The 56759-nt window shown below is 70.3% G+C and carries 56 protein-coding genes; 21 read left to right on the forward strand and 35 right to left on the reverse strand.

The features are described 5' to 3' along the window. Positions 1–75: 75 nt before the first annotated feature. On the reverse strand, positions 76–273 hold the full coding sequence (locus WA675_RS00005) for a hypothetical protein (RefSeq protein WP_336080827.1): 198 nt from the start codon (positions 271–273) through the stop codon (positions 76–78). 146 nt (positions 274–419) lie between these two features. Here WA675_RS00005 and WA675_RS00010 point away from each other — a divergent pair, with 146 nt between their 5' ends. The 6 genes from WA675_RS00010 (at position 420) to hpf (ending at position 7038) form a co-directional block, all read left to right on the forward strand. Beyond that, a complete protein-coding gene (locus WA675_RS00010) occupies positions 420–1067 on the forward strand; it encodes a dTMP kinase (protein ID WP_336080828.1) in 648 nt (215 codons plus the stop codon). Between the two features lie 78 nt (positions 1068–1145). Further along, positions 1146–1823, forward strand: coding sequence for an MtrAB system response regulator MtrA (mtrA, locus tag WA675_RS00015; RefSeq protein ID WP_019048752.1), 678 nt, complete (start codon positions 1146–1148; stop codon positions 1821–1823). Between the two features lie 124 nt (positions 1824–1947). Beyond that, on the forward strand, positions 1948–3690 hold the full coding sequence (gene mtrB / locus WA675_RS00020) for an MtrAB system histidine kinase MtrB (RefSeq protein WP_336081809.1): 1743 nt from the start codon (positions 1948–1950) through the stop codon (positions 3688–3690). Next, the gene (gene lpqB, locus WA675_RS00025) at positions 3687–5471 is read left to right on the forward strand and encodes an MtrAB system accessory lipoprotein LpqB (RefSeq protein ID WP_336080832.1); all 1785 of its coding nucleotides are present in this window, start codon (positions 3687–3689) and stop codon (positions 5469–5471) included. The genes mtrB and lpqB overlap by 4 nt, the downstream gene beginning before the upstream one ends. 34 nt (positions 5472–5505) lie before the next feature. After that, on the forward strand, positions 5506–6150 hold the full coding sequence (locus tag WA675_RS00030) for a ComF family protein (RefSeq protein ID WP_336080834.1): 645 nt from the start codon (positions 5506–5508) through the stop codon (positions 6148–6150). A gap of 225 nt (positions 6151–6375) precedes the next feature. Continuing rightward, positions 6376–7038 (forward strand): ribosome hibernation-promoting factor, HPF/YfiA family, encoded by a 663-nt coding sequence (gene hpf / locus WA675_RS00035; protein WP_336080836.1) that lies wholly within the window; start codon positions 6376–6378, stop codon positions 7036–7038. A gap of 48 nt (positions 7039–7086) precedes the next feature. Here hpf and bluB read toward each other — a convergent pair whose 3' ends face one another. From bluB to WA675_RS00065, 6 genes are all read right to left on the reverse strand, one after another. Continuing rightward, positions 7087–7722 (reverse strand): 5,6-dimethylbenzimidazole synthase, encoded by a 636-nt coding sequence (gene bluB, locus WA675_RS00040; protein WP_336080837.1) that lies wholly within the window; start codon positions 7720–7722, stop codon positions 7087–7089. A 31-nt stretch (positions 7723–7753) separates the two neighbouring features. After that, positions 7754–9022 (reverse strand): fatty acid desaturase family protein, encoded by a 1269-nt coding sequence (locus WA675_RS00045; protein WP_336080838.1) that lies wholly within the window; start codon positions 9020–9022, stop codon positions 7754–7756. Between the two features lie 94 nt (positions 9023–9116). Then, positions 9117–10517 (reverse strand): fatty acid desaturase family protein, encoded by a 1401-nt coding sequence (locus WA675_RS00050; protein WP_336080839.1) that lies wholly within the window; start codon positions 10515–10517, stop codon positions 9117–9119. Between the two features lie 263 nt (positions 10518–10780). Then, positions 10781–11911, reverse strand: coding sequence for a ferredoxin reductase (locus WA675_RS00055; protein WP_336080840.1), 1131 nt, complete (start codon positions 11909–11911; stop codon positions 10781–10783). A gap of 200 nt (positions 11912–12111) precedes the next feature. Further along, positions 12112–12645 carry a DUF6912 family protein gene (locus tag WA675_RS00060; protein ID WP_442945547.1) on the reverse strand — a complete coding sequence of 178 codons (534 nt, stop codon included), beginning with the start codon at positions 12643–12645 and terminating at the stop codon, positions 12112–12114. 10 nt (positions 12646–12655) lie between these two features. Continuing rightward, positions 12656–14065 carry a WS/DGAT/MGAT family O-acyltransferase gene (locus WA675_RS00065; protein ID WP_336080841.1) on the reverse strand — a complete coding sequence of 470 codons (1410 nt, stop codon included), beginning with the start codon at positions 14063–14065 and terminating at the stop codon, positions 12656–12658. Between the two features lie 246 nt (positions 14066–14311). Here WA675_RS00065 and secA point away from each other — a divergent pair, with 246 nt between their 5' ends. Beyond that, positions 14312–17110: a preprotein translocase subunit SecA gene (gene secA / locus WA675_RS00070; protein WP_336080842.1), complete on the forward strand. Its 2799-nt coding sequence runs from the start codon at positions 14312–14314 to the stop codon at positions 17108–17110. A gap of 280 nt (positions 17111–17390) precedes the next feature. Here secA and WA675_RS00075 read toward each other — a convergent pair whose 3' ends face one another. Further along, positions 17391–18002, reverse strand: a complete 612-nt coding sequence (locus WA675_RS00075; protein WP_336080843.1) for a Uma2 family endonuclease — start codon at positions 18000–18002, stop codon at positions 17391–17393. 187 nt (positions 18003–18189) lie between these two features. On the opposite strand from WA675_RS00075, the gene WA675_RS00080 reads away from it, so the two are divergent. Beyond that, positions 18190–19353 (forward strand): hypothetical protein, encoded by a 1164-nt coding sequence (locus WA675_RS00080; RefSeq protein ID WP_336080844.1) that lies wholly within the window; start codon positions 18190–18192, stop codon positions 19351–19353. Here the strand turns inward: WA675_RS00080 and WA675_RS00085 are convergent. Continuing rightward, complete coding sequence (locus tag WA675_RS00085) at positions 19350–19667, reverse strand: hypothetical protein (RefSeq protein WP_336080846.1); 318 nt, start codon at positions 19665–19667, stop codon at positions 19350–19352. The two genes, WA675_RS00080 and WA675_RS00085, sit on opposite strands and share 4 nt — an antisense overlap. Beyond that, complete coding sequence (locus WA675_RS00090; RefSeq protein WP_336080847.1) at positions 19664–19942, reverse strand: hypothetical protein; 279 nt, start codon at positions 19940–19942, stop codon at positions 19664–19666. The genes WA675_RS00085 and WA675_RS00090 overlap by 4 nt, the downstream gene beginning before the upstream one ends. Positions 19943–20046: 104 nt before the next feature. On the opposite strand from WA675_RS00090, the gene WA675_RS00095 reads away from it, so the two are divergent. Next, the gene (locus WA675_RS00095) at positions 20047–21351 is read left to right on the forward strand and encodes a phthiocerol/phthiodiolone dimycocerosyl transferase family protein (RefSeq protein WP_336080849.1); all 1305 of its coding nucleotides are present in this window, start codon (positions 20047–20049) and stop codon (positions 21349–21351) included. Positions 21352–21355: 4 nt separating this feature from the next. On the opposite strand, the gene WA675_RS00100 is transcribed toward WA675_RS00095, so the two are convergent. From WA675_RS00100 to WA675_RS00125, 6 genes are all read right to left on the reverse strand, one after another. Beyond that, the gene (locus WA675_RS00100) at positions 21356–22873 is read right to left on the reverse strand and encodes a class I adenylate-forming enzyme family protein (protein ID WP_336080850.1); all 1518 of its coding nucleotides are present in this window, start codon (positions 22871–22873) and stop codon (positions 21356–21358) included. A 17-nt stretch (positions 22874–22890) separates the two neighbouring features. Continuing rightward, positions 22891–23646, reverse strand: a complete 756-nt coding sequence (locus tag WA675_RS00105) for a glycosyltransferase family 2 protein (RefSeq protein ID WP_336080852.1) — start codon at positions 23644–23646, stop codon at positions 22891–22893. Positions 23647–23707: 61 nt separating this feature from the next. Beyond that, positions 23708–24727 carry an NAD-dependent epimerase/dehydratase family protein gene (locus WA675_RS00110; protein ID WP_336080853.1) on the reverse strand — a complete coding sequence of 340 codons (1020 nt, stop codon included), beginning with the start codon at positions 24725–24727 and terminating at the stop codon, positions 23708–23710. Positions 24728–24893: 166 nt separating this feature from the next. Further along, positions 24894–25265: a hypothetical protein gene (locus WA675_RS00115; protein ID WP_336080855.1), complete on the reverse strand. Its 372-nt coding sequence runs from the start codon at positions 25263–25265 to the stop codon at positions 24894–24896. Beyond that, positions 25262–26128: a hypothetical protein gene (locus WA675_RS00120; RefSeq protein WP_336080856.1), complete on the reverse strand. Its 867-nt coding sequence runs from the start codon at positions 26126–26128 to the stop codon at positions 25262–25264. Before WA675_RS00120 ends, WA675_RS00115 begins: the two co-directional genes overlap by 4 nt. A 6-nt stretch (positions 26129–26134) precedes the next feature. Further along, on the reverse strand, positions 26135–27163 hold the full coding sequence (locus tag WA675_RS00125) for a 3-oxoacyl-ACP synthase III family protein (protein WP_336080857.1): 1029 nt from the start codon (positions 27161–27163) through the stop codon (positions 26135–26137). 188 nt (positions 27164–27351) lie between these two features. Here WA675_RS00125 and WA675_RS00130 point away from each other — a divergent pair, with 188 nt between their 5' ends. Further along, complete coding sequence (locus tag WA675_RS00130; RefSeq protein WP_336080859.1) at positions 27352–28485, forward strand: cytochrome P450; 1134 nt, start codon at positions 27352–27354, stop codon at positions 28483–28485. A gap of 53 nt (positions 28486–28538) precedes the next feature. Here WA675_RS00130 and WA675_RS00135 read toward each other — a convergent pair whose 3' ends face one another. From WA675_RS00135 to WA675_RS00165, 7 genes are all read right to left on the reverse strand, one after another. Beyond that, positions 28539–29258 (reverse strand): hypothetical protein, encoded by a 720-nt coding sequence (locus WA675_RS00135; RefSeq protein ID WP_336080860.1) that lies wholly within the window; start codon positions 29256–29258, stop codon positions 28539–28541. 212 nt (positions 29259–29470) lie between these two features. Continuing rightward, the gene (locus WA675_RS00140) at positions 29471–30853 is read right to left on the reverse strand and encodes an FAD-binding oxidoreductase (RefSeq protein WP_336080861.1); all 1383 of its coding nucleotides are present in this window, start codon (positions 30851–30853) and stop codon (positions 29471–29473) included. 52 nt (positions 30854–30905) lie between these two features. Then, complete coding sequence (locus WA675_RS00145) at positions 30906–31541, reverse strand: ABC transporter ATP-binding protein (RefSeq protein WP_336080863.1); 636 nt, start codon at positions 31539–31541, stop codon at positions 30906–30908. Then, positions 31541–32425 (reverse strand): ATP-binding cassette domain-containing protein, encoded by an 885-nt coding sequence (locus WA675_RS00150; RefSeq protein ID WP_336080865.1) that lies wholly within the window; start codon positions 32423–32425, stop codon positions 31541–31543. The genes WA675_RS00145 and WA675_RS00150 overlap by 1 nt, the downstream gene beginning before the upstream one ends. Then, positions 32422–33246 (reverse strand): ABC transporter permease, encoded by an 825-nt coding sequence (locus tag WA675_RS00155; RefSeq protein WP_336080866.1) that lies wholly within the window; start codon positions 33244–33246, stop codon positions 32422–32424. Before WA675_RS00155 ends, WA675_RS00150 begins: the two co-directional genes overlap by 4 nt. After that, the gene (locus WA675_RS00160) at positions 33239–34261 is read right to left on the reverse strand and encodes an ABC transporter permease (protein ID WP_442945521.1); all 1023 of its coding nucleotides are present in this window, start codon (positions 34259–34261) and stop codon (positions 33239–33241) included. The genes WA675_RS00155 and WA675_RS00160 overlap by 8 nt, the downstream gene beginning before the upstream one ends. Beyond that, the gene (locus WA675_RS00165) at positions 34228–35829 is read right to left on the reverse strand and encodes an ABC transporter substrate-binding protein (protein WP_336080867.1); all 1602 of its coding nucleotides are present in this window, start codon (positions 35827–35829) and stop codon (positions 34228–34230) included. Before WA675_RS00165 ends, WA675_RS00160 begins: the two co-directional genes overlap by 34 nt. Before the next feature lie 71 nt (positions 35830–35900). On the opposite strand from WA675_RS00165, the gene WA675_RS00170 reads away from it, so the two are divergent. Further along, a complete protein-coding gene (locus WA675_RS00170; RefSeq protein WP_336080869.1) occupies positions 35901–36236 on the forward strand; it encodes an ArsR/SmtB family transcription factor in 336 nt (111 codons plus the stop codon). Between the two features lie 257 nt (positions 36237–36493). On the opposite strand, the gene WA675_RS00175 is transcribed toward WA675_RS00170, so the two are convergent. Further along, complete coding sequence (locus WA675_RS00175; RefSeq protein WP_336080870.1) at positions 36494–37075, reverse strand: DUF4352 domain-containing protein; 582 nt, start codon at positions 37073–37075, stop codon at positions 36494–36496. Positions 37076–37365: 290 nt separating this feature from the next. Between WA675_RS00175 and WA675_RS00180 the strand changes: the two genes are divergently transcribed. The 3 genes from WA675_RS00180 (at position 37366) to WA675_RS00190 (ending at position 42160) form a co-directional block, all read left to right on the forward strand. Beyond that, positions 37366–39294 (forward strand): N-6 DNA methylase, encoded by a 1929-nt coding sequence (locus WA675_RS00180; RefSeq protein ID WP_336080871.1) that lies wholly within the window; start codon positions 37366–37368, stop codon positions 39292–39294. A 134-nt stretch (positions 39295–39428) separates the two neighbouring features. Then, entirely contained in the window at positions 39429–40964 is a 1536-nt protein-coding gene (locus WA675_RS00185; protein WP_336080873.1) for a serine/threonine-protein kinase, read from the forward strand. A 242-nt stretch (positions 40965–41206) separates the two neighbouring features. After that, the gene (locus WA675_RS00190; protein WP_336080875.1) at positions 41207–42160 is read left to right on the forward strand and encodes a DUF3320 domain-containing protein; all 954 of its coding nucleotides are present in this window, start codon (positions 41207–41209) and stop codon (positions 42158–42160) included. Here WA675_RS00190 and WA675_RS00195 read toward each other — a convergent pair. Then, positions 42157–42474 (reverse strand): hypothetical protein, encoded by a 318-nt coding sequence (locus tag WA675_RS00195; RefSeq protein WP_336080876.1) that lies wholly within the window; start codon positions 42472–42474, stop codon positions 42157–42159. The two genes, WA675_RS00190 and WA675_RS00195, sit on opposite strands and share 4 nt — an antisense overlap. A 194-nt stretch (positions 42475–42668) precedes the next feature. Here WA675_RS00195 and WA675_RS00200 point away from each other — a divergent pair, with 194 nt between their 5' ends. Beyond that, positions 42669–43538 carry an Ig-like domain-containing protein gene (locus WA675_RS00200; RefSeq protein ID WP_336080878.1) on the forward strand — a complete coding sequence of 290 codons (870 nt, stop codon included), beginning with the start codon at positions 42669–42671 and terminating at the stop codon, positions 43536–43538. A 27-nt stretch (positions 43539–43565) separates the two neighbouring features. On the opposite strand, the gene rsgA is transcribed toward WA675_RS00200, so the two are convergent. Beyond that, complete coding sequence (gene rsgA, locus WA675_RS00205; RefSeq protein ID WP_336081814.1) at positions 43566–44567, reverse strand: ribosome small subunit-dependent GTPase A; 1002 nt, start codon at positions 44565–44567, stop codon at positions 43566–43568. Further along, on the reverse strand, positions 44564–45874 hold the full coding sequence (gene aroA, locus WA675_RS00210) for a 3-phosphoshikimate 1-carboxyvinyltransferase (protein WP_336080880.1): 1311 nt from the start codon (positions 45872–45874) through the stop codon (positions 44564–44566). Before aroA ends, rsgA begins: the two co-directional genes overlap by 4 nt. A gap of 93 nt (positions 45875–45967) precedes the next feature. Here aroA and WA675_RS00215 point away from each other — a divergent pair, with 93 nt between their 5' ends. Next, a complete protein-coding gene (locus WA675_RS00215; RefSeq protein ID WP_336080882.1) occupies positions 45968–46753 on the forward strand; it encodes an SOS response-associated peptidase in 786 nt (261 codons plus the stop codon). A gap of 118 nt (positions 46754–46871) precedes the next feature. Next, entirely contained in the window at positions 46872–48128 is a 1257-nt protein-coding gene (entS, locus tag WA675_RS00220; protein WP_336080883.1) for an enterobactin transporter EntS, read from the forward strand. Here entS and WA675_RS00225 read toward each other — a convergent pair. The 6 genes from WA675_RS00225 to ybaK form a co-directional block, all read right to left on the reverse strand. After that, entirely contained in the window at positions 48112–49095 is a 984-nt protein-coding gene (locus WA675_RS00225; RefSeq protein WP_336080885.1) for an ABC transporter substrate-binding protein, read from the reverse strand. The two genes, entS and WA675_RS00225, sit on opposite strands and share 17 nt — an antisense overlap. Before the next feature lie 39 nt (positions 49096–49134). Beyond that, positions 49135–49959: an ABC transporter ATP-binding protein gene (locus tag WA675_RS00230; protein ID WP_336080887.1), complete on the reverse strand. Its 825-nt coding sequence runs from the start codon at positions 49957–49959 to the stop codon at positions 49135–49137. Further along, entirely contained in the window at positions 49956–51044 is a 1089-nt protein-coding gene (locus WA675_RS00235; RefSeq protein ID WP_336080889.1) for a FecCD family ABC transporter permease, read from the reverse strand. The genes WA675_RS00230 and WA675_RS00235 overlap by 4 nt, the downstream gene beginning before the upstream one ends. Continuing rightward, on the reverse strand, positions 51038–51988 hold the full coding sequence (locus WA675_RS00240; RefSeq protein WP_336080890.1) for a FecCD family ABC transporter permease: 951 nt from the start codon (positions 51986–51988) through the stop codon (positions 51038–51040). The genes WA675_RS00235 and WA675_RS00240 overlap by 7 nt, the downstream gene beginning before the upstream one ends. A 184-nt stretch (positions 51989–52172) precedes the next feature. Next, a complete protein-coding gene (locus WA675_RS00245; protein WP_336080892.1) occupies positions 52173–52484 on the reverse strand; it encodes a hypothetical protein in 312 nt (103 codons plus the stop codon). 88 nt (positions 52485–52572) lie between these two features. Then, complete coding sequence (ybaK, locus tag WA675_RS00250) at positions 52573–53064, reverse strand: Cys-tRNA(Pro) deacylase (protein WP_336080894.1); 492 nt, start codon at positions 53062–53064, stop codon at positions 52573–52575. A gap of 228 nt (positions 53065–53292) precedes the next feature. Between ybaK and WA675_RS00255 the strand changes: the two genes are divergently transcribed. Both WA675_RS00255 and rsrA read left to right on the forward strand, forming a co-directional pair. Next, positions 53293–53916 (forward strand): sigma-70 family RNA polymerase sigma factor, encoded by a 624-nt coding sequence (locus WA675_RS00255; protein ID WP_336080896.1) that lies wholly within the window; start codon positions 53293–53295, stop codon positions 53914–53916. 11 nt (positions 53917–53927) lie between these two features. Next, on the forward strand, positions 53928–54191 hold the full coding sequence (gene rsrA / locus WA675_RS00260; protein WP_336081815.1) for a mycothiol system anti-sigma-R factor: 264 nt from the start codon (positions 53928–53930) through the stop codon (positions 54189–54191). A 66-nt stretch (positions 54192–54257) separates the two neighbouring features. On the opposite strand, the gene WA675_RS27355 is transcribed toward rsrA, so the two are convergent. Then, complete coding sequence (locus WA675_RS27355; RefSeq protein WP_022597109.1) at positions 54258–54332, reverse strand: 50S ribosomal protein bL37; 75 nt, start codon at positions 54330–54332, stop codon at positions 54258–54260. A 146-nt stretch (positions 54333–54478) separates the two neighbouring features. On the opposite strand from WA675_RS27355, the gene WA675_RS00265 reads away from it, so the two are divergent. Beyond that, on the forward strand, positions 54479–54694 hold the full coding sequence (locus WA675_RS00265) for a biotin/lipoyl-binding carrier protein (RefSeq protein WP_278263399.1): 216 nt from the start codon (positions 54479–54481) through the stop codon (positions 54692–54694). A gap of 30 nt (positions 54695–54724) precedes the next feature. After that, complete coding sequence (locus WA675_RS00270; RefSeq protein ID WP_336080898.1) at positions 54725–56239, forward strand: sensor histidine kinase; 1515 nt, start codon at positions 54725–54727, stop codon at positions 56237–56239. A 102-nt stretch (positions 56240–56341) separates the two neighbouring features. On the opposite strand, the gene WA675_RS00275 is transcribed toward WA675_RS00270, so the two are convergent. Then, positions 56342–56596 carry a WhiB family transcriptional regulator gene (locus tag WA675_RS00275; RefSeq protein ID WP_022567051.1) on the reverse strand — a complete coding sequence of 85 codons (255 nt, stop codon included), beginning with the start codon at positions 56594–56596 and terminating at the stop codon, positions 56342–56344. Between the last annotated feature and the right edge of the window lie 163 nt (positions 56597–56759).

A 56759-nucleotide genomic window follows, 5' to 3' on the forward strand; every position in this document is an offset into this window, starting at 1 on the left:
CGAGCATTACCGCTACTGAGCCCTACGCACGCGGCCCTGCCGACCTCCCGGGTCGGCGGGGCCGCGCGCGTTTTCTCAGGGGACGATGCCGGTATCGCAGATCGTCGGGTTGTTCCCGTTGCTCAGCGAGAGCAGCCCGCAGAAGAGCAGGCCCGCCATCTGGGAGGAGCCGGTGTCGGTGGCGGCCGAGCCCTCCGCGGAGGCGGCCGGTGCGGCGAGGGTCGTCAGCGCGGCGGCGAGGACGAGGGCGGTGGTCAGTCTGCGCGTTCTCAAGGTGGCTCCAGCGGGGTCGAGCGGATCGGTCGATAGTGAGCACACCCTGCCCCGGACCGGCCGGTCCACACCAGACCGGAGAAATCGGGGCGCTGTGAAACGGGCTGCGCGGTCGTGGGCTCGCGGAGCGGGTAATCTCACCGGTCATGGGCGTGCTGATTGCGGTGGAGGGCCTCGACGGTGCCGGGAAACGGACGCTGATCGACGGCCTGATCGCGGAGTTGAACGCGAAGGGGCTGCGGGCCGGAAGCCTGGCCTTTCCGCAGTACGGCCGGTCCGTGCACGCCGACCTCGCCGCCGAGGCGCTGCGCGGCGGCAACGGCGACCTGGCGGGCTCGATCAACGCCATGGCCATCCTGTTCGCGCTGGACCGCTCGGCCGCCTCGGCGGAGCTGTCGAACCTGTTGGACGCCAACGACATCGTGATCCTGGACCGCTGGGTGGCCTCCAACGCGGCGTACTCCGCCGCCCGGGCCGACCAGGATGCCGACGGCGAAATCGTCGCCTGGGTCGGCGATCTGGAGTTCGGCAGGCTGGCCCTGCCCCCGGCCGACCTCACCGTGCTGCTCGACGTACCCACCGAGGTGGCCGCCGAACGAGCCCGCCGCCGTGGCGAACTCGACGACACCCGCGCCCTGGACGCCTACGAACGCGACGGCGGGCTGCAGCGGCGCACCGGCGCGGTCTATCGTGAGCTGGCCGACCGCGATTGGTACGGCCGGTGGTGGACATACCGATCCGAGGACGACAGGCCCGCACTACTCACCCTCTGCACGGAAATCTTTGCCGGATAAGGTGGGATACGGCGACGGGTTCACACCATTAATGGCGTGGCGGCCCGATCCTGGCCTGGGAGATGACAACATAGGACTATGAAGCCCAAGATTCTGGTCGTCGACGACGATATGGCACTCGCTGAGATGCTGACCATCGTCTTGCGCGGGGAAGGGTTCGACCCGCACGTGGTCGGCGACGGCACGCAGGCCCTGTCGGCGGTGCGGGAGATCCGCCCCGACCTGGTGTTGCTGGACCTGATGCTGCCCGGCATGAACGGCATCGACGTGTGCCGCGTGCTACGGGCCGATTCCGGCGTCCCGATCGTGATGCTCACCGCCAAGACAGACACGGTCGACGTGGTGCTCGGTCTGGAGTCCGGCGCCGACGATTACATCGTCAAGCCGTTCAAGCCGAAGGAACTCGTCGCCCGCGTGCGCGCGCGCCTGCGCCGCACCGAGGACGAGCCCGCCGAGCTGCTCTCCATCGCCGACATCGTCATCGACGTGCCCGCGCACAAGGTGACCCGCGGCGGCGCGCAGATCTCGCTCACCCCGCTCGAGTTCGACCTGCTGGTCGCGCTGGCGCGCAAGCCGCGTCAGGTGTTCACCCGCGAGGTCCTGCTCGAACAGGTGTGGGGTTACCGGCACGCCGCCGACACCCGCCTGGTGAACGTGCACGTGCAGCGACTACGCGCCAAGGTCGAGAAGGACCCGGAGAACCCGGAGATCGTGCTGACGGTCCGCGGCGTGGGCTACAAGGCCGGACCGCCGTGATCGGTCGCTGTGAGGCGCCGCGGTGACCGAGAGTTCCCCACCGCGCCTACCAGCAGGCGATCCGGCCCAGGGTGGACGCACGCTGTCCGCCGTCGCGCAGGTGCGGCAGTGGGTGGCCCCGGTGCTGGCCTGGTTCCAGACCATCGGGACCGCCCTCGGTCATCTGTGGCGGCGCTCGCTGCAGCTGCGCGTCATCGTGTCCACGTTGACCCTGTCGCTGATCGTCATCACGATCCTCGGGGTCGTGCTCACCGGTCAGATCACCGACCGGCTGCTCGAGGCCAAGATCAACGCGGCCGTCGAGGAGATGGACCGTGCCCGCAGCACGATCGAGAACATGCTCTCCGGCGTGCACGACGCGAACAGCCAGCAGCAACAGCTGGCCGACGCGCGCGCGGCGCTGTCGAGCCGCGGCGGCACCGGCCAGTCGACCGGCGCGGCGGGCAGCTTCAATTCCGCGCTGGCGATGATCGGCGGCACCCCGCCGCAGGAACTCACCACCGGCCCGGTCTCCGAGGTGCCCCCGGAACTGCGCCGGTTCGTGCAGCGCAACCAGGTCTCCTACCAGTTCACCACCGTCGCCGACCCCGACGGCTACCGCGGCCGCGCGCTGATCATCGGCAGCCCCAGCGCCGAGGTGGCGACCCTGGAGATCTACCTGATCTTCCCGCTGGCCAGCGAGGAGTCGAGCCTGTCGCTGATGCGCGGCACCATGCTCATCGGCGGCGTGGTGCTGCTGGTGCTGCTGGCCGCGATCACCGCGCTGGTGACCCGGCAGGTGGTGCTGCCGATCCGGTCGGCGGCCCGGATCGCGGGCCGCTTCGCCGACGGCAGGCTCAAGGAACGCATGCTCGTGCGCGGCGAGGACGACATGGCCCGGCTGGCGCAGGCGTTCAACGAGATGGCCGAGAGCCTGTCCAACCAGATCACCCAGCTCGAGGAATTCGGCAATCTGCAGCGCCGCTTCACCTCCGATGTCAGCCATGAGCTGCGCACCCCGCTGACCACCGTGCGGATGGCCGCCGACCTCATCCACGGCTCCAGCGACGATCTCGATCCGGCGCTGGCGCGCAGCTCCGAGCTGCTGGTCAACGAGCTCGACCGATTCGAGGGCCTGCTCAACGACCTGCTCGAGATCTCCCGGCACGACGCCGGTGTGGCCGAGCTGCAGGTGGAATCGCTGGACATGCGCATGTGCGCGCGGGCCGCGATCTCCACGGTGCGGCACCTGGCCAAGGAGGCCGGGGTCGAGCTGGTCATCGATCTGCCCGAGGACCCGGTGGTCGCCGAGGTCGACCCGCGCCGGGTCGAGCGGGTGTTGCGCAATCTGCTCGCCAACGCCATCGACCACAGCGAGGGCAAACCGGTGCTCATCCGGATGCGCGGCGACGCCGAGTCCAATGCCGTGGCCACCGTGGTGCGTGACCAGGGTGTGGGCCTGCGGCCGGGCGAGGAGAAGCTGGTCTTCAATCGTTTCTGGCGCTCGGACCCGTCGCGGGTGCGCCGCTCCGGCGGCACCGGCCTCGGCCTGTCGATCAGCGTCGAGGACGCCAATCTGCACGAGGGCAGGCTGGAGGCGTGGGGCGACCCGGGCGTTGGCGCCAGCTTCCGGCTGCTGTTGCCGATGGTGCGTGGCCGTAAACTCGGGCCGAGCCCGCTCGCCCTGGAGCCGATGCTGCGCAAGGTCCCCGCGCTGCCCGAGGCCGAACCCGCCGAGCCGACCGAACCGGACGCGCCGGTCAGCGACACGGCACCCCCCGACCCCGGCGAGCAGGCGAGCGCACCGGCCGACGGACCGGCCGGTGCCGAGTCCGCGGGACCCGATGCCGAGCCGACCTCGACCGAGACCGGAGACCGACCGACATGACGAAGGCGCGTGGTGCGTTCGCGGCCGCCCTGGCCGGGCTGCTGATCCTCACCGGCTGCGCCAGCCTGCCGGAGTCCTCCGCGCCGCAGGCGCTGGGCACGATCAACCGCGCCCCGACCTCGGCGGGCCCGAACCCGCCGACCCCGGGCCGCGACCCCGACCTGCTGGTCGGTGATTTCCTCAGCGCCAGCGCCGACCCGGCCAACCAGCACGCCGCCGCGCGCCAGTACCTGGCCACCGACGCCGCGAGCGAGTGGAACGACGAGGCGAGCATCACCATCGTCGACCGGCCCGACATCCTGCGTGAGTCGCGCTCGGCCGACAAGGCCGGGTATGTCATCCGCGCCCGCAAGGTCGGTGAGCTCGGCAGCGACGGCGGCTACCGCGCGGTGGACGGCATCCTCGAGAACAAGATCGAGATGAGCAAGCTCGACGGCGAGTGGCGCATCACCGACCTGCCCGACGGCGTGGTGACCGACTCGAACTCCTTCGACAAGTCCTACCGCCGCTATGTGCTCAACTATGTCGAGCCCGGCAACTCCGCGCTGGTCCCGGATCCGCGCTGGGTCTCGGCGCCGCGCGGGCAGCTCACCGAGCGGCTGATCGGCCTGCTGCTCGCCGGTCCGCAGGCGGCCATCGCACCGGTCGTGCGCAACAATCTCGCCCCGCCGGTGGCGGTGAACGGCCCGATCACCAAGGCCGACAACGAACCGGGCGAGGTCGGCGTCGGCATCGGCGGGGTGCGCATCGACTTCTCCGGGGTCGGCAATCTGGGCCAGCGCGAGCGCGAGCTGTTCGCCGCCCAGGTGGTGATGACCCTGGCCGGGGCCGACATCCTCGGCCCGTACGTGCTGCTGGCCGACGGCAAACCGCTCGACGAGCGGCACGCCAACGGCTGGTCGGTCGCCGATGTCGACCAGTTCAGCGCCAGCGCGCCCGGGCAGAACCGGGTCGGGCTGCACGCGCTGCGCAACGGCACCCTGGTGCAGGTGACCCCCGACGGCATCATCACCCCGAGCGGGTCCTTCGGCGAGGCCACCAACCTGCAGTCGGTCGGCATCTCCGCCGACGGCCAGTTCGTGGCCGCGGTCGCCGACACCGGCAGGCCCGAATCCGAACCCGGCCGGACACTGCTGATCGGCAATTACGGCGCCAAGGCGTTCGGGGTGGCCGAGGGCATGAGCATCGCCCGCCCGTCCTGGACCGCCGACGGCGGCGCGGCCTGGACGGTGATCGACGGCGAGCGGGTCATCCGGGCGGTCACCGACCGCGCCACCGGCAATGTGTCGGTGGATCCGGTGGACACCGCGGGCCTGTTCGAGGGCACGGGCGCCCCGCGCACGCCGATCAGCGAGATCGCGGTGTCGCGTACGGGGGTGCGGGCGGCGCTGATCGCCGACGGCAAGGTCTACGTGGCGGTGGTGCAGCGACAGCCCGACGGCCGCTTCGCGCTCACCTCGCCGGTACCGGTGGCGGTCGGCCTGAGCAGCCGCGCGGTCTCGCTGAGCTGGGTCACCGGCGACACCCTGATGGTGGCGCGCGAGGGCAATGTCGACCCGGTCTTCACCGTCTCCATCGACGGCTCCCAGTTCACCCCGGTGACCCCGCAGAACCTCACGCCGCCGGTGCGGGTGGTGACCGCGTCGCCGGTCACCCAGTACGTCGCCGATTCGCGCGCGGTGCTGCAACTGCAGACCGCCGACCCCGCGCGCAACGACCGGTTCTGGCGCGAGGTGCCCGGGCTCACCGGCGACAGTGTGGTCCCGGTCCTGCCCAGCTGAAACCTGTCGGACCCCGCGGCCATACTCGTTCGCTATGAGAGTGCTGCTGGATCTGGTGCTGCCCGCCTGCTGCGGCGGCTGCGGTCGCGCGGGCCCGGCCTGGTGCGCGGACTGCGCGCACACGCTGGCTCGGGCCCCGGTACGGGTGCGCCCGCGCACCGATCCGGGCGTCCCGTGCTGGACCCTTGGCCCCTACGCGGGCCCGGGAAGACGCGCTGTGCTCGCCGCCAAGGAACGCGGCAGGCGCGACCTGACCGAACCCCTCGGCGTCGCGCTCGCGCACGCCCTGGCCCGGCTGCGCGCCCCGGACCGCCCCCTGGTGCTGGTCCCCGCGCCCACCAGAGCGGCCGCCGCCCGGCGCCGCGGCGGCGATCCGGTGGCCCGCGCGGCGGCGGTCGCGGCGGGGTGGCTCATCGATTGCCGGAGCGTGCCGCTGCTGGCGCTGCGGCCGGGCGTGCGCGATTCGGTCGGGCTGAGCAGACAGGAGCGAGCCCACAATCTGCGCGGCCGGATCACCGCCGTCGAGCCTCCTGCCACGGCGGGCCCGATCGGGGCGAATGCCGAGGTAGTCCTGGTCGACGATGTGCTCACGACCGGGGCCACCGCACGCGAGTCGGTGCGCGTTCTTGGCCGGATCGGCGTAGTTCCCCGGGCCGTTTTGGTGACCTGTGCGGCTTGACGCGGCGAAATTTGCGTGAACAGTGGCGCACTTGCTCGTGGCGGACTAGCGTCGCGAGCACACACCGATCCACGAGTTCGGGAGGTGGGGCCGCGGATATCTGGTGCCGAGCGATTCCCGATCGGCACAGCTCAATCTCGCCGCACACGAGCGTAAGCGTGCGGCCATATCCGGGAGGTACGCGTGACGACTTCTGCACGGACATCAGTGCGAGATGCTGACCCTATGGCACTGCTGGACGGTGCCGACGAGACGACCCGAGACGAGACACCCCACGCCGAAGTGGTGGTATCCGGCCGGAACGTCGAAATCCCCGACCACTATCGAATCCACGTCGCGGAGAAGCTCGCTCGCCTGGAGCGCTTCGACCCGTCGATCTTCCTGTTCGATGTGGAACTCTTCCATGAACGTAACCGTCGTCAACGCAAGGCCTGTCAACGCGTGGAGATCACCGCGCGCGGCCGTGGACCGATCGTGCGCGCCGAGGCGTGCGCCGACAGCTTCTACGCCGCGCTCGAGTCGGCCACCCAGAAGATCGAGAGCAGGCTGCGCCGCGCCAAGGACAAGCGCCGCGTCGTGCACTACGGGGACAAGACCCCGGTCTCGGTCGCCCAGGCCACCGCGACACTGGTGGACGATTCCCTGTTCACCGCGCCCAACGGCGCCGAGGCACACGCCCACGGCGAGGACGCCGAGGACCAGAGCGGTCCCGGCCATATCGTCCGCACCAAGGTGCACACCGCGACACCGATGTCCGTCGACGACGCGCTCTACCAGATGGAACTGGTCGGGCACGACTTCTTCCTCTTCCACGACCGCGAGACCGACCGTCCCTCGGTCGTCTACCGCAGACACGCCTTCGACTACGGCCTGATCCGGCTGGCCTGACGTCGGCAGCTCGCCGGGCACCCGCCACCGCGGGTGCCCGGTTCGCGTTCAGCCGCCGAAGGTCTCGTAGTGCACGGCCTCGGTGAGCGCCCGGCCGGTACGCCAGCCGAATCGCTCCAGGTCCGGCACCCGCTGGAACTCCCGCACCGGTCCCACGCACAGCCAGGCCACCGGCTCGATCCCGGCGGGCAGCGCGATCAGCTCGCGCAGAATGTCTGGATCGTAGAACGACACCCAGCCCACCCCGACCTGCTCCGCGGTCGCCGCGAGCCACAGGTTCTGGATGGCCAGCACGGTGGAGTACACCCCGGTCGCCGCAACGGTGGCCCGGCCCAGCACCTGCGGGCCGCCGCGCCGGTCGTCGTGAGTGACCACGATGCCGGTACCGCTCTCGACGATGCCCTCGATCTTGATCGGATCGAAGGTCGCGGCCCGGTCGGCGGGCAGCGAGGCGTGGAACTCGGCCCGCTTGTCCGCGACATGGGCGGCGAAGCGGCGCAGGGTGTCGTCCTGGCGGACCACGACGAAATCCCAGGGCTGCGAATTACCGACGCTGGGCGCGCGATGGGCGGCGTCGAGAATCCGCCAGAGCGTGTCGTCGTCGACCGTCTCGCCGGTGTACTCGGCGCGCACATCGCGGCGCAGTCGGATCGCGTCGTAGACGCTCAGTTGATCGGCACACACGCCGATCAGTGAACCAGATCCGCGGGCCTGCTCAGCGGCGGGCCAGCGAGCGCCCGGCGGCCAGCGCGGTGCGCCCACGGCGGCGGCCCTCGGCCAGCGCGGTGCGCAGGCCACGGCGACGGCCGGTCGCCGGATCGATCGTGGCGACGGTGTTGCCGTCGAAGAACCGCTCCGACTTGGTCTCGGGGGCGTTGTCGCTGGTGTGGCGCAGGTACTTGTTGGGCAGCGACAGCTTGAGGATGGTGCGCCAGGACTTGAAGTACTGCACCGGCAGCGAGCCGGTGGTGTAGGGCAGGTCGTACTTCTCGGCCAGCGCGCGCACCCGCACCGCGATGGCGGCGTAGTGGTTGCTGGGCAGATCGGGGAACAGATGGTGCTCGATCTGGTGGCTGAGGTTACCGGTCATGAAGTGCATGACCGGGCCGCCGCTGATGTTGGCGCTGCCCAGCATCTGCCGCAGGTACCACTCGCCCTGGGTCTCGTTCTCGATATCGGCCTTGGTGAACTTCTCGGCGCCGTCGGGGAAGTGACCGCAGAAGATCACCGCGTTGGTCCACACATTGCGCACCACGTTGGCGGCGAAGTTGGCGGTGAGGGTGGAGAAGAACGAGGGGCCGGTCAGCAGCGGGAAGACCAGGTAGTCCTTGAGGGCCTGCTTACCGATCTTCTCGAGCACCAGCTTGCGGTCGGCGTCGAACTGCTTCCACTCGGGGGAGTCCTTGGCCCACTTCTTCTTGGCGACCTTGCCCAGCTCCAGGTGCTGGATGGCCACGCCGTACTCGAACAGCGCCTGCAGCAGGAAGTTGTAGATCGGGTTGCCCAGGTAGAACGGCGACCAGCGCTGATCGCGGGTGACGCGCAGCAGGCCGTAGCCGATGTCGTCGTCCATGCCCAGCACGTTGGTGTACTTGTGGTGCAGGAAGTTGTGGGTGATCTTCCAGTGCGCCGAGGGGCCCGCATTGTCCCATTCCCACGAGGTGGAGTGGATCTCCGGATCGTTCATCCAGTCCCACTGCCCGTGCATGACGTTGTGCCCGATCTCCATGTTCTCGATGATCTTGGCGGTGCCGAGCAGGGCGACGCCCGCCAGCCAGGCCGGGGGCAGGAAGCTGGCGAACAGCACCGTGCGGCCGCTGATCTCCAGCGCGCGCTGCAGCCGGATGACATTGCGGATATACCGCGCGTCCGCCGCGCCCCGGGAGGATTCGATCTCCCGGCGGATCGCGTCGAATTCCGCACCGAGTGCTTCGACATCCGCCGCGGTGAGGTGCGCGTATTCCTTGACATCCGAGATCGCCATGGCGGTTACAGTACCGTAAGTTACGAGAGCGTAGGTTGGCGAATTCGGGCCCGGATTGTGTGATACGTCCTATTGAAAAATCGAGATGGAGATGTTATCTGTCGCTACCGAGCCGCTGGGCCAGCTTGTGCCGCAGCGCGACCCGCTCACCCCGCGCCCGTTCGCCCAGCGCCCGCTTGGCCTCGCGCAACGCCAGCTTCTCCTGCCGCGCCCGCGCCTTGAGCGCCACCTTCGCCTCGCGCAGCACTTCCTTCTCGTGCCGCGCCTTGATCTCCAAGGTCACCTTCGCGTCGTGCAGCGCCGAACGCAGCCCGAAACGCTTACCGGTCTCCGGATCCACCCGCAGCGCGTCCGGCAGGGTGATCCCGGCGAACTTGCGCTCCGACGAGGTCTCCGGAGCGTCATCGGCGGTCCGCTTGAGGAAACGGTCGGGCAGCGCCAGCTTGTGGATGGTGCGGAAGGCCAGCAGATACTGCTTGCCCAGCGAGCCGGTGGTGTAGGGCAAGTCGTACTTGTCGCACAACTCGCGCACCCGCACCGCCACCTCCGGATACCGATTGCTCGGCAGATCCGGGAACAGGTGATGCTCGATCTGGTAGCAGAGATTGCCGCTCATGAACGCCATCACCGGACCGGCCTTGAAATTCGCGCTACCCAGCATCTGGCGCAGATACCACTCGCCCTGGGTCTCCCCGTCGAGCTGCTCGACGGTGAACTTCTCCGCGCCGTCCGGGAAATGCCCACAGAAGATCACCGCGTACGCCCACAGATTGCGCACCAGATTCGCGGTGGTGTTCGCCTTCAGCGTCGACTTCCACGCCGGACCGGTGATCGCCGGATACAGCACGAAATCCTTGACCACCTGGCGGCCCGCCTTGCGGGCGAAATCCTTGTTCGGCTCCGAGAGCAGCTGCGTCGCCGGGACACCGGCCAACTGCTTCTCGATGCTCAGATCGTGCAGCGCGATACCCCACTCGAAGGTCGCCGCCAGCAGCAGATTCGCCGCGGGCTGCACCAGATGCTTGGGATGCCAGGCCTCGTCCCTGGTCATCCGCAGAATGCCGAACCCGAGATCCTCGTCCTTGCCCAGGACATTGGTATAGGTGTGATGGGAGTAGTTGTGCGCCCGGCGCCACTGGGCCGACGTACCGGTCATATCCCACTCCCAGCTGGTGGAATGGATCTCCGGATCGTTCATCCAATCCCACTGCCCGTGGCTCACGTTGTGCCCGAGCTCCATGTTCTCGATGATCTTGGCCACCGAGAGCAGGGCGGTGCCGCCCAGCCAGGCCCAGCGATTGCGGCTGCCGAACAGGATCGCCCGGCCCGCCACCTCCAGCCCGCGCTGCGCGGCGATGGTGCGGCGGATATAGCGCGCGTCGCGCTCGCCACGGGAGGTCTCCACCGAACGGCGGATGGAATCGAGTTCTTTCCCCAGGGTCTCGATGTCGGCCGCCGTCAAATGGGCGAAGGCCTGGATATCGGTGATGGCCACCGGGGTCCTCTCTGTTGGTCGGCGGCTGGCGCCGCGTGTTCTCGGCCCTGGCGGGCCTCGATTCTTCCCTCCCGCCGGGCACTCCTTCGTCGCACCCTCTGGTCAGTCCAGAATCGAGGCGGGCCGAGAACGGGCGGCTACGCCGCTGTTCCCGGCCCGTTTGTCACACGGATGGCGCACGTAAGGCCCAGCCCAGCCATGTCGGCCGTCGTCGGCCGATGCATGGCTTCGAGAGTACCTGCTCACAGACGCGGGCGGGATCCTCAGATGTCGAGTGTGCAATCTCCGGCAGCCGCCGAGATGCAGGTCTGCACCTTGTCCCCCGGCTGACGCTCGTCCCCGTTGCGCAGGTCGCGGGCGTGCCCCGCCGACAGGGTGACCACGCAGGTCTGGCAGATGCCCATGCGGCAGCCGAAGGGCAGTTGCACGCCCACCGACTCGCCCGCCTCGAGCAGGCTGGTGGCGCCGTCGACGGTCAGGGTGCGGCCGGTGGTGCCGAAGGTGACGGTGCCGCCCTCGCCGATGGCGGAGCGCTCCACCTCGAAGCGTTCGATGTGCAGCTTGTCGCCGATTCCGGCGGCCTTCCAATGCTGTTCGATGGCGTCGAGCATCGGGGCCGGGCCGCACGCCCAGGTCTCGCGCTCGCGCCAGTCGGGGTACAGCTCGTCCAGGCTGGCCAGCGCGAACAGGCCCTGGGAATCGGTGAGCTGCAGGTGCGAGACGAAGCTGGGGTGCTTGTCGTGCAGCGCGCGCAGCTCGGCGCCGAACATCACGTCGGCGTCGGTGGGGGCGGAGTGCACGTGCACCACATCGGTGACGCCGTCGCGGCGGTCCATGGTCCGCAGCATCGACATCACCGGGGTGATGCCGCTGCCCGCGGTGAGGAACAACACCTTGGCCGGGGGCGGCTCGGGCAGCACGAACCCGCCCTGCGGCGCGGCCAGGCGCACGATGGTGCCCGCGGCGACACCGTTGACCAGATGACCGGACAGCTTGCCCTCCGGCATGGCCTTCACCGCGATGGAGATCAGCCGCTTGCTGCCCTCGCCGGTCCAGTCCGGCGGGCAGGTCAGCGAGTACGAACGCCAGTTCCACCGGCCGTCGATCAGGATGCCGATGCCGATGTACTGGCCCGGCTGATACTTGAAGTCGAAGCCCCAGCCCGGCTTGATCACCAGGGTCGCCGAGTCGGCGGTCTCCTTCCGCACCTCCACGATGCGCCCGCGCAGCTCACGCGCCGACCACAGCGGATTGGCCAGGTGCAGGTAGTCGTCGGGCAGCAGCGGCGTGGTCACCCGGGCGACCGCGCCACGCAGCACGTTCAGCTTGCCGCCGCGGTCGGCGACCTGCGCGGCCGGTGCCTCGAGCCATTCCCGGAACTTGTTCAGGACCATGCTTGCCGTTGTCTCCCTGTGATGCCTGGCGAGCTTCGGTGGGGCAGCTCGCTCGACGCCAGGTTACGGCATCGTAGGTTCTGTGACACCTGCGGCTGGCGCCGCGGTTCCCGGCCCTGTTCCCCGCCTCTTCCCTCCCTCCGGGCACTCCTTCGTCGCACCCTCCGGTCAGTCCAGAGTCGGGCGGGCCGGGAACAGACTCAGAGCAGGTCCAACAGAAACGACAGCTCCTGGGTGGCGTACCAGGCCAGCTGATGATCCTCGGCGTCCCCGAGGACGAACTCGGCGTCGGGATCGCCCAGGTCGGCGGCGTCGATCACGTCTACGGCCTTGGCGACCTGCGGTTCGGCCTCGGCCAGGTCCACGTGCACCGAGGCCACCTGGTTGAAGCTCACCGGCCCGGCCAGCTTCACCACCGCGTCGTCGAGATCGGGCCGCAGCTTGGCGCCGGTCACGTCGGCGGCGATCACCGCGCGCCGGTAGATCGGGCTGCCCGGCTCGGCGGCCTCGGCGTCGGGCTCGGCGTCGCCGTCGCGTTCGGCGGCGAGCAGGCGCAGCGAGGCGCGGGCGGCCTCCTGCATCGCCACCTCGGCGAGCTCGTCGTCGTCGCCCGCGGCGTAGGCCTCGCGCAGGGCGGGGGTCACCGCGAAGGCGGTCGCGCCCAGCGGAAAGATCTCGCGCTCGTCCACGAGCGCGCGCAGCATCGGGATCGTCGCCGGGATATAGACGCGCAACTTGCCGTTCTCAGAGACAGGCACCGAGCAACTCCTCCATCGATTCGTGCACCGAGGCCGCGAGGACATCGATGTCGGCCATGGCGTCGCGGTCGGCGTTGAGTCCGTAGAAGACCTGACCGTCGTACGAGGTGAGTCCGAAGTTCAACGTCTGATTGCGCAGCAGCGGCGATACCGGATACATCTCCAGCATGCGCGCCCCGCCGATGTACATCGCGGTCTGTGGTCCCGGCGCGTTGGTGATCACCAGGTTGAACGTGTTGTCGGCGAAGGTACTCGCCGCCCGCACACTCATCGCGTGCAGGCTGGCAGGCGCGAATCCGGCCAGGTGCACCAGCGTGCGCGCACGCACCCGTTTGCGCGCGCGGCCCGCGGCGTCGGTGGCGTGCGAGATGTGCGATAGACGCATCGTCGGATTCGGTTCGCCCACCGGCAGATCGATGAGGAACGAGGACACCTCGCTGGCCGGGGTCAGCTGGTTGTCCCCGTCGACATACACCGACATCGGCACCACCGCGCGCAGATTCGTCGACTCCACCAGCGCCTCGTTGCGCGAGAGCAGCCAGTTGCGCAGCGCCCCCGTGACGACCGCCAGCACCGTGTCGTTGATCGAGCAGTCGAAGTGGCGCCGGATGGTGCGGTAGTCCTCGAGATCGGTGCGCACCACATCGAAGCGGCGGCTGCGCGAGGTGCGCGTATTGAGCAAGCTGTCCGGGGCGCCGGAGGTCGCCGCGCGGACCGCGTTGGCCGCGGCCTGCATCGCCATCCGGGTACCGCGGACCACGCCGAACGCGCTCGACCCCGCGTCGCGCACCACCCCGTAGGCCTCGCGCGGCTGCGCGGCCAGCTGCGACAGGGCCCCGGCCAGCAGCTCCACGTCGGTGGGTTCGCGCGGCGCGCGCCAGGCGTCGTCGGCCAGGACCCGCGGCAGCGGGCTGTTGTCGAGGATCACATGCCCGATCTCGAGCGCGGTGTCGCCGTCGACCAGGGCCGAATGCGATTTGGTGAACACCGCCGCGCGCCCGTCGGACAGGCCCTCGATCAGATACATCTCCCACAGCGGACGCCCCTGATCCAGCGGGCGCGAGGCCAGCCGGGCCACCAGGTCGTAGAGCTGTTCGTCGCTGCCCGGACCGGGCAGGGCGGAGCGGCGGATGTGATAGCTGATGTCGAAGCGGCTGTCCTCCACCCAGACCGGGCGGCCCATGGCCAGCGGGATCTCGCGCACCTTGCGGCGGTACCGGGGGACCAGCGGCAGCCGCGATTCGACCAGGTCGATGAGGCGTTCGTAGTCCAGGACCGGACCGTCCACGCCGGGCGCGGTGTTCCGCAGGATCGCGAGAGAGCCGATGTGGATCGGGTTGCTGCTCGATTCGAGCCGGTAGAACGACGCGTCCTGCGGCGTCAATCTCGTGATCACGCGCTCCGCTGCTCCTTCCGGCGCCGTATCCGCAGATCGGGCACGCGCTACATCCTACGTCACCCCAGGTGAATCGCAGTGCCCGGCAATGCCGCTCGGTGGGCGCCGTGACCTGGGCCGATGACAGCCCCCGGTACACCGGGCACCGGTCCACGCCGCCGGGTACGGTGGTCTGCGGACTACCATGGCCCACAACACTGTGGCTCACCAGCCGACCACACTTCGACCAGAGGACTGACGAGACCCGTGCCTGCGCTGACACTGACGAGGTTGCTACGGATTGGTGAAGGCCGCATGGTCAAGCGGCTGTCGAACCTCGCTGACGAGGTCATCGCGTACGGCGACGAGATCGAGCAGCTCACCGACGACGAACTGCGCGCCAAGACCGACGAGTTCAAGCAGCGCTACCTCGACGGCGAGACCCTCGACGACCTGCTGCTCGAGGCCTTCGCGGTGGCCCGCGAGGCGTCCTGGCGGGTGCTGAACCAGAAGCACTACAAGGTGCAGATCATGGGCGGCGCCTCGCTGCACCTGGGCAACATCTCCGAGATGAAGACCGGTGAGGGCAAGACCCTGACCTGTGTGCTGCCCGCCTACCTCAACGCGCTGTCCGGCGAGGGCGTGCACGTCGTCACCGTCAACGACTACCTCGCCAAGCGCGACGCGGAGTGGATGGGCCGCGTGCACCGCTTCCTCGGGCTCGAGGTCGGCGTGATCCTCGGCGGTATGACCCCGGCCGAGCGCCGCGTGGCCTACCACGCCGATGTCACCTACGGCACGAACAACGAGTTCGGCTTCGACTACCTGCGCGACAACATGACCCACTCGCTGGACGATCTCGTCCAGCGCGGCCACAACTTCGCCGTGGTCGACGAGGTCGACTCCATCCTCATCGACGAGGCGCGCACCCCGCTGATCATCTCGGGCCCGGCCGACGCCTCGTCCAAGTGGTACGCCGAGTTCGCGCGCATCGCGCCGCTGCTGAAGAAGGACGTCCACTACGAGGTGGACATCAAGAAGCGCACCATCGGTGTGCACGAGGCGGGCGTGGAGTTCGTCGAGGACCAGCTCGGCATCGACAACCTCTACGAGGCCGCCAACTCGCCGCTGGTGAGCTACCTGAACAACGCCATCAAGGCCAAGGAGCTCTACACCCGCGACAAGGACTACATCGTCCGCGACGGCGAAGTGATCATCGTCGACGAGTTCACCGGCCGCATCCTGGTGGGCCGCCGCTACAACGAGGGCATGCACCAGGCGATCGAGGCCAAGGAGAAGGTCGAGATCCAGCCGGAGAACCAGACCCTGGCCACGATCACCCTGCAGAACTACTTCCGGCTCTACAACAAGCTGTCCGGCATGACCGGTACCGCCGAGACCGAGGCCGCCGAGCTGCACTCGATCTACTCGCTCGGCGTGGTCCCGATCCCGACCAACAAGCCGATGGTCCGCAAGGACCAGGCCGACCTGATCTACAAGTCGGAAGAGGCCAAGTTCAACGCCGTCGTCGACGACGTGGTGGAGCGCCACGAGAAGGGCCAGCCGGTCCTGATCGGTACCACCAGCGTCGAGCGCTCGGAGTACCTGTCCAAGCAGTTCACCAAGCGCGGCGTGGCCCACTCGGTGCTGAACGCGAAGTTCCACGAGCAGGAAGCCCAGATCATCGCCGAGGCCGGTCGGCCCGGCGCGGTCACCGTCGCCACCAATATGGCCGGTCGTGGTACCGATATCGTGCTCGGCGGCAACGCCGACATCATCGCCGACATCCTGCTGCGCAAGCAGGGCCTGGACCCGGTGAACACCCCCGACGAGTACGAGGCCGCCTGGCACTCCGCGCTCGAGCAGGTCAAGCAGCAGACCGAGGCCGACGCCGACAAGGTGCGCGAGGCCGGTGGCCTGTACGTGCTGGGCACCGAGCGGCACGAGTCGCGCCGTATCGACAACCAGCTGCGCGGCCGCTCCGGCCGTCAGGGCGACCCGGGCGAGTCCCGCTTCTACCTGTCGCTGGGTGACGAGCTGATGCGCCGCTTCAACGGTGCCGCGCTCGAGGCCATCATGACCCGCCTGAACCTGCCCGACGACGTGCCGATCGAGGCCAAGATGGTCTCCAAGGCCATCAAGAGCGCGCAGACCCAGGTCGAGCAGCAGAACTTCGAGATCCGCAAGAACGTCTTGAAGTACGACGAGGTGATGAACCAGCAGCGCACCGTCATCTACGGTGAGCGCAACCGGATCCTGCGTGGCGAGGACATGGAGGGCCAGGTCCAGAGCATGATCACCGACGTGACCACCGCTTATGTGGACGGTGCCACGGCCGAGGGCTATGTCGAGGACTGGGATCTGGACAAGCTGTGGGGCGCGCTCAAGACGCTGTACCCGGTGAGCCTGGACGCCAAGGAACTCGCGGGCGAGACCGCCACCGGTGACGCCGGTGAGCTCACCCGCGATGAACTCCGCGAGGCCCTGCTCGACGACGCGCACACCGCCTACGAGAAGCGCGAGCAGGAGATCGACGGCCTGGCAGGCGAGGGCGCCATGCGCAATCTCGAGCGCCAGGTGTTGCTCTCGGTCCTGGACCGCAAGTGGCGCGAGCACCTCTACGAGATGGATTACCTCAAGGAGGGCATCGGCCTGCGTGCCATGGCCCAGCGCGACCCGCTGGTCGAGTACCAGCGCGAGGGCTTCGACATGTTCGCGGCCATGCTCGACGGCCTCAAGGAGGAATCGGTCGGCTTCCTGTTCAACCTCCAGGTCGAGGTCCAGCAGCCACAGCCCGAAGGCGTCTCCATCGACAAGGGCCTGCGCTCCCCGGTCGGCGCCCGCCCCCAGGACGCCCCCGCCCCCACCCAGGCCCCACCGGCCCTGCGCGCCAAGGGCATCGACGAGTCCACCCCCCGCGGCCTGAACTACTCGGGCCCCGCCGAGGACGGCCGCGCCGAATCCCACTCCGACGCCCAGGAATACGGCGGCCGCCAGCAACAGGCCCCCCGCCGCTCCCGCCGCGAAGCCGCCCGCGCCGAATCCAAAGGCAAGCGCCGCCGCTGAGATAGTCCGCTGATCGAACGAAGGCCCCCACTCCGGTGGGGGCCTTCGCCATTCCGTGCCACCATCTGACCCGCGTACAGGTCGCATGTAGCCATGCATGCATGCACTATCGCATGCATGGTTGCCCTGCAGATCCGCGATGTCCCGGAGCCCCTTCGGGCCGTATTCGAGATCTGCCGGGCAACTATCCGAGATCTGCCGGATGGTTATCGGGGATCTGCCGGGCGGCTGACCGTGCTGTGCAGCTGTCCGCCGCCGTCGCCAAGATGCCTCGGGAGCGCTACGGCCGGTGTAGTGCGTCGAGGGTGACGGCCATGGTGACCGGCGTATCCAGTACCAGCGCGGTGCGGTGGACCCGATGCGGCATGTACCGCATTCCGGACCAGTCGAGCCGGTACTCCTCGATCCGGTCGATGCGCTCCCAGCTTTTGTCGAAGTGCACGATCAGATACACCGGAATCCCGGCGCGAGCGTAAAGCTGATACTTCACCCCGGTATCACTGTCGACGGTCGCGCGCGAGGCGACCTCGGCGACCAGCGCTATGTGCTCGCGAACGGTGTTGACGTCGTAGGGTTCACAGTCGCGAACGAAGATATCGGGGTACCGGACATTGAGCCGCCGGTCGGCCGACTTGTCCTCGGCATCGGCGAACCGCACCGCCACATCGGACCCGACCCGCAAACACGGCCCTGCCGGATCGCGTGCGTCTTCGAGCGCGGCCGCCAGCCGCCGCACCACCCGGCTGTGCGCCTCGCTCTGCGCCATGGCGCGCACGACGAGCCCGTCAACGACCTCGAAATCGCCGAAGGTGCTGCTGAGCGAGTCGGGCTCGGCCTCGAGGAACTCCTCGACGGTGATGCGATGTGTGCCATCCGGATGCGCCGCGGTCATAATCAGCTCCTCGTCGTCACAGCGAGCCCGAGCCTACCGCTCGGTGAGACGCGAGCGATCCTGCGCCGCACGTTCAGCTGACTTCACAAAATTCGGACGTCCACTGAGGGGGACACACCTTCGCACCCCACCTCCCACCCTCCCGCTGACGTAGCTGGGATGATCTGCCACATCCATCGTGTGGTAGATGTCGATCGTGATTCAGCAGTGGCGCACGGGGATGATCGTGCTGTGTGTGGGGGCGGCGCTGGTCGGGTGTTCGGGGCGGAGCTCCGGGGTGGGAGACGTGGAAGATATACGGCTGGAGGTATTTTCGGAGGTTCCGGCCGGGTGTGATGTGGTGGAGGAGGCGGTGGGGGTGTCGTTGCGGATGGTCGGTGGGGCGGTGTTCGATCCTGATGCGCGTCTGGGGACGACGCCGGGCGGCGAGAGTCATGATCTGCAGTGCGGGGTGACGTTCGAGGATCCGATTCCCGCCGGTGATGTCGCCGCCGGTAGCCCGATGTCGCGCTCGGTGGCCATTCGGCTCGCGGTGAACAAGACCGGCACGCCGGTGGACGAGCAGAAGGCGCTGGTCGACTACGACCATCTCACGAGTGATGCGGTGGTCGGCCCGGAGACAGTCGCCGGGGTCGGTCAGGACTCGATGGTCTGGACCGAGGTCGAAGACGGTTCGGCCTCGATTCTGACCAAGACCAGGATCGACAACCTGTGGATCGATGTCGCGGTCTCGGGTCGGAATTGGCAGGGCGAGAACGCCTTTCCCACCGGCGACTCACCACAGCTGCGCGCCGACCTGCGCGCCGCGTCCGATACGCTCACCTCCGCCCTCGCCACGACGCTGCCGCCGCAGTTGCCCCGCACCGAACTCGGCCGCTGGGAACAGCTGCCGGATCCGACGCCGCATGCCGAGACGACACCGCCCGACTACGTGGACTGGAATCCCTGCACGCTGGCCGGTCAGCGGGCCGAAGCGGCAGGCCTGCCCGCCGAGCCCCGCGACCGAGATCCCGCCGAATCCTCGTGCAGCTGGCGCACACCGGAGTTCGACCTGATCGTCGAAGCGGATCACCAGGGATTCGTGCTGAGGTACTTCGACCCCGATCACTACCGGGACCCACGGCGCGTCACCGTCGCGGGCCGCGACGCGATGCGGCTGCTCTGGAAAGACAGCGAGGATTACTGCCTCCTGGCCTTCGATACCCCGTTCGGCGCTCGGGACGACGGTCTGCGGATGGGCTCGGTGAAGATCGAGATCTCCGTCGAGGATCCGAAGTCCGTGGACCAGACTTGCGCCACCCTGACCCGCGTCGCGGAAGCCCTGGTGCCCTCACTGCCCGCGGACCGTTAGGACGCCCGGTGGATCGGGTGGACGCGGGAGAGGGCGCGTTTGGCTTCGGCCAGGGAGATCATCTGGTCTTCGTCGTCGAGTTCGGCGACCGCCGCTTCGGCCCATTCGCGTAGCAGGGTGGAGACGCCGACGCGGCGTTCGTCGGCCAGTTCCTTCAGGCGACTGTGCAGGCCGAGGGGGAGGCGGATGGACGTGGTGACCATGATGTCTTCGTTGGCGGGCAGGCGGGGTGGGGCGTCGGTGGGCGCGTCGGAGAAGCTCAGCCGGTCCATGAAATCGGCGAGTTCTTCTTTGCTGGACGGAAGATCGCTCATGATCGGTTCCCACTTTCCCACTGCTCGAATCGCGCCAGTTCCTCGGCGCGCATCGCGCGTGCGCCGATGATCACCCACGTCCAGTCGTCGCGCTGCCGTGTGACCACGATCAGCGGGCGGCCTGCCGTGGTGCGCCCCCACACCGTCAGCACGGCCACCCGGCCGTCGAAGGCCGGGCGCGGCCACCGTTGTGACGCTGCGAGGACCTGCCGAACCTCGCTGGGTTCGATGCCGATCAGGTGAGCGATCGCCCAATCAGGCCACTCGAAACCCATCAGTCCATAATACGCATGTAGTACCAGCAGGCGGAAGCGCCGCCGACCGGCCCGGCGTTACGCTCGCGGGGGATCAGGTTTCCGACGAAGGGGAGGGCCGCGAGGTGCGCACCGAGGTGGTTCGCCCGCTGTCGGCCTCGGAACGGTGGTTCTGGCTCGTCGATCAGCTCTCCCCGGCCAACTGTGTGGTCCGGTTGCGGGTGCGCGGGACGATCGGCCCGTATCGCCTCGAAGACGCCGCCGCCGCGCTGGTCGCGGAGTTCCCGTTGCTGCGCACCGTGGTGGCCGACGGTCCGTGCTTCGTGCCCGCCGCCGACCCGCATCTGCCGGTGCTGCATCGTGTCGTCGCCGAGCCGGGGGAGTGGCACGCGGTATTCGACGAGCAGCTCGCCGAACCGGTCGATCTGGCCACCGCGCCCGGCCGGATCATCGACTTGGCCTGGCGCCCCGGCACTTCCGAGGAACAGCACGACCTGATCCTGGTGCTCTCGCACGTCCTGCTCGACGGCCGTTCGATGGCGGCGCTGGGCTGGCGGCTGCTCGCCTACACCTTCGGCACACCCGCCCCGGCGGCCTCACGTCCGCCGATTCCGCCGCCGGACGACCTGATCCCGGCGCGCCACACCCGCCTGCTGCGCTGCCTGCGCACCAATCTCACCGGCCAGCTCACGGCTGTGGCCCGGCGCGCGGTCGGCGTGCCCGGCATCCCGCCGCCGCTGCCGGTGCGCCGCACCCGCACGGTGATCCGCACGATCGACGGTCCCGAACTCACCGCGCTGCGGGCCCGCTGCCACGAATCGGGTGTCACCGTGAACGCCGCCGTCGCCGCCGCCCTGGCGCAGGCCCTGGGCGAGCTGGCCCGCCCGCACGGTTCCGGCGTGGCTGGGATCGGCATCCCCGTCGACGTGCGCGCCCGCCTGGAACCCACCCCCGCCGACGACGAACCCGGCATGTACACCGCCGTGATCCCCACCTTCGTCCCGTTCGGCCCGGCGCACTCCCTGTGGGACGCGGCCCGCTCCGCGAAAGCCCAGCTGACCCACCGCCTGGACCGCCACGCCGACCTCGCCGCCCTGGCCGCCATCCGCTACGGCTGCCCCCGCTCCCTCGACACCGGCAGGCGCACCATCGAACTCATCGACCGCCGCGCCCCGTGGAACGTCACCCTCAGCAACCTCGGCCGCCTCACCCCACCCGCCACCGTGGACCCGATGGATCTCACCGCCCTCACCGTCGCGGGCACCAACTCCTGCGCGAGCGCCCTCACCGTGGCCGTGGCGACGCTCGGCGACACGCTATCGATGACGTTCTGCTACGTCGCCGACCTGCTGACCCACCCAGCCGCCGAAGCCCTCGCGACGAGCACCCACCACCTGCTCACCACCGAAATCCTGCACCCGGCACCGTGACCGCTCACTCGAGCAACTCGCGCACCATCTCCCGCAACGCCCCCCGATCAGGCTTGTTCGTCCGTCCGCTGACCGGAATCCGGGCGACCACCACGATGTCGTCGGGCACCGCCGACACGTCGATGATCTGCGGCAACCGAGTGCGCAGCAGCCCGGCGACATCACCCGCCCCCGGTTCGGCGACCACCGCCAGCACGATCCGCTCGTCCCCCACCTCGTCGGGCAGCCCGACCATGATCGCCTCGCGCACCCCGTCGAGCGCGGTGATGACCGGCTCGTAGAGACCGGGGTAGATATTGGTCTTGCCCCGGATCATCATGTCCTTCTTGCGTCCGGTGAGGACGAGCTGGTCGCCGTCGAAGCGGGCCAGGTCTCCGGTGGCGACCTCGCGCAGCGGTTCGGCGCCGAGGTAGCCGCGGCAGAGGTTGGGTCCGGCCAGGACGAGTTCGCCGTCATCGGCGATGCGGGCGACCACCCCGCGCACCGGGGTGCCGAGCAGGTCGCCGTCGTGGGCGAGTTTGGCGGCACCGGTGGCGACAGCGACGGGCAGGATCTCCGTCATGCCGTAGATCGCGAGGAATTCGGTGTCGGGCAATGACTTCTGCGCGCGCCGCAGCAGGGCGGTGGTGACCGGCGCGCCGCCGAGGGCGACCTGGCGCAGATGCGGTGGCGCGGTGAGGGTTCCGGCCTCGATCGCGTCGAGGGCGACGGCGAGATCGGCGGGGGTGTAGAAGGCGTGGGTGGCGCTGCGCAGGCGGGCGGTGAAGCGCACCGGGTCGATGTGGGTGCCCAGGCGCGGGTAGCGGGGCAGGGCCCAGCGCGCGCCCGCCATGAGCGCGGGCAGGCCCATCATGAGCTGCTCGGTGTGCAGGAAGGCACCGGGGGCCAGGGTGGTGCGCCCACCCATGGCGGTCAGGCCCGCGCTCAGCGAGGCGCGGGTGTGCACCACGGCTTTCGGGTCGTCGGTGGTGCCGGAGGTGAACACGATCAGCGCCTCGGCGTCGGGGTCGATCGGCGGCAGGGTGACGTCCTCGGTGCCACCGGTGAAGCGGCGCAACGGCGTCGAGCTCACGGGGGTGCCCGGCAGCCAGGGGCCGCTGTGGATGTGGCGCACCGGCAGCGCGCCGAAGCGGGGCAGTTCCAGCCCGCGCCCGCGGCCGAGCCCGGCCAGCGGGCCGCTCACCGCGTACAGCAGCGATTCCGTGGCGGCCCAGCTCGGTTCGACCAGACCCACGCGGGCGGCGAACAGTTGCGGACCGATGCCCGGATCGACGAACACGATGGTGCCGCCCGCCGCGATGGTCCCGAAGATCAGCAGCACCGACGACACCCCGGGCCGGATGGAGAACAGCATCCGGTCACCGGGCCGGAACCCGGCAACGCGCAGATTGTGCGCCACCCGTCCGACGGTCTCCACCAGTTCGCGATAGGTGAGCGCGCGTTTGCCCACGGTCCCCAGGGCCGAGGCGTCGGGCATGCGCTCGGCGTGCGCGCGCAGGCGGGCGAGGAAATCGGTGGTCACTGCGGGTCCCCCTGGTCTCAGCGGATATCGACGATCTCCGGCCGGTAGCGATGGTCGGCGTACCAGGCCAGTGTCCTGCGGATCCCCCAGGCGCGCACCCTCCGGTTCGATCCGTACACCCGCACATCCCTGCGCAGCCCGTAGTCGGTGGTGACGGTCCGCACCGCGTTGACCAGCGCGCGGTCCTCGTGCAGGTCCTCGATGGCGGTGCGCGGGAACCCGCCCGCGGCCTCGTACAGTTCGGCGGTGATCGCCATATTGCAGCCGGGCGTCATCACATACGGACCCAGATACCGGGGATCCCGATTGCCCGAACGCACCTTGCCGAAGGTCGACGCGAGCTCCAGGGCGACCCGGATGATCGTGCGGTCCAGCCAGGACACGCCCTCGTCGGTGCGCGGGATCAGCTGCCCGCTCACCAGCCGCAGACCGGCGTCGAAACCGGCCCGGATCCGCGCGGTCCAGTCGGGGGCGGGCAGGCAGTCGGCGTCGGTGCGGGCCAGCAGGGTGGCGCCGTGCGCGATGGCGTATCGCATGCCGGTGTCGGCGGCGGCACCGGTGCCCTTCTGCGCCTCGGTGATCACCTCGATGCGCGGGACCGGATACCGGGCGGCGAACTTCTCGACGATCTCGACGGTGCGGTCGGTGGAGGTGTTGTCCACGACGACCACCGTGAAATCGGTGTCGTGCTGGGCGGCCACGGCCTCGAGGGTCGCCTCGATGCCGCGTTCCTCGTTGAACGCGGGGATCACCACCCACAGTGCCGTGGTCATCGCGCGCGGACCCGGTCCCTCGGCGGGCCGAGTGGTGCTCGCGGTGTGTTCCGGTGGTCGTTCACAGGTCCTCCAACAGCCGATCGAGTCCGCCTGTCGCGGTGACCCATTGGTGAAACCGATCGAGTCCCTCGGCGAAGGGGACCTGCGGCCGGTAGCCGAGTTCGCGCTCGGCGCGTGAGAGGTCGTAGGTCGCCGAGCGGGTGACCAGCGCGACCGCGTAGCGCGACAGCGGCGGCGTCCACCGCTGGGCCACTGCCGGAATCCGCCACACCGTCTCGATGGCGGCCAGCGCTCCGCCGACCACCGGCGCGGGCAGGGTGAACGCGGGCGCGGACAAGCCGAACCGGTGCGCCACCGCGTCCAGCGTCGGCCATACCGCGATCGGTTCCGCGTCGGCGACGAAATAGGCACGCCCACCGATGTTCTCGGCGTCGAGTGCCCGTGCCACCGCGTCGACGAGATGGTCGATGTAGCACAGCGAGGCCCACACCTCGCGTCCCCCGGACAGATCGGGCAGGCGGCCCGCCCGCAGTTTCGACAGCAGCTGCACCACCGGCCCGCTCCGGTCACCGGGACCCCACACGGCCCGGGGCCGCAGCGAGCAGGTGGTGAACCCGGGGGCGTCGGCCGCGAGCACCAATTGCTCAGCGACAGCTTTGGTTTCGCAGTAGCTGTTGAGGAAGGTCGCCGGATACGGCACCGTCTCGTCGATCCCGAGCTGGTCGCCCCCGTCCGGCGCCATCAGCGCACTCGGGCTGCCCACGAATACGAATCGCGCGACCCCAGCCGCCGCGGCCTCCTGCATCAGCCGGTCGGTCCCGGCCACATTCACCGCGAAGAACTCCGCGGGCCGCCCGAACTCACCGAGCTTGGCCGCCGCGTGCACCACTGCCGTGGCCCCGGACACCGCCCGCGCCAGGGCCGCCGTGTCCCCGAGATCGGCCACCGCCACCTCGACGCCCTCGGGCGCCGTGGCCGCATCGCGCACCATCGCCCGCACCGGCACTCCGCGCCGCACCAGACCGCGCACGACCGCCCCACCGACGAACCCGCTCGCCCCCGTCACCAGCACCGTCATCGCGCCACCCTACGACGCGGTCCGGCCATCGCCCCCGCCCCACCACGCCGACGAGCCCTCGCGCAGCGCCCACTGCGGCACCCCGTGTCGAGGTATCGCGCCGGAGCCGACGACATCCCCTCGGCGATCGCTCGCCCAGAGGTGTTGTCGGTGTCCGGCGTGGTCCTCACCGCTGATCCAGGGTCTTCCACCAGGTCGCGCCGAGCAGCATGGTCATGAGCGTGGCGCGGCCGGGGGCGATGCCGCGGGCGGCGGCCTCGCGGCGGGCGGCGGGCACCTGGGCCGCGTGCACGACGACGCTCAGGAACGCGTCGATCCAGAAGACGATCCGCAGCGGCCGGGACCGGAACGGGCGCACCACGCCGACGGCCAGGAAGATCCACCCGATGATGGGGATCGACCGCAGCGCGAGCACCAGCGTGCGGTCGGGCGCCTGCGCGCGGTGCCGGGCGGTTCCGGTCTGCGCGGGCTGCACCGTCCAGGTGTCGTCGTCCGCCAGGTCGGGGACGGCATGCATCGGTCGGCTCGGCTTGGTCACTGCACTCCTAGTCCTCGATAGGTCACGGCCGCCGCGGTGGGTCCGCCGTCGGCGGCCACGAACAGCAACGGCCGCTCGGTCGCTCCGGCGTCCCTGGCCGCGACGAAGGCGGCGGTGAGCGCGGAGGTGTGGGCGTCACCGGCGAAACCGTCGGTGATCACGGCGCCGACACCCAGCTCGGTGGCCAGCGTCTCGGCGAAATCCGGGGTCGGCTTGCCGCACAGGAGTACGACCCGCGCGGCGTCGAGGCCGTCGGCGGCCAGCGCCTCGCGGGCCGCGGTGGCCGCGTGCTCGACGAGTTCGGCGGTGCCGGTGGCGAGTTCGACGGTGAGCGAGGACCGGCCCTCGGCGCCCATCGCGGAGAGCGTCACATACCCCTGCGGGTCGGGCAGTGTATCGCCCGCGCTCACATGCACACCACCGAAACCGACGGCGTCACTGTGGTTCTCGAGCACCAGTGCGGCACCGACCGGCTCGAAGGCGAACTCCACGTCGGCGCGCTGGGCGGGATGCGCGTCGCCGCTGACCACCACGACGTGCCCGGTGGGTAGATCCGCCAGCAGCGAGGAGGCCACGCCGACGGCGTTCACCAGCCCGCAGGCGCCGTTCATCAGGTCGAACGACAGGCACGGCAGCTCACCGGCGCGATAGTCGAGCCCGATGCCCGCGGCCTGCTGGATCAGCGCCGCGACCGCGGGTTCCACGAGGTTGGCGTCCCGGTAGACCCCGACATTGATGAGCGCGTCGACCTGCTCGGCGGTACAGCCCGCACCGGTCAGCGCGGCCCGCGCGGCCTCGGCCGCCTGACCCACCGAGCTGACGCCGCCGGACTGCGTGACGGCCGAAGAAATGATGATTCCCATACTGTCCTATACCCGAAGTTCGCCGATTGTCACCGACAGGAACCCGGCGACCACCCCGGACGCGGCGGGCACCAGCAGCACTTTGGACCCCGGCGCGATCCGCCCCTGCCGCAACGCGTCGTGCAGCACCACGAAATGCGAGGTCGAGGCGGTGTTGCCGTAGCGGTCGAGCACCGCCAGCTTGGGCGGCATGGCCGAATCGAATTCGCGCTCGGCGATCTTGTCGATCAGTTCCACCGCCGGACCGCTGAATTGGTGATGGATCAGGTAGTCGTAGCCCTCGGCGGCGAAGCTGGTGCCGCGCGCGGCCAGGAACTCGCGCTGCCGGGTGGTCCACAGCAGGTACCGCGACTCGTTGTGCATGGCCCGGTTGTCGGTGTAGAGCGCGACGCCCGGACCCTGATCGCTGGGCATGCCAAGGCACAGTTTCGCGAAGGCGGCGCTGGTGTTGAGTTCGACGTAGTCCAGGCCGGGCCCGTCGGTGCCGTCGAGTACCACCGCCGCGCCCGCGTCACCGACGGTGAGCGAGGCGAACTGCGGGTCGTACTTCTGCGCGATCTCGCGCACCGCGGTGTCGGAGATCGGGGTGATGCACTCGCCGGAGACCACCAGCCCCCGGCGCACCGCGCCGGAACGGATCATCCTGTCCAGCACCAGGACTCCGGTCATCATCCCGGCGCACGCGTTGGAGATGTCGAAGTGGATGGCGCCGCGCGCGCCCAGCGCGTTGCGCAGCATGAGCGCGAAGGACGGTTCCAGGCAGAAGTCCTCGCCGCGGGTGCGGGTGATCGAGCAGGAGATGATCACATCCAGCTCGGCGGCGTCGTAGCGGGAGTTCGCCAGCGCGCTGCGCGCCGCCGCCAGCGCGATGGTGAAGGAGTCCTCGTCCTCGGCGCGGACCCGGCGGGCGCTGACGCCGCTGACCTTCTCCAGATCCAGCGGCGCGTCGACGGCCAGTCGGCTCATCAACTCCGCGGTGGTCACTTCCCGGGTCGGCAGATACGCGCCGACAGCTTCGATTGTCGAGTTCACCATGGCATTCACACTTCTGTCGATGACGCGTGATGGACAGCCCACCATCCGCGCATCCCGCCGATCCTAGTCACAGACCTTCACTATTCGGTCACGGTCAACTACATTCTGCCGGGGTGTGGAGTGCCGCTCGTCGTCAGGAACTCGCCCTTCTCGCCGCAGGTCAGCCGTGGCTACCGGGGTTACTGCTGTTGGGACGGGTCGCGCGCCCGATCCGTAAGGTCCCTGGACTGGGCTGGTTCGTCGCCGATCCGCTGGTGGCCCGCCAGATCTACAACGACAGCACGCACTTCAGCATCGTCTCCGAGGGCGCGGCCGGGCACTGGTGGGCACAGGTGATCGGCGAATGGGTCGAGGACCTGTTCGAGGGCCCCGGCCACACCGAACTGCGGGCCAAGGTGCGCGATCTGTTCACCCTCAGCCACACCGACGCCCTGGTCCAGCGGGTGATCGGGCCCGATCTGGCCGACCTGCGCGAGCGCTTGGTCGCGGGCGAGACCGTCGACATCGCCGCCCGCGCGCAGATCCTGGTCGGCCGCAGCGTCTCGGATCTGGTCGGGATGCGCCCGGTCGATATCGCCGCGGCCATCGGCGGTGACCCCGACGCCGACCAGGACGCGCTGTTCCTGCGGCTGTTCCACCACGTCGAAGAACTTGTCAACCTGGGTTTCGGCACCATGGCCTCGACCACGCTGGACCCGGTCGCGGTGGCGCGGGCCAGGGAGCTGGCCACCCAGCTGGCCGTCAATGTGCCCGACGCCTATGCCCGCGCCGACCCCGACACCACCCTCGGCCGGTGCCGTGAACTGGGTCTCGAGGTCGAGCACGCGGCGGGCCTGGCCATCCTGATGGCCGTGGCGGGCACCGACACCCTGGCCAGCGCCATGACCAGGATGGTGGCGATCCTGCACGACACCGGCGAACAGCGCGCCCTGCTCGTGGCGCCCGACCGGATCGGCGACGCGGTGCGCGAGACCCTGCGCGTCACCAGCCCGGCCTACCTGGTGGGCCGGTCGGTCACCGCCGATGTCCGGGTGGCCGATCGCGACCTGCGCGCCGGGGAGCACGTCAAGATCCTCACCTGGACGATCAACAACGCCGTCGGCGAGTTCCGGGTGGCGCGCGACTACGTGCCAGAGACCCGGCAGCTCTGGTTCGGCGGCGGCAGGCACCTGTGCCTGGGCGCCCAGCTGGTGCATTCGGAACTGACCGCGCTGCTCGCGGCGCTGACCGCGGCGGGCAGGCCGTGGGAGATCGTCGAGCGCCGCTATCGCCGCAAGGTCTTCATCCCCACCTACCGGACCCTGCGCATCCGGCTGACCTGAGCACGCGAAAGCCCCGCCCACCGGAGTGGACGGGGCTGTCGATGCGCGCGGGACTACTGGTTCTCGGGCGCGTTGATGCGGTTGTGGAAGCCGATGCCGACCACGATCGCGGCGGGCACACCGGTCAGCACCAGACCGGCCGCGGCACCCAGCGGGATGCCGATGGCCGCACCGGCCAGGCAACCGGCCACACCGGTGGCGCCACCGAGGTCGAGCACCGGGATGCCGAGGACCAGGCCGCCGATACCGCCGATGACGCAGCCCGCGCCACCGCCGACCAGCGTGCCCACCAGGGTGCCGATCGAGGTGATGATGCCGAACTGGGTGGCCGCGGCGGAGAGGGCGTCGTCGAAGGCGTCCTGGCGCACGACCGGCTTCAGCGCGGCCGGGCGGGCCGCGGCGGCGTCGGTGCGCGGGGTCAGCAGCGCGCGGGTGCCGTCGACGGCGGCGTCGATCGGGTACTCGAGGTCGTCGATGGTGTAGGCCAGCGGCAGCGCGGCCACGACGACGCCCTGGTTGTCGCGCACCTGGAACTGGTTGTTCTCGGTGGTGAGCGAGCCCGCGTCGGTCTCCACGACCACGGCGTCACCCTCGATGCCGGTCTTCCAGTGGATGCCGGGCAGCACCTGGTTCACGCCCTGCTCGACACCGGCGAGGAAGGCGGGGATCGGGGCGGGCGCGGGCGCGGTGGGCTCGGCGTGCGAGGTGCCGGTGGCGATTCCCAGCGCGGCGATGACGAGTGCGGAGGTTGCGGCAACCTTGCTGAACTTCATGAATGCGGTCTTTCCCTCAATGGCGGTGCTCCCTGGGGAGCGCAGGCCCTCGATCGAGCACCCATGAGCAAGTGTCCAACTCAATGTTGCCGAGAAGTAACTTAAAATGTCCTGAGAGGCCGAATCGGACAGTGATCTGCGTCATTGCCGGTGAAAGTCATGTGCTGGGAATGACTTTCGATGACATTTTCGGGATCGTGATCTACGGCACGTCAGGTCAGCCGCAGCCGCCGGGACAGATCCGAGACGAACACTCGTTCGGGATCGACCGCGTCGCGCACCTGCCGCCATTCGCCCAGCCGGGGATACATGGCGGCGATCATCTCCGGTGAGGTGCGCGAGTCCTTGGTGAAGTAGAGCCGCCCGCCCGCGGCCCGCACCCGCTCGTCGAGCGCGGAACACATCCGGTCCAGGCCGTCGGCGAGGGCGAAGTCCAAGCTCAGCATGTATCCGGGGTGCGGCCACGACAGCGGCGCCGGGTTGCTCGCGCCCATCCGCTTGAAGACATTGAGGAACGAGTGGTGCCCCGATTCGGCGACGAAGCGCACGGCCTCGGCGAGCTGGTGCTCGGCGCCGTAGGGCATCGAGAACTGGTATTGCAGGAACCCGCGCCTGCCGTAGGCGCGGTTCCATTCCCCGAGCAGATCCAGCGGGTGATAGAACTGCGTCAGATTCTGGACGCGCCCGCGCGCCCGGCGCGGGAACAGCCGATGCGCGGCCTCGGCGGCGATCCGGGTGGTGACGCTGTTGACCATTCCATTGGGGAAGATATCGGGCACCGTGAACAATTGCGGCGCGTCGAATCCCAGTGGCCGGTGCCGCAGTTTCACCGGCAATTGATCCACCGTCGCCAGCGAGCCCCGGCTGAATCCGGCGCGGCCCAATTTCGCTCCGGTGGAAATGGTGTCGGGCACGGCCATCGAATAGTCGTAGCCGTCGTCGGAGCCGTTGGTGAGCAATTCCATCGTCTCGTCCAGATCGCGGGTGCGGTCGTTGTCGACGAGGAAGTACGCGGTCTCGGTGTGCGTCAACCGGATTCGCGCGCCGGTGACGATGCCGGTGAGCCCCATTCCGCCGATGGTGGCCCAGAACAGCTCCGCCTGCTCGCCCTCGGGTGTCAGGGTGCGCACCGAGCCGTCGGCGGTGAGCAGATCCAGTGACACCACGTGATTGCCGAAGCTGCCCTGCGAATGATGGTTCTTGCCATGGATATCCGAGGCGATGGCCCCGCCCACGGTGACCTGCCGGGTGCCCGGCAGCACCGGCACCCACAGCCCGTACGGCAGGGCGCGGCGCATGAGGGTGTCCAGGCTGACGCCCGCGTCCAGGTCGACGATGCCGCTGTCGGGGTCGATGTGGTGGATGCGGTTCAGCGCGGTCATGTCGACCACCAGGCCGCCGCCGTTCTGCGCGGGATCGCCGTAGCTGCGGCCGAGTCCGCGCGCGATCACCCCGCGCGGTCCCGCGGTGCGCACCCGCTCGGCGATCACCGCCAGGTCGGGGGTGTGCAGCACCTCGGCGACGGTCGGCGCGGTCCGGCACCAGCCGCTCAGGCTGCGCCGGGTGAGGACGGGATTCTCCTGGGCGAAAGTCACAGGGGCTCACGCTAAGAGCGGTTCCTGAGACCCACCTGAGGCATTCGTGGGGTTATTGCGGAGATGTGCGCAGGCTGCCCGCGCGCAGGGTGGTCACCCGGGTGCAGGCGATCTCGAGCAGAGCGTGATCGTGGCTGATCAGGACGACGCCGAGACCGGCGGCGGCCCGCTCCATGATCAGGCGCACGACGGAGGCGGTGGTGGCGGCGTCGAGCATGGCGGTGGCCTCGTCGAGGACGAGATAGCGCGGCTGCTGGGCCAGCGCGCGGGCCACACAGGCGCGTTGCAGCTGGCCGTCGCTGAGCGCGTGCGGGCGGCGGTCGAGCAGGTCGGGGGTGAGGCCGACCTCGGCGGCGAGCGTGGGCAGGTCCGGGCCGGGGGCCCGCCGGATGACGGCGGGTTCGGCGATGATGCGGCCCAGGGTGAACTGGGGATTGGTGGCGGCGCGCGGTGATTGGAAGACCATGGCGACCGCACCGCGCTGCCGCCGCAGGGGCTGCCCGTCGCAGGTGATCCGCCCCGCGCTGGGGGTGAGCAATCCGGCCAGCGCGCGGGCCAGGGTGGTCTTGCCCGAGCCGGAATCGCCGGTGATGCCGACGACCTCGCCCGGCTCGACCCGCAGGTCCACCCCGCGCACGACCGGCGCGCCCGGTTCGTAGCCCACGGTGACGGCGTCGGCGGCGAGCATCAGGACCTCGGTTCGCGGATCAGGCGCTGGTCGCGGCGGGCCAGCGCGGTGGGGGTGCCCGCGTACGGGCAGATCTCGGACAGGTTCGTCAGCGCGCGCGGCGGGTGCGGCAGCGGGCGCAGGCCGCGTTCGGGGAGGGCGGCGAGCAGGTCGCGGGTGTAGTCGTGCCACGGATCGTCGAGGACGTGGGCGGCCGGGCCGACCTCCATCAGCCGCGAGGCGTACATGATGGCGAGGGTGTCGGCGATACCCGCGCGCAGCAGATGACCCAGATCGTGGGTGATGAGCAGGACCGCCGCGCCCCGGTCGGCGCACTCGCGCAGCAGGGCACCGATCTGGTCGGTGCGGGCGCGGTCGAGTCCGGCGGTGGGTTCGTCGGCCACGATCACCGCCGGGTCACCGGCCAGCGCCGCCGCGACCGCCGCCCGCTGAGCCATCCCGCCGGACAGTTCGTGCGGATACCGGGTCAGCGCGGACGGTTCGAGCCCGGCCCGCCGCAGCAGGTCGGCCGGGTCGTGCCCGGTGCCGAGCGCGGCGACGGTCTCGGCGAGCTGGGAGCCGATCGTGCGTACCGGCGTGAAATGGGTGCCCGGTGACTGCGGGACCAGCGCGATATGACGCCCCCGGTACGGCTGCCGCGCGGCGAGCACGTCCAGGCTCTCGTCCGCGAGATCCAGCCGCACCGACCCGGTGGTCACCGCGTTCGGCGGCAACACACCCAGCACAGTGCTCGCGACAATGGACTTCCCACACCCGGATTCGCCTGCCAGCGCGGTCACGGTCCCCGCCGGGATCTCCAGGGAGACCTCGGTGACGGCGTGCACCACCTCGCCCCGGCGCACCGGGATCCGCACGGTCAGTGCCTCGATACGCAGTCCGGTCATCGCGGCATCCTCGACGGTTTCGGCGGTAGCAGCAGGGTGCGCAGCGACGATCCCGCCACCGCCACGGCCACCGTGGTCAGCACCAGGAAACCGGCCGGGAACAGCAGCGTCCACCAGCCGCCCAGCAGCAGGGAGGTGCGGGCCTCGGCGAGCAGCGTGCCCAGGCTCGGTTCGTGCGGCGGCAGTCCGAAGCCCAGGAACGACAGGGTCGATTCGTGCCAGATGGCGTGTGGGAGCAGCAGGACCACCGCGATCAGCGCCTGCGGGGCGACCGCGGGCAGCAGGTGGGCGCGCAGCAGATGGGTGCGGCGCGCGCCCGCCAGCACGGCCGCGGCGACATAGTCGCGTTCGCGCAGGCTCAGGCTCTCGGCGCGCACGATCCGCGCCACCTGCACCCAGTGGGTGAGCCCGATCGACAACACCACCGCCGCCACATTCCCCCGGAACAGCGCCACGATGACAATGCCCAGCAGCAGATGCGGCAGCGCGTTGGCGGTATCGGCGAACCGCATGATCACCCGGTCCACCCGGCCACCGGCCAGCGCCGACACCGCCCCGACCAGCACCCCGAGCGCCGTCGACACCGCCGCCGCGCAGGCGGCCACGAGCAGCGAGGTGCGCAGCGCCGCCGCGATCCGGACGAACAGCGAGCGCCCGGCGGCATCGGTGCCGAACCACCACTGCCCCGAGGGCGCCCGGCGGGCGGTGGCGAAATCGGTCAGCCGGTCGTCGACCCCGGCCAGCCAGGGCACCAGCACCGCGTAGGCGATCACCGCCAGCAGGACGGCGAGCGCGGCGTAGAGCCGCCGCCGCTCAGCCATCGGCCCGCACCCGCGGATCCAGCAGCACCACCGCGACATCGGCGAGCAGCGAGCCGAGCATGACCGCACAGGTGGTGCCGACGGTCAGCACCGCCAGCAGCGCCATGTCCAGATCCTGGGCCGAACGCACGAACGCCCCGGCGATGCCCGGCCAGGAGAAGATCTCCTCCACCAGCACCGCGCCCACCACGACCTCGGGCAGCCGGACGCCGAGAATGGTGACGAACGGCGCCAGCGAGGTGGGCAGGATGTGCCTGCGGGTGATGGTCTCGGTGTCGATACCCCGGGTCGCCGCCCCGACGACGAAATCCTCGGCGCGATTACCCGCCACCGATTCGCGCACCGCCAGCAGCAGCCACGGCACTTGCGACAGGGCCAGCGCGGCGGCGGGCAGCACGAGATGCCGCGCCACCTGGGCGAGATCCGGGTCGGCGCCCGCGTCGGTGAGCCCGGCGGGCGGTAGCCAGCCCAGCCCCACCGCGAACAGCGCGATGGCGGCCAGCGACACCACGAACGGCGGCAGCCCCTGGAGCACCACGCACGTCGTCGCGACCGCCCGGTCCACCAGCCCGCCCCGGTGCATACCCGCCCACGCGCCCACACTCAGCGCCAGCGCGATGGCGACGGCCATCGACACCGTCACCAGCAGCATCGTCCACGGAAGGCGTTGGGCGAGCAGCTCACTCACCGGTTGGGCGAACCCGCGCGAGCTGCCCAGGTCACCGTGGACCAGGTCGGACAGCCAGTGCCCGTACAGTTGATACCAGGGGGCGTCCAGGCCGAGCCGATCGGCGAGCAGGGCCCGGTCGGCCGCGCTGGTCGACTCGTAGCGCGCGCCCAGATACCCGACCAGCGGATCGAACGGCGACACCGCCGCCGCCGCGAACAGCGCCGCCGAGACCACCACCAGCACCGGTACCAGCACCAGCACCCGCCTGCCGACCATGGCCGCGATCCCGCGCCCGCGCCACCGGCTGCGTGTCACCGGCGCGACCAGGTCCGCAACGACCACCACGGACCCCAGGTGACGCCGTGCGCGTGCGGCTCGAGAATCGGGCCGGAGGTGGTCCAGGCGGAGTCCTTCAGCACATAGGTGTGGTCCAGGTGCACCAGGAAGACATGGCTCGGGTCCTGCACGTAGCGCTGCTGCACGGCCCGGTAGGCGTCGGCGCGCACCGCCGGATCGGTGCTGCGGCGGGCGGTGTCGAGCTCGGCGTCGATCACCGGATCGGAACTGCGGCTCGCGTTGTCGTAGGGACTGCCCGCGCCGGGGTCGGCGGAGGGGGAGTGCAGGGTGTTGTAGACCTGGGTGTCGGGATCGTAGGGCTCGTCGCCGCCGCCGAGCAGAATGCCGTCGCGGGCGATGCGCGGCTCGATCCGGTCCCAGGACAGCGCCGCCAGATCGACCTCCACGCCGACCCGGCGGGCATCGGAGACGAAGGCCAGCGCGAGATCGCGGCGCAAGGTGTCGGTGGAGTTGTACATCACCGTGAACCGGGCGCGCACACCGTCTTTCGCGCGGACGCCGTCGGCGCCCGGCCGCCAGCCCGCGGTGTCGAGGATCCGCTCGGCGCGGGCGCGGTCGAAGGGGAAGACGGCGGTCGGGTCGTGCGCGTCGCCGTAGACCTCGGGCAGCGGGGTGTAGGCCGGTCGGCCGTAGCCGCCGAGGATATTGTCGATCATGGCCTGGCGGTCCACCGCGTGATTGAGGGCGAGCCGGATGGCCGGATCGCCCGCGACCGGATCGGCAGCAGGCATGGAGACCCCGCGCCAGTCGGCGGAGGTGTTGGCGCGCACCGACATTCCGGCACGGTCGGCGAATCCGGCGGCCAGCAGCGGGGGCAGCGAGGTGCCGTCGAGTTCGCCCGTGGCCATGCGCTGGGCGCGGGTGTTGTCGTCGGGGACGTAGAGCAGGGTCAGGCGTTTGACCGAAGGCGCTCCGCCCCAATAGTTCTCGTTCGCCTCGAAGATCGCGCGGGTCGGCTCGAGGGTGGTCAGCCGGTAGGGGCCGGTGCCGATCGGATGGGTGTTGAGCGGGGATTCGGTGGCGGGGCCGGGTGTCGCGACCGATTCCGAGGGCACGATGCCGATCAGCAGCTTGGTGGGGAAGGCGGCGTACGGGTGGCGCAGGGTGAAGCGCACCGATCGCGCGTCGACGGCCTCGACCCGCTCGATCATCGAGAACGAGGACCGGACTTCCGAGGCGGAGGCCGGGTCGAGGATGGCCCGGTAGGTGGCCACCACATCGGCCGCGTCGAACTCCGAGCCGTCGCTGAAGCGCACCCCTGCGCGCAACGGCGCGGTCCACACCGTGGCGTCGGCATTGGGCGACGGCAGCTCGGTGGCCAGCGCCGGGGTGAACCCGGGCATGCCGGTGCCGCCGCTCAGGCGCAGCAGCCCGTCGTAGACCTTGGCCTCCCCGGCCGCGCCGTACCCGGCCACCGGGTTGTATCCGCCCAGCTCGAAGGCGTCGGCCAGCACGATCGAATCCGGCGACCCACTCTGCGGCGCCCCACACGCGGACAGTGAGATCGCCAGCGCGAGCGCCGCTCCCAGCGTGCGCGGCCGCCTGACCCGAAGCATTCCCACTCGTCCCAACTCCTGTTTATCTGAACAGATGGACAGATGATAGGGGAGTTACACTGAACCTCGCCATGGGAGAGCCACGCACGCTGGACGGATCGCCGGTCGAACTCGGCCGCCGGGCGATCGGTGACGTCGAGATCCGGGCCTGGGCGCAGCGTTTCGACCTGCTCTCCGATCCCAGCCGCCTGGAGATCCTGCTGTGCCTGCACCGGGCGCCGGGCATCAGCGTGGGCGAACTGGCCGCCGCGCTCGGACGCAACGAGAACGCCATCTCCCAGGCGCTGCGGGTGCTGCGTCAGGAGGGCTGTGTCACCTCCACCCGCGCGGGCCGCACGGTGACCAACCGGCTGACCGACCCGATCATCCACGAGATCCTGCACACCATCGGCGCCCGGCACGCCTGAACAGCGCCGCGGTTCAAACGGATCCGGGCCGCACGATCATCAGCACCACCACGGCGGTCCACAGGAGGTTGTAGATCCGGGCCAGCATCGACAGCTGACGCAGGCGCTTGCCATCGTCGGGCTCGTCGAGGGCCTGGGTTCATCCGGCCCTGGATCGTGGCCAGGACGATGCCGATCACCGGAACGATGATCGCCAGCTCGGCGTAGCTGCCGGTGTGCGGCCCGGCGTGGATCGCTGGGCCGCACGGTCGTTCGGGCTACTTCAGGGCGACGCGTACGCCGTTGGAGAAGGCGGAGTCGTGGAATTCCACGGCGGCGGGGACGGTGCCCGGCGGGACGTCGAAGACCAGGACCATGGAGATCTTGTTGCCGGGGTTGATCTCGGCGGAGAGCTGGTCGTTGACATTGATCTCGGCGGTGGTGTCGTTGGCGAACTCGCGGCCCTGGTCGTCGATCAGCTTCTGGTTGGAGCCGAAGTAGTGCTGGGCCTCGGACGAGGTGTTGACGACGTCGACGTAGACCAGGATGAACTCGCCCTGGGCGGTCTTCTGCAGGAACTGGTTGTCGCCGACCGTGGTGACCGGCGGGTCCACCTTGGTGACCGTGAAGCCGAACTTGCCGTCGCGGACCTCGGTGCCCGCGGGGGCGGCCGAGGCCCGGCTCGCCTCGTTCTCGGCGACCTCCTCGGCGGCACTGCCGATCAGCGCGGCGCATCCGCCGAACAGGACGAGCACGGCCAGGACGAAGCCGCCCAGCACCCACGGCCAGACCTTCCGCTTGCGCGGGGGCTGCGGGTAGTAGGGCTGCTGCGGGGCGGCGGGGTACTGGGGGTTGGTCATGACATTTCTCCTTGGACGCGGGCACGGCTCATCGCGGCCGCTGTGGGCCGTCGAATGCGGGTGCTCGATGACGGAACTGACAGCGAAAGAGGTTGGCTAGCAGCATCTTTCGGTGCTGTTGAAGGCGCTTCCCGGTGGTTGGCGCGCCGTTGAGAAGGACGCTACACCGCCCACAACGAGAACGCAACAGAACAACAATGTTTTCATTGTGAATAGTGAAAACATGTGTACTGGTGTCGAGGGGAAGTCAATGAAGGTGTGTAGAGTTCGACCTCGACCCGAGGAGACGCATGCCAGACTCGACGCCCACCGTCGCCGCCGCCGAGATCTCCCGGCTGGCCGGTGTCACCCGCGCGACCGTCAGCAACTGGCGGCGCAGGCACGCCGACTTCCCCGCCCCCGTCCCGGGCGGCTCGGAATCCCGGCCGCTGTTCGACCTCGCCGAGGTGCAGCAGTGGTTGCGCGGGCACGGGGTAACCGCCGCCGACTCGCCGGTGCAGCGGCTGCGCACCCTGCTGCGCGCCGAGGTCGCGCCCGAGGAGGTCGCCGCGCTGATGAGCTTCGTCGCCGATCCCGGCGGTCCGGCGGGCGATGCCGTGCGCGAGGCCGTGCGGGCCGCGATCGAGGAGGTCGGGGTGCGGCAGACGTTGTCGGTGCTGGCCGAACGCGGACTCGACGGGCCCAGTACCGGTGTGTATCCCACCGATCAACCGGTGGCCGCGCTGATGGCCGACCTGCTCGCCGTCACCGGGACGCCCGCGTCGGTCCTCGACCCGTCCTGCGGTGGCGGCACGCTGCTGCTCGAGGCCGCCCGGACCGGCGCCACCCGGCTGGCGGGCCAGGACATCCTGCCCGTGCAGGCCGCCCGTGCCGCCGCGCTGCTCGGCACGCTGGCGCCGCGGGCCACCGCCGATATCCGCGCGGGTGACGCGCTGCTCGCCGACGCCTTCCCCGACCTCGAGGTCGACGGTGTCCTCGCCAATCCGCCCTACACGCAACGGGATTGGGGTGCGGACGAGCTGGCTCTGGACCCACGCTGGGTGTACTCGGTGCCCCCGCGCGGGGAGTCCGAGCTGGCCTGGGTTCAGCACGCGCTCGCGCATCTGCGTCCGGGCGGGACCGCGGTGCTGCTGTTGCCGCCCGCCGTGGCGGCGCGGTCCTCGGGGCGGCGGATCCGCATGGAACTCCTGCGCGGCGGGGCCCTGCGCGCGGTGATCGCGCTGCCGCCGGGTGCCTCGACGCCGCGTCAGGTGGGTCTGCAACTGTGGGTGTTGCGCAGGCCGGAACCGGGTCAGGTCATCGATACGCTGCTGTTCGCCGACACCACCCGGCTGCCGAATCCCGGTGGCGACCAGTCGAATTGGCAGGTCCTCGCCGACACCGTGGTCGAGGCGTGGCGGGCCTACGACGCCGGTGACGCGACCGGCGCGACCGTGGCCGAGGTGACCGCCGTGGTCCGGGTGATGGATCTGCTCGACGACGATGTCGACCTGACGCCCGCCCGTCAGGTGCGCGCCGCCGTCGATCCGGGCAGTGCCTCCGCCGCGGCGCACACCGCCATCGAGCTGCTCGGCGCGAACCTGACCGCGCTGCACGAGGTCGCCGACGCGGTGCGCGACTGGACGCCCGCGCCCGGCACGGCGTGGCGGCACGTGGCCGTGGGCAATCTGATCGCGGGCAAGGCGGTGCGCATCGTCACCGGCGCCGCCGACGCCCCCGCCGACGCCGCGCCACGCCCCATCCTCACCGGCCACGACCTGCTCGACAGCCGTCCACCCTCCGGCCTCACCACCCCCGGCGCCCCGGCCGGTGAACCGATCGAAGCCGGTGACGTGCTGGTCTCGCGCCTGCGCGACGACCACGGCGCCGCCCAGGGCGCCCGCGTCGCCGAGGACGCCGATATCGGCGCCGTCCCCGGCCCCGGCGTGCTCGTCTTCCGCACCGACCCCGACCGCGTCGACCCCTGGTTCTTCGCCGGTTTCATCGGCAGCCCCGACAATGCCGCCGCCACCTACGGCACCACCACCATCCGCCTCGACCCCGCCCGCCTCCGCATCCCCCTGCTCCCGCTCGCCGACCAGCAGCACTACGGCGCCGCCTTCCGCCGTCTCCACCAACTCCGCGTCACCGCCCGCGTCACCGCCGAGGCCGCCCGCTCCGCCGCCGACCTCATCGCCACCGGCCTCACCGCCGCCGCGCTGGAGCCACCCCGGGACTGACCTCGCCGCTGCCACCGGTCTCACCCGGTTGGGTGGGCGAGCCGGTGTGGTGCGCGCGGCTTACCGGTGGTTTCGGGGGTGGGAGGCAGTATCGTGCTCTGGTCCGTAGGAGGCGTCGGTCCGGGGGTTGCTGGGTGCGCGAGATCATCGACGGTCGGTACGAGATCACCGGGGCTCTCGGGGCCGGGGGGATGGGGCAGGTGCTGCTCGGGTACGACACCGTGCTGGACCGGGCGGTGGCGGTGAAGCGGATCGCGGTGCGGCAGTTCGCGTCCCGGGACGATCTGGCCGCGGAGTTCGTGGCGCGGTTCCGGCGCGAGGCCAGGGTGACCGCGCGCATCCGGCACCACGGGGTGCCGCAGGTCTATGACGCGGTGCTCGACGCGCAGGCCGACAGCGTGTATCTGGTGCTCGAGCACATCGACGGGACGACCTTGCGCGACTACCTCGCCGGGGCCGCCGCCCTGCCGGTGGAGGTCGCGGTCGCGATCGGCGCGCAGCTCGCGACGGTGCTGTCCTACGCGCACGCGCTGCCGGTGGTACACCGCGATCTCAAACCGGCGAATGTGCTGCTCACCCGCGACGGGGTGGTGAAGGTGATCGATTTCGGGATCGCCGCGCTGCTCGACGGGAGCACCAGCCGCATCACCCGCACCGGCTCGGTACTCGGCACGGCGGCGTACATGTCACCGGAGCTGGTGAACGGGCAGGAGGTCGGGCCGCGCGCCGACCTGTACGCGCTGGGCTGCATCCTGCACGAGATGTGCAGTGGGCGAAAGGTGTTCGAGGCACGCTCGGACTTCGACGCCTACAACCGCCACCTCACCGACACGCCCACCCCGCTGCGCACCCTGCGTCCCGAGGTGCCCGCCGCGCTCGAGGAACTCGTCCTCGGCCTGCTCGCCAAGAACCCGTCCGACCGGCCAGTCACCGCCCAGGACGTCTACCGGCGGCTGCTGCCGTACCTGCCTCGACCCGGCGCCCCCGCCCCCATCCTCCCGCCCGGCCAGCCGGACCCCACCCGCATCTACCGCTCCCCGAATCCCCCCGCCGACCTCGAATCCGCGCCCCCGGTCCCCGCCCGCCCGGCCGCCCGCCAGGCCGTGACCGAGGCGGGCTCCCTCGGCGACGCCGCCGCCCGCTATCGCGAACTGTGCGCCCTCGGCCGGTACGCCCAGGCCGCCCAGGCCCTGCTCGCCGTGGTCGAGGAGGTAGCCCGCCGCTACGGCCCCGACGGCACCGAAGCCGGTGACCTGCACCGCGATATCGCCCTCGCGCTAGCGCAGAGCGGGGAACAGCGCCGTGCCCTGACCGAATGGGAGCGGGTGGAAGCCATCGAACTGCGCGTCGGCGGCCCGAAGAGCCCGCGCCTGCGCCGCGCCCGCGTCGCCGCCATCGGCTGCCGCGCCGTCCTCGGCGAACTCACCGCCTCCGCCGCCGTCGACGAGCTGTATCGCCTCTTCGGCGAAATCCGCGGCACCGACGCCGAAACCGCCGAAGACGGCCTCCGCCTGCGCCTGGCCATCGCCGAATGGCTCCCCGCCACCGGCGACCACACCCGCGCCGAACGCTTCCTGACCCAACTCCGCACCGACCTCGCGATGCTCCGCCCCGCCGACGACCCCGTCCGCCGCCGCGTCGAAGAACTGGCCGCCGAACTCCGCCACTGACCCCGATCGGCTCGCCCACCGGCGGCCGAGGAGGGCACGCTGACTCCGCGGCGCTGATCCCAGGGCCGAAGGGGAAGTGGCGGCGGCTGGATGCGGCGTGCTGACGGGTCGGGATCGGTAGGTGCCGGGCATAGTTCGGGCTACGGACAGTGTCGGGGTGCCGGAGTAAGCTCCTCGCATCGCCGACGGGGGAGTGCGTCGGCCGTCGGTGCGGCCGTGTGGGTGCGGCGCGCGGAAGTGGAGTGCGTGCGGTGCGGCAGTGGATGGGCAAACTCGGCTGGCTGGTCGCCTTGCTGGTGGGGTTGTTCTGTGTGCTGATGGGAGTGGTCGGGTACTTCTCCGGGATCGGCAACAGCGACACGTTCGAGATCACGTTGGCGGTGGGCTTCTTCGTGTTCGGGACCGGCATCGCGGGCACGGCGATCTGGCAGCTCGCGGTCGGCGACCGGCGCAAACGGCGCGTCTACGGCCCCCACCCGGCCCCGTCACCCAGGCCGCAGGACGCCCCGGCACCGGTTACCCCGGCCCGCCCGATCCCGCACGCCCCCTACACCCCACCCCCGGCGCCGCTCGCCGCGGAAACCGTGGCGCAGACCCCGGATTGGGTGCGGCAGACCCGCAGCGCCCAGCACTGGCTGCCCTCCGGGATCCCGTACGCGAGTGCGCCGACCGGCATCCTCGGTGCCCCGGCGGATCTCGATCGCGACAGCGCCGCCACCATCCCGGTCCGGATCAGGGAGGCGGTGCGCGAGACCATCGCGATCGAGGGGCCGATCGAGCGGGCGGTGCTGGTGGCGCGGGTCGCGCAGCGGTTCGGGGTGCGCGCGCCCTCGGACAAACAGCAGATCCGGGTGCTCGGCGAGGTGCCGGAGAACCTGATGCGGGCCACCTCGCTGGGGGTGTTCGCCTGGCCCTCGGACCTGGATCCGGGTACGTGGCGCGGCTTCCGGTTCACCCCGCCCACCGTCGCCCGGCCGATCGAGACCATCTGCGCCGAGGAGATCGTCAACGCGATCACCCAGGTGGCGCAGCGGGATCGGCACAGTTTCGACGACATCGTCTGGGCCACCCTCACCCAGTTCGGCCACGACCGCACCGGGGCGGCCGAGGACCGGATCGAGGCCTGCCTCACCCAGGCCGTGCGCCGCGGCCGCCTGGCGCGTGATCCCGACGGCCGCTATCGCGCACTGGGTTAGGCGGGCAGAGCCGGTCTGGTGCGGGCGTGTACGACCTCGGGGGAGACGGTGACGATGTCGCACACGGCCAGCAGCCGCTCGGGCAGATCCTGCTCGAAGTGGGCCAGGCCCGCGGTGACCACGGCGGCGGCCCCGGTACTGGCGACGACATCGAGCAGCTTCCCGATCGGATCGGCGGTGCGATCACTGAAGACCACGGTCTTGGTACAGCGGTAGCCCATGCGCTCGGCTAGCGAACGGATCTGCGTTTCGTCCCAGGATTGGGCGACACCCGAGATGTCGCGGCGCAGATAACCGATCGCCGGTGGCTTCATGGGCATGACGGTACCGGCGCGCGGTGTCCGCATCGTGAACGCGAGCGAACGCGAGTCGAATTCGCAATCTGACCGATGCTCATTTCTGAATTCCCTCCGGCGGGGTGCCCACGCGTGATCTACTGCTGCCACCTCGGGCGGATCGACGCCTCGACGACGTGGTCGAGGGCGCCCGAACCTATCTGGAGACAACGATGGTGAACACAACAGTGCAGCGTGCGGCCGGATCGCTGGCCGCGATCGCGGTCGCGGCGGGCTTCGCGGTGGCGGCGGTGCCGGGGACCGCGGCGGCCGCGCCCGGTTCGATCAGCTGGAGCGACGGCAACAGCAAATTCACCAGGACGGTGTCGAACACCAACCCCGTCGTCGGCGACACGGTGACGGTGACGACCAAGTTCGAGCGCACCGGCATCCCGGTCGAGTACATCTACTCGATCAAGGACCTGCACCCCGCCTGCCTGACCCCCGTCCCGGGCTCGGCCAAGATGTCGGGCGACGCGGTGGCGATCGACACCTCGTCCTCGGACTGGATCCGCGCCGAGTTCGGCATCACCAAATACCCGGTGTACCCGAACATCTCGCCGAAGTCGCAGACCTTCGAGATCCAGTACACCGTCGGCGTGAACTGCGCCCGCGACACCCCGCTGCCGACCTCCATGCACTACGGCGGCTCGCTCGGTGACGGCACCTACCAGGGCAAGGGCCCGGCCATCACGGTCTCCAGCGACGCGGTGTCGAGCACGTCGATCACCGAGGTGACCGGCGCCCAGGTCGGCAAGGCGGTGACACTCGAGGCGAGCGTGTCCCCGGCCGCGGCGGGCGGGACCGTGCAGTTCAAGGCGGGCGACAATGTCCTCGGCGACATCCCGGTCGGCGCGAACGGCAAGGCGTCGATCGTCTGGACCCCCGGCGCGCCCGGCGCGTACACGATCGGCGCGACCTTCTCCGGCCGCAGCGGCGTGGCCAGTTCCTCGACCACCAAGGTGGTCACCGTGGCCGAGCTGCCCACCGATCCCGACCCGGGCGACGGCGGCGGCACCGGCACCGGCTCGTTCGGCTTCTAGCCGCGGGCCCCGGCACGGAACCGGTTGCTACCAGGTCTCGTTGGAGATCAGCGCGGTGAGCAGCTGACGGATCGCGGCGACGCGACGTTCCGTGCCGGGGAGCTGGTCCAGCGCGCACTCCGGGTCCGCGGGCGGGCCCAGGTGGGTGCAGCCGCGCGGGCAGTCCTCGATGGCGTCGGCCAGGTCGGTGAACGAGGCGATCACGTCGTCGGGGGTGATGTGGGCCAGGCCGAACGAGCGCACGCCGGGGGTGTCGATCACCCAGCCGCCGTCGGGCAGCGGCAGCGCCACCGACTGGGTGGAGGTGTGCTTGCCCTTGCCCACGCCGGACACCTCGCCCACGGCCCGATAGGCATCGGGCACAAGACGATTCACCATCGTCGACTTGCCGACCCCGGAGTGCCCGATGAGCGCGGAGAGCCGGTCGTCGAGGATCTCGCGCACCGGCTCGATCGGGTCGTCGATGCCCGCGTAGATGATCTTCAGATCCAGACCGTCGAAGGCGGCGGCGAATGCGGACTCCGCCACCAGATCCCGCTTGGTGAGTACCAAGATCGGTTCCAGCCCACCGGCGTACGCGGCGACCATCGCCCGCTCCACGAAACCGGTGCGCGGCGGGGGATCGGCCAGCGCCACCACGATGAACAGCTGTTCGGCATTGGCGACCACGATGCGCTCGAACGGGTCGGTGTCATCGGCGGTGCGGCGCAACACGGTCCGGCGGTCGGCGACCCGCACGATCCGGGCCAGGGTGTCGGGCTTACCGGTCAGATCGCCGACGACATCGACCTGATCGCCCACCACGATCGGGGTGCGGCCCAGTTCCCTGGCCCGCATGGCGACGATGCGGCGCTCGGCGTCCCCGTCGAGCACACAGCCCCAGCGGCCGCGATCCACCGAGACCACCATGGCGGACTCGGCGTCGCTGTGCTGCGGGCGGGTCTTGGTGCGCGGGCGCGAGGCTTTGCCCGGACGCACCCGCACATCGGATTCGTCGTAGCTGGCTGCGCTGCGGCCGCGGCGGCTCAGCGCACCGCTCCCTCACCCGATAACGCGGGGGCCAGCATCTGCTCCCACAGCGCCACGAAGGTCGGCAGGGTCTTGGCGGTGGTGCCGATGTCCTCGATCTCCACGCCCGGTACGCGCAGGCCGAGAATCGCACCCGCGGTGGCCATCCGGTGGTCGGCGTAGGAGTGCCACTGCCCGCCGTGCAGCGGGGCGGGCACGATCTCGAGGCCGTCCTCGGTCTCGGTGACATCGCCGCCGAGCTTGTTGATCTCGGTGGACAGCGCGGCGAGCCGGTCGGTCTCGTGGCCGCGCAGGTGCGCGATGCCGCGCAGGTAGGACGGCGAATCGGCCAGCGCCGCCAGCGCGGCGACGGTGGGGGTGAGCTCGCCGACATCGTGCAGGTCGATGTCGATCCCGGCCAGGCGCTCCGGGCCGCGCACGGTGAGGACGTTGTCGAACACGCGCGCCTCGGCGCCCATCCGGACCAGGATCTCGCGGATCACGTCACCGGGCTGAGTGGTGCCGCGCGGCCACATCGGCACGCTCACCTCGCCGCCGGTCACCGCGGCCGCGGCCAGGAACGGGGTGGCGTTGGACAGGTCGGGCTCGATCTCCCAGTCCACCGCGCGGATCGGGCCGGGCGAGACGGTCCAGGTCTGCGCGCTGCGCGAATCGGCCGGGGTGGACACCGCCACATCGGCGCGGCGCAGCATCTCCACCGTCATCTCGATGTGCGGCATCGAGGGCAGCTGCTTGCCGTCGTGGTGGACGGTGATGCCCTGCTCGAAGCGGGCCGCCGAGAGCAGTAGACCGGAGACGAACTGCGAGGAGCCGGAGGCGTCGATGGTGACGGTGCCGCCGCGCAGGCTGCCGGTGCCGTGCACGACGAACGGCAGGGCGTCGCCGTCGACATCGAGGCCGAGGGCGCGCAGCGCGTCGAGGATGGTGGACAGCGGGCGGTGGCGGGCCTGCTCGTCACCGAAGAAGGCGACATCGCCGGTGGCCAGGGCCGCGGCGGGCGGCAGGAACCGCATGATGGTGCCCGCCAGGCCGCAGTCCACGGCCGCGCTGCGCAGCGGAGCGGGGGTGACCTCGAGGGTCTCGGCGTCCCCGGTGATCCCGGTGCCCAGCGCGCGCAGGGCCGCGATCATCAGGTCGGTGTCGCGGCTGCGCAGGGCGCCGGTGAGGGTGGAGGGCCCGTCGGCGAGCGCGGCCAGGATCAGCGCGCGGTTGGTGATGGATTTCGAACCGGGCAGGGTCACGGTCGCGTGGACGGGGACCTCGATATGGGGCGCAGGCCAGAAACTCACCCGCCCATCCTCTCTCATGTGCGCCGCGGATACACCAGTGGTGGGCAAATCGGCGTGCCCGCGTGCGCTGCGTCACGTGAGGTTGTCGGACCCCGGTGCCAAGATGGGGTCATGTGTGGACGATATGCGACGACCACCAATCCGGCCCGGCTCGCCGCGGATCTCGACGCCGTCGACGAGACCGGCCTCGACTCCGCGCAGCCCGACGCGGGCGTCAGCTACAACGTCGCCCCCACCACCCAGGTGCTGACCGTGGTCGAGCGCCATGAGCACGGGGAGCCCGACGACGACCCCCGGTTACGCCTGCGCCAGATGCGCTGGGGACTGATCCCGACCTGGACCAAGGCGGCCGAACCGGGCGTCCCCGCCAAGGGCAGACCGCTGTTCAACGCCCGCGCCGACAAGGCCACCACCGCGCCCTCCTTCCGCGATTCGGCCAAGCGCAGGCGCTGCCTGGTGCCGATGGACGGCTGGTACGAATGGCTGGTCGAGCCCGCGCCGACCGAGCAGGGCAAGGCGGTCAAGCGCCCCTTCTACATGTCGCACGCCGACGGCTCGCCGCTCTACATGGCCGGGCTGTGGTCGGTGTGGCGCGATCACGACCAGCCCGACGCGACCCCGCTGCTGTCGTGCACGATCCTCACCACCGACGCGGTGGGCGCTCTAGCCGATATCCACGACCGCATGCCGCTGCCCATGCCCCGCGAACACTGGGACGCCTGGCTCGACCCCGACCACCCGGCCCCGGCCGAACTGCTGCTGCCGCCGTCGGCGGCCGAGGTCGCGACCATCACGGCGCGCCCGGTCTCCACGCTGGTCAACAATGTCCGCAACAACGGGCCCGAACTGCTAGCCCCGGAGTCCGTCGACGGCGGCGGGCACCCCGCCCTGTTCTGACCGCACCGCATCGATGCGGGCCGCACCGCGCCGGTAGCCTCGATCGCCGGTGCCGCCCGCGCGCCGGGCCCGGAGCGAGAGGAGCTGCCATGACCGTCGACGGCGGCCGCCTCGCCCGATGAGCCCGCTCACCGCGCGCCGCTTCGCGATCGATCTCGAACCGCTGCGGACCAGTCCGGCGTTCCGCACCCTCTTCGTGGCCCGCACGATCTCGGTGTTCGGCATCGGATTCCTGGTGGTGGCGTTGCCGATCCAGGTGTATCAGCTCACCGGGTCCACCGCGACCGTCGCGGCGGTGGCGACCGTCATCGGGGTCTCGGCCTTTCTCGGCACGCTGATCGGCGGGACCGCGGCCGACCACTTCGACCGGCGCACCGTCATCGTGGCCTCGCGCGCCGGGGCGACCCTGGGATTCGCCGTGCTCGCGGTGAACGCGATGCTGCCCGAACCCCGGCTGTGGGTGATCCTGCTGTGCGCCGTCGTCGACGGGCTGACCGGCGGCATCTCCGAAACGGCGCTGGTCGCGGCCATGCCCGGACTGATCCCGGCCGACAAACTGGCCGCGGGCGCGGCGCTCATGGCGCTCACCGCCGACCTCGGCTCGATGGCCGCGCCCGCACTGGCCGGGGTGCTCATCGCCTGGCTCGATGTCGCCGCCAACTACTGGCTGGCGGCCGTCGCGAGCCTGATCACCACGGTGCTCATCGCCCGGCTGGGCCGGATGATCGCCGAACGTGGGCACGACGAGTCACCGTGGCGGGCGGTGCTGTCGGGGTTCCGGTTCGTGCTCGGTCACCGGATCGTCGGCGCGGTGCTGCTGACGGGGTGCGTCACCATGCTGCTGTCGGGCTGGAATGTGCTCGTCCCGGCCTATGTGCACGAGGTGCTGCACGGCGGGGAGGCCACCGTGGGTCTGCTGTTCGCCGCGCCCGCGGTGGGCGCGGTGCTGGGTTCGCTCACCTCGGGCTGGACCGGCGCGATCCGCCGCGGCGGCCAGGTGATCTTCGTGGCCACCTTCGTCTCGGCGGCGGGCATCCTGGGCGCCGGGCTGGCCGGGACCACCGCGGTGGTGTTCGCCGGGCTGCTCGCGCACGGCGCGGGCCGGGTGGTCAGCGATATCACCCGCTTCGCCGTGGTGCAGGCCGAGACACCCGACGCGTTCCGCGGCCGGGTCTCGGGCCTGTGGACCGCCCAGCTGACCATCGCGCTCTCGCTGGGCGCGGTCCTCGCCGGGGTGGTGGCCGAGGCGGTGCCCACCCGCGCGGTCTTCCTGGTCTACGGCGGGGGCGGCTGTGTGCTCACCGTGCTGCTGTGGTGCCTGCTCGGCGGTCTGCGAGGGCACCACAGCGCGGCGGCGGTCAGCGCGCGGCCGTGATGGCCGCCAGCTGCGGGGTGATCCGTTCCAGCGCGAAGGCCAGCGACTTCGGGGTGCCCGCCGACAGCGCCAGGATCGCCGGATCGGCCTCGGGCAGCATCAGCGACCGCCCGTCGCGCACCACGGCCAGCGAGTTGATCAGGGTGTCGTCCTCCAGCGCGGTGAACGGCAGGGTGATGGTGGTGAACAGCGCGGCCTGGGCGTCCAGGTCACCGACCCGCTCCACCGGTACCTGCGCGAAGAACCCCGAGCTCTGCAACTGGGTCACCGGCGGATTGGGGACGAACCCGAGCTCACCGAAGAAGTCGAAGCGGGCGTCGCCGGGCAGGTAGGCGCCGTAGGCGGTGCCGTACTTGGCCGCGTAGACGAAGGTCTTGCCGTCGAACTCCGGATGCCCGGCCTTCACGGTCTGCTGGGCGGTCGTGGTCTCGCTGATCAGCCGGTCCGCCTCGGCGCGCTTGCCCAGCGCGGCGCCGATGAGCCGGGCCTGGGTCTGCCAGTTCACCGCGTAGTCGCCGGTGTCCTCGGGCGCGGTGACCACCGGCGCGATCTTGCTCAGATTCGTGGTGATGTCGTCGTCGTTCTTGGCCCGCACGTTCAGGATCAGATCCGGCTTCAGCTCCTCGATCTGCTGCATATTGAACTCGCCCGCGCTCTGCGAGGACAGTAGTTCCGGTGTGCTGCTCCCGAAATCGGCCACATCCCATTCGCCGACGCCCTTGGTGTCGGGCCCGAAGTTCATCCAGTCGTAGATGGCCACCGGCGGCACCCCCAGCTCCACCGCGACCGCGCCGTCCGACCAGCCCAGCGCGACCACCCGTGGCTGCGCGGGCAGGGTGAACCCCGGCGTGGCGTCCGGATCGTTGAACACCTCGTGGGTGTCGTTGTCGGATTTCACGCACGCGGTCGAAGCCAGGAGCATGCTCGCCACCACCGCAACGAGCACACCGATACGCCGTCTCGACATGGTTCTCCTCTTCCCGGTTGGGTGCCCGGCAGGCACGGTTCAGGTCTCCTCGACCCGGACCGCACCCTGGGCCAGTGGCACCACCAGCGGGGTTCCGGTCTGCGGATCGTCGATGACCTGCGAATACACGCCGAAGACCTGGTCGACCAGCTCGGCGGTGATGATCTCGCCCGGCGGGCCGACGGCGATGATCTCCCCGGCGCGCATGGCGATGATGTGCGAGGCGTAGCGGGCGGCCTGATTGAGATCGTGCAGCACCGCCACCAACGTGGTGCCCCGGCGATTGAGTTCGGTGCACAGCTCGAGCACCTCGATCTGGTGCCCGAGATCCAGATAGGTGGTCGGCTCGTCGAGCAGCAGGATCGGCGTCTCCTGGGCCAGCGCCATCGCGATCCACACCCGCTGCCGCTGCCCACCCGAGAGCGCCTCCACTCGCCGGGTGGACAGCTCGGTGAGCCGGGTGACCTGCAAGGCGAAGTCGACCGCGTGCTGATCGGCGTCGGTCCACTGCCGGAACATCGTCTGATACGGGAACCGCCCGCGCGAGACCAGATCGATGATGGTGATGCCCTCCGGCGCGATCGACTGCTGCGGCAGCAGGCCCACCTCCCGGGCGAACTCCTTGCCGCCGTACCCGGCGACCGCGCGCCCGTCGAGCAGGACCGTGCCGTGCTCGGGCCGCAGCAGCCGCGACAAGGTGCGCAGCAGCGTCGACTTGCCACACGCGTTGGGCCCCACGATGACGGTGAACGACCCGTCCGGCACCACCACGTCCAGATCGGCGATCACGGTGCGATCGCCATAGCCCACCCGCAGCCCGCTGCCGGTGAGCCGCCCGTCGCCGATCGTCGTTTCGCTGGTCACGGTCGTGCCTTTCGGGACTGGGCGAGCAGGAGGAACAGCAGATACAGCCCACCCAGCGAGGTGGTGACCACCCCGACCGGCAGCTGGGTCTCCGGCGCGAGGACCGTGCGGGCCACCGCCTCGCTGGAGACCAGCAGCGTCGCCCCGACCGCCGCCGAGGTGACCAGCGGAATCCCCGCGCTGGGCGTGATCCGCGCCGCCACCTGCGGGGCGACCAGCGCGACGAAGGCGATCGGCCCGGCGATGGCGGTGGTGGCCGCGGCGAAACCCACGCCGATCACCAGCAGCAGCACCTGGGTGCGGGCGGTGTCGACGCCCTTGCTCGCCGCCGAATCGGTGCCCAGCTCGAACATCCGCATCCGCGGCGCCACCACGATCAGCGCGGGCACCAGCACCGCCAGCGTGACGAAGACCGGGACGGTGTCGGTCATTGTGAGATTGCGCAGATTGCCCATGCCCCAGGCCGCCGCGACCCCGGCGTTCTGCACGTCCGAGGTGGCGATCAGATAGCCGTTGAACGACAGCAGCATCGCCGAGACGCCGATGCCGACGATGATGAACCGGTAGTTGCCGGTCCCGCCGCGCATGCCGAGGAAATACACCACCAGCGCGGTCGCCAGACAGCCGAGCAGCGCGCCGATCGTCGCCCCGCCCGAGCCGAGCCCGAGCACCAGCATGGCCACCAGCGCGCCGGTATTGGCGCCGGTGGTGAAGCCGATGATGTCCGGGCTGCCCAGCGGATTGCGGGTGATGGTCTGGAAGATCGCGCCCGACAGCGCCAGCGAGGCCCCGCCGAGAATCGCGGTGACCACCACGGGCAGCCAGGTGGCGACATGATTGGCCGGGGCGCCGGAGACCTGCCCGGTGAGCACCCGCAGCACCTCGACGAACCCCAGCCCGGGCGCGCGGGTGGTACTCGCGCCCAGCGACCAGACCCCCACCACGGCCGTGACCAGCACCAGCACCACGGTGATCAGCGCCGCCGTCAGGTCCACCCGCAGGCTCAGCCCGAGCCGGGGCACCCGCACGAAACGCACCCGGCTCGGCCAGCGGGCCCGGGTCGGCGTGCTCGCGGTGGTCACCATTGCGAGCCCTTCTCCTCGCGGGCCAGCCAGATCAGCACGGGCGCGCCGAGAAAGGCCGTCACCATGCCGACCGGCAGTTCGCTCGCGGTCGCGACGCGAGCCAGCAGATCCGAGCCGACCAGCACGATCGGCCCGACCACCAGGCACAGCGGGATCATCCAGCGATGGTCCGGGCCGACCACCATCCGCACCGCGTGCGGCACCATCAGCCCGACGAAGGTGATCGGCCCGATCGCCGCGGTGGCCGCGCCGCACAGCACGGTGACCACCACGAACCCGGCCGCGCGCACCGCTGTCACCGGCACCCCGAGCGCGTTGGCGCGATCGTCACCGAGGGCCAGCGCGTTGAGATACCCGGCCAGCGCCACCGCCCCGGCCAGCCCGAGCAGCACCAGCGGCCAGGTGGCCGAGAGCTGCGGCCAGCCACGCCCGTCGAGGGTCCCGATGAGTAGGCCGCGGATGGCGTCGAAGGTGCGCGGATGGATCATGGTGAGCGCGAAGGCGAGTCCGCTCAGCATCGAGGCGATGGCCACGCCGGTGAGCACCAGCTTGGCCGGGCTGGCCCCGCCGACCCCGCGCGAACCCACGAAGTAGACCAGCACCGAGGCGGCGAACGCCCCGCCCAGCGCCCACCAGAGGTAGTCGGTGCCCGCGGCCCCCACCATGACCGAGCCGAGCACCATGGCGAAGTACGCGCCGGAGTTCACGCCCAGGATGCCGGGGTCGGCCAGCGGATTGCGGGTGAGGCCCTGCATCACCGCCCCGGCCACGCCGAGCGCGGCGCCGACCAGCGCGGCCAGCAGGGTGCGGGGGATTCGCTGCTCCCGGATGACACCCAGCGTGGTCGGGCCGCCCTCGTTGAACAGCGCCGACCACGCCTCGTGCACGGTGAAATCGCCACTGCCCACGAACAGTCCACCCGCCAGCAGCGCGATCAGGAGCACTACCAGCAGTATGAGCGCACCGGACCGGGACAGCGTGGTCCGCGGTGCGGTCTGGGTGGCTCGGGACACAGCGATGGATCCTCGCTTCGCAACGCTCCGGTCTGGTGGCCGAGAACGCTGCTGCCACCGCTCGCAGTTAGTTTAGCCTCAGATTAACTGGCGGTGGCGGAGCCGCGCGGGGGAGTCAGAGGGGGCAGGGCACCGAGTCGGTGGCGATGTTCAAGCCGCACTTGATGATGCCGGTGGCCAGGTCGAGGAGTTCGGTGGCGACGCCGCCGCCGAGCTTCTCGGCCTTGTCGGCCTGTTCGTTCTGTTCCGGGGCGGCCTGCGGTGAGTTCTTCGGGGTGCCTTGCCCGTTGAGCGGGTAGTCGCCCGGCTCGGTCGGCGCGGACGGGGCCACCGGCGGGATCGCGGTGGCCGGTGCCGCGAAGGCGACGGCGCCGAACGTGAGGACCAGGGCACCGGACAGGGTGGCGATCGTCGAACGAGTGGACATCTCTCGCATCACATCCTCGGGTCGAATCGGTCGTACCGGGCGCGGAATGCGTCGCGAGGCATTCGGAACGAGACCCCCGACCGGATGGCTAGCCGGTGATCGCGGCGGTGACCGCGCCGCTCGCGCGCACCAGATCCGCCGGGGCCAGCTCGATTTCGAGCCCGCGCCTGCCCGCGCTGCACAGCACCCGATCCCAGCCCAGCGCGGACTCGTCGAGCACCGTCGGCAGCGTCTTGCGCTGACCCAGCGGCGAGACCCCGCCCAGCACATAGCCGGTGGTGCGCTCGGCCTTGGTCTTGTCGGCCATCGCCGCCTTCGGCGCGCCCAGCGCCGCCGCGGCCGCCTTGAGCGCCAGCTTGGCGGGCACCGGCAGCACCGCCACCGCGAGCGCGCCGGTGGACAGCTCGATCACCAGCGTCTTGAAGATCTGCTCCGGACGCACGCCCAGCGCGGTACCCAGGGCGTCCACGGCCTCCTCGCCGTAGGACGCCGCGCGCGGGTCGTGGGCGTAGGAGTGGACCCGGTGCGCGATGCCCGCGCTGGTGAGGGCCTTGATCGCGGGCGTGGACGCGGCTGCCATGTTCGTCACCCTAGTGGCGCACGCAACCAGATTTCGCCGCCGAACGGGAACACCGGCGCGGGGGTGCCTGTTGTAGTCGGGTGAACGAGCCCACCCGCCGAGCGACGCGAAGGAGAGATAGTGACAGTGCTGCTCGAGGAGCGTCCCAGCGCCGTGCGGGGTGCGCGATTGCCGTCCGATTCCGCCGAGCCGGTAGATTTGCCTACTACGGCGATCGAAGGGATTGGTGTGACGAGCGACGACGACGTGGAGTCCGGCGCAGAAGTCGACGAAGCCGAGCTGGCGGCGCGGTTCGAGCGCGACGCGCTCCCGATGCTGGACCAGCTCTACGGTGCCGCCCTGCGGATGACCAGGAACCCGGCCGACGCCGAGGACCTGGTGCAGGAGACATACGTCAAGGCATTCCAGGGGTTCAAGTCCTTCAAGGAGGGCACCAACCTGCGGGCCTGGCTGTACCGCATCCTGACCAACACCTACATCAACTCCTATCGCAAGAAGCAGCGTCAGCCCGCGCAGTACCCGACCGACGAGATCACCGACTGGCAGCTCGCGGCCACCGCCGAACACTCCTCGACGGGCCTGCGCTCGGCCGAGGTGGAGGCCCTGGACGCGCTGCCCGACGACGAGATCAAGGCCGCGCTGCAGCAGCTGCCCGAAGAGTTCCGGATGGCGGTGTACTACGCCGACGTCGAGGGCTTCCCGTATAAGGAAATCGCCGACATCATGGGCACCCCGATCGGTACCGTGATGTCCCGGCTGCACCGCGGCCGCAAGCAACTCAAGAGTTTGCTCGCCGATGTGGCGCGCGAACGGGGATTCGACCGTGGGGAACGCCAGGAGGTTACGAAGTGAGCGACCCCGATATGGAGATGGACTGCACCGCGGTACTCGCCGATGTGTGGCTCATGCTCGACGGCGAATGCGATCAGGCCACCCGGGAGCGCCTGCAGCAGCACATGGACCACTGCAGTCCGTGCATCGAGGCCTACGGCATCGAGGAGAAGATCAAGGGCCTGCTCAGCCGCAAATGCGGTGGTGAGCACGCCCCCGAGGGGCTGCGCGACCGGCTGAAGCTGGAGATCCACCGCTCGATCACGGTCACCAGGATCGAGACCACCGAGGGCTGACACCCCCGGCACAGACACGGAAAAGGGGCACCCATCGGGTGCCCCTTTTCCGTATCCGAACCAAGCTCAGGCGTTGGGCCGCTTGCCGTGGTTGGCTGCGTTGCCCTTACGGCTGCGCTTCTTACGTCCACGCTTACCCATCGGTAGCTCCCTTCTGTGGGTCCTCCCCGCCGGAGCGCGGAGCACAATCTGATCGACAGCCATTGTTTCATGTGTGATTGGCTGTAGCTTCGGCGGATACGGCCATCGCCTCTCGCGGTGGCCGAACGACTAACGAACGGGGTGTCATGCCTGAAGAAGTGCGCGCGGAGATGGTCTCGACCGTGCTCGCTGTCGAGGTGGCGGTGGGTGAGCATGTCCAGGTCGACCAGACGCTGGTGCTGCTCGAGTCGATGAAGATGGAGATCCCGGTGCTCACCGAGATCGAGGGCGACATCACCTCGGTCGACGTCGCGCCGGGCCAGGTGCTACAGGCGGGCGACCTGATCGCCACGATCGCCTAGCACCGGAGAGGGAACAAGCGGTAGATCCCCGTGGCAACACTGAGCGAGCTCCTGGCCGAACACACCGACCTTCCCGGCATGGCCGTGGACCATCTGCAACGGGTGGTGGGCGATTGGCAGTTGCTCGCCGACCTCTCGTTCTCGGATCTGCTGCTCTGGGTCGGGGCGGGACCGGTCGCCGAGGGCGCCGACGTCGTGTGTGTCGCCCAGATCCGTCCGACGACGGCGCCCACCGTCCATCTCGACGACAAGGTGGGCACCACCGCCTCGCGCACCGATTTCCCGCAGGTGTTCGACGCGCTGCTCGCCGGTGAGCCGGTGCGCACCGACACCGAGGTCGAGGTGAGCGGGGTCTATCACCCCAGTCCGATGCACGCGGTGCGGGAGGCCATTCCGGTGCGCTGCGGGGAGGACGTGATCGCGGTGCTCAGCCGCGACTCGGACCTGCAGCGCTCGCGGGTGCGCAGCACCCTGGAGACGGCCTACGTCTCCTGCGCCGACGACCTGTGCCGGATGATCGCCGACGGCAGTTTCCCCACCCCGGAGGATCGCGCGGCCACGCATTCCAGCCCGCGCGCGGGCGACGGTTTCATCCGGCTCGACACCGACGGCATCGTGGTCTACGCCAGCCCCAACGCGCTGTCGGCCTATCACCGGATGGGCATGCAGGCCGATCTGGTCGGCCAGGACCTGGCTGTCACCACCCGCTCGCTGATCACCGATCCGTTCGACGCGCAGGAGGTCGTCGCCGATATCCAGGCCGCGCTGGCCGGGCGCACCGGCAGGCGGATGGAGGTCGAGGCCCGCGGCGCGACGGTGCTGCTGCGCACGCTGGTGATGCGCCCCGGCGGCGAGCTGGCCGGGCCCGCGGTGCTGGTGCGCGACGTCACCGAGGTGAAGCGGCGCGACCGCGCGCTGCTCAGCAAGGACGCCACCATCCGCGAGATCCACCACCGGGTGAAGAACAATCTGCAGACCGTGGCGGCGCTGCTACGCCTGCAGGCGCGCCGCACCGAGAACCCGGAAGCCCAAGTGGCACTGACGGAATCGGTGCGCCGGGTCACCTCCATCGCCTCGGTGCACGAGATGCTGTCGATGTCGGTGGACGAAGAGGTCGATCTCGACGAGGTGGTCGACCGGTTGCTGCCGATCATGGCCGATGTGGCCACCGTGCACACCGCGCGGATCAAGGTGCGCCGCGCGGGCTCGCTCGGGGTGTTCTCCGCCGAACGGGCCACGCCGCTGGTGATGGTGCTGACGGAGCTGGTGCAGAACGCGATCGAGCACGCCTTCGACCCTGGCCAGAACGGCACCGTGACGATTCGCTCCGAGCGCTCGGCGCGCTGGCTCGACGTGATCATCAGCGACGACGGCCGCGGCCTGCCCGCGGGCTTCAGCCTGGAGAGTTCCGACCGGCTGGGGCTGCAGATCGTGCGCACGCTGGTGACCTCGGAACTGGGTGGCTCGATCGGGCTGCATCCCGGTGCCGAGGTGGGGACCGACGCGGTGTTGCGGGTGCCGCTGGGGCGCCGGTCCGCGCGCTGAAAACCGCTGTAGGGCAACAATAAACCCGGCACCGCGAGGTGCCGGGTTCTCACATGCGTTACCGGGCCGAGGCTGGATGGCCCGGCAACGCCTCCTCGTCGACTAGACGGAGGTGCGCGTACGGGTGCGCGCGTTACGCCGCTTGAGCGCGCGACGCTCGTCTTCGCTCATTCCACCCCACACGCCGGCATCCTGCCCGGACTTCAGGGCCCACGACAGGCAATCGGCGGTGACGGGGCAGCGGGCGCAGACCAGCTTGGCATCGGCAATCTGCGCGAGCGCAGGACCACTGTTACCCACCGGGAAGAACAGCTCGGGGTCCTCATCGCGACAGATGGCCTTGTGGCGCCAGTCCATTCCTCTGCTCCTTTGCGCGGGCACCCCAAAGGGCACCTCTGGTTAGTGGATCGTTCACTTGTGCGACTCGAATGTTTCCGCACGGTTGCTTGTGAATGCTTTCACGAACACCGTAGATGTCAATAGGTGTCCGGCGCACCGTGGGGGAGATCACGCTCTAGCG

The sequence above is a fragment of the Nocardia sp. SSK8 genome (assembly GCF_037034205.1).
Taxonomy (GTDB): domain Bacteria; phylum Actinomycetota; class Actinomycetes; order Mycobacteriales; family Mycobacteriaceae; genus Nocardia.

What these genes read in the sequence shown, in the direction of transcription:
- WA675_RS00010 (WP_336080828.1), top strand. Translation starts at nt 420, where the DNA reads ATGGGCGTGCTGATTGCGGTGGAGGGCCTCGACGGTGCCGGGAAACGG.
- mtrA (WP_019048752.1), top strand. Translation starts at nt 1,146, where the DNA reads ATGAAGCCCAAGATTCTGGTCGTCGACGACGATATGGCACTCGCTGAG.
- lpqB (WP_336080832.1), top strand. Translation starts at nt 3,687, where the DNA reads ATGACGAAGGCGCGTGGTGCGTTCGCGGCCGCCCTGGCCGGGCTGCTG.
- WA675_RS00030 (WP_336080834.1), top strand. Translation starts at nt 5,506, where the DNA reads ATGAGAGTGCTGCTGGATCTGGTGCTGCCCGCCTGCTGCGGCGGCTGC.
- hpf (WP_336080836.1), top strand. Translation starts at nt 6,376, where the DNA reads ATGGCACTGCTGGACGGTGCCGACGAGACGACCCGAGACGAGACACCC.
- WA675_RS00045 (WP_336080838.1), bottom strand. Translation starts at nt 9,022, where the DNA reads ATGGCGATCTCGGATGTCAAGGAATACGCGCACCTCACCGCGGCGGAT.
- WA675_RS00055 (WP_336080840.1), bottom strand. Translation starts at nt 11,911, where the DNA reads ATGGTCCTGAACAAGTTCCGGGAATGGCTCGAGGCACCGGCCGCGCAG.
- WA675_RS00075 (WP_336080843.1), bottom strand. Translation starts at nt 18,002, where the DNA reads ATGACCGCGGCGCATCCGGATGGCACACATCGCATCACCGTCGAGGAG.
- WA675_RS00080 (WP_336080844.1), top strand. Translation starts at nt 18,190, where the DNA reads ATGTCGATCGTGATTCAGCAGTGGCGCACGGGGATGATCGTGCTGTGT.
- WA675_RS00085 (WP_336080846.1), bottom strand. Translation starts at nt 19,667, where the DNA reads ATGAGCGATCTTCCGTCCAGCAAAGAAGAACTCGCCGATTTCATGGAC.
- WA675_RS00090 (WP_336080847.1), bottom strand. Translation starts at nt 19,942, where the DNA reads ATGGGTTTCGAGTGGCCTGATTGGGCGATCGCTCACCTGATCGGCATC.
- WA675_RS00105 (WP_336080852.1), bottom strand. Translation starts at nt 23,646, where the DNA reads ATGACCACGGCACTGTGGGTGGTGATCCCCGCGTTCAACGAGGAACGC.
- WA675_RS00110 (WP_336080853.1), bottom strand. Translation starts at nt 24,727, where the DNA reads ATGACGGTGCTGGTGACGGGGGCGAGCGGGTTCGTCGGTGGGGCGGTC.
- WA675_RS00120 (WP_336080856.1), bottom strand. Translation starts at nt 26,128, where the DNA reads ATGGGAATCATCATTTCTTCGGCCGTCACGCAGTCCGGCGGCGTCAGC.
- WA675_RS00125 (WP_336080857.1), bottom strand. Translation starts at nt 27,163, where the DNA reads ATGGTGAACTCGACAATCGAAGCTGTCGGCGCGTATCTGCCGACCCGG.
- WA675_RS00135 (WP_336080860.1), bottom strand. Translation starts at nt 29,258, where the DNA reads ATGAAGTTCAGCAAGGTTGCCGCAACCTCCGCACTCGTCATCGCCGCG.
- WA675_RS00145 (WP_336080863.1), bottom strand. Translation starts at nt 31,541, where the DNA reads ATGCTCGCCGCCGACGCCGTCACCGTGGGCTACGAACCGGGCGCGCCG.
- WA675_RS00150 (WP_336080865.1), bottom strand. Translation starts at nt 32,425, where the DNA reads ATGACCGGACTGCGTATCGAGGCACTGACCGTGCGGATCCCGGTGCGC.
- WA675_RS00155 (WP_336080866.1), bottom strand. Translation starts at nt 33,246, where the DNA reads ATGGCTGAGCGGCGGCGGCTCTACGCCGCGCTCGCCGTCCTGCTGGCG.
- WA675_RS00165 (WP_336080867.1), bottom strand. Translation starts at nt 35,829, where the DNA reads ATGCTTCGGGTCAGGCGGCCGCGCACGCTGGGAGCGGCGCTCGCGCTG.
- WA675_RS00170 (WP_336080869.1), top strand. Translation starts at nt 35,901, where the DNA reads ATGGGAGAGCCACGCACGCTGGACGGATCGCCGGTCGAACTCGGCCGC.
- WA675_RS00175 (WP_336080870.1), bottom strand. Translation starts at nt 37,075, where the DNA reads ATGACCAACCCCCAGTACCCCGCCGCCCCGCAGCAGCCCTACTACCCG.
- WA675_RS00180 (WP_336080871.1), top strand. Translation starts at nt 37,366, where the DNA reads ATGCCAGACTCGACGCCCACCGTCGCCGCCGCCGAGATCTCCCGGCTG.
- WA675_RS00195 (WP_336080876.1), bottom strand. Translation starts at nt 42,474, where the DNA reads ATGAAGCCACCGGCGATCGGTTATCTGCGCCGCGACATCTCGGGTGTC.
- WA675_RS00200 (WP_336080878.1), top strand. Translation starts at nt 42,669, where the DNA reads ATGGTGAACACAACAGTGCAGCGTGCGGCCGGATCGCTGGCCGCGATC.
- aroA (WP_336080880.1), bottom strand. Translation starts at nt 45,874, where the DNA reads ATGAGAGAGGATGGGCGGGTGAGTTTCTGGCCTGCGCCCCATATCGAG.
- WA675_RS00215 (WP_336080882.1), top strand. Translation starts at nt 45,968, where the DNA reads ATGTGTGGACGATATGCGACGACCACCAATCCGGCCCGGCTCGCCGCG.
- entS (WP_336080883.1), top strand. Translation starts at nt 46,872, where the DNA reads ATGAGCCCGCTCACCGCGCGCCGCTTCGCGATCGATCTCGAACCGCTG.
- WA675_RS00225 (WP_336080885.1), bottom strand. Translation starts at nt 49,095, where the DNA reads ATGTCGAGACGGCGTATCGGTGTGCTCGTTGCGGTGGTGGCGAGCATG.
- WA675_RS00235 (WP_336080889.1), bottom strand. Translation starts at nt 51,044, where the DNA reads ATGGTGACCACCGCGAGCACGCCGACCCGGGCCCGCTGGCCGAGCCGG.
- WA675_RS00245 (WP_336080892.1), bottom strand. Translation starts at nt 52,484, where the DNA reads ATGTCCACTCGTTCGACGATCGCCACCCTGTCCGGTGCCCTGGTCCTC.
- ybaK (WP_336080894.1), bottom strand. Translation starts at nt 53,064, where the DNA reads ATGGCAGCCGCGTCCACGCCCGCGATCAAGGCCCTCACCAGCGCGGGC.
- rsrA (WP_336081815.1), top strand. Translation starts at nt 53,928, where the DNA reads ATGGAGATGGACTGCACCGCGGTACTCGCCGATGTGTGGCTCATGCTC.
- WA675_RS00265 (WP_278263399.1), top strand. Translation starts at nt 54,479, where the DNA reads ATGCCTGAAGAAGTGCGCGCGGAGATGGTCTCGACCGTGCTCGCTGTC.
- WA675_RS00275 (WP_022567051.1), bottom strand. Translation starts at nt 56,596, where the DNA reads ATGGACTGGCGCCACAAGGCCATCTGTCGCGATGAGGACCCCGAGCTG.